At 46.9% G+C, this 42,981-nt stretch carries 43 protein-coding genes and 3 pseudogenes (1 of these 46 cut by a window edge); 7 read left to right on the top strand and 39 right to left on the bottom strand.

The genetic code is table 11. The features are described 5' to 3' along the window. The first annotated feature begins 262 nt into the window (after window positions 1-262). Entirely contained in the window at window positions 263-1,492 is a 1,230-nt protein-coding gene (locus tag NBH14_RS15225) for a site-specific integrase (protein ID WP_004311878.1), read from the top strand. A gap of 65 nt (window positions 1,493-1,557) precedes the next feature. Here NBH14_RS15225 and NBH14_RS15220 read toward each other — a convergent pair whose 3' ends face one another. Further along, window positions 1,558-1,869 (bottom strand): helix-turn-helix domain-containing protein, encoded by a 312-nt coding sequence (locus tag NBH14_RS15220; protein ID WP_004311879.1) that lies wholly within the window; start codon window positions 1,867-1,869, stop codon window positions 1,558-1,560. A 5-nt stretch (window positions 1,870-1,874) separates the two neighbouring features. Continuing rightward, the gene (locus tag NBH14_RS15215; RefSeq protein WP_008771129.1) at window positions 1,875-2,042 is read right to left on the bottom strand and encodes a helix-turn-helix domain-containing protein; all 168 of its coding nucleotides are present in this window, start codon (window positions 2,040-2,042) and stop codon (window positions 1,875-1,877) included. A gap of 658 nt (window positions 2,043-2,700) precedes the next feature. Between NBH14_RS15215 and NBH14_RS15210 the strand changes: the two genes are divergently transcribed. Beyond that, window positions 2,701-3,108: a dihydrofolate reductase family protein gene (locus NBH14_RS15210; protein WP_004311882.1), complete on the top strand. Its 408-nt coding sequence runs from the start codon at window positions 2,701-2,703 to the stop codon at window positions 3,106-3,108. Between the two features lie 34 nt (window positions 3,109-3,142). Here NBH14_RS15210 and NBH14_RS15205 read toward each other — a convergent pair whose 3' ends face one another. From NBH14_RS15205 to NBH14_RS15175, 7 genes are all read right to left on the bottom strand, one after another. Beyond that, the gene (locus tag NBH14_RS15205) at window positions 3,143-3,361 is read right to left on the bottom strand and encodes a hypothetical protein (protein ID WP_004318621.1); all 219 of its coding nucleotides are present in this window, start codon (window positions 3,359-3,361) and stop codon (window positions 3,143-3,145) included. Window positions 3,362-3,372: 11 nt separating this feature from the next. After that, a complete protein-coding gene (locus tag NBH14_RS15200) occupies window positions 3,373-5,265 on the bottom strand; it encodes a type IA DNA topoisomerase (RefSeq protein WP_005680137.1) in 1,893 nt (630 codons plus the stop codon). 209 nt (window positions 5,266-5,474) lie between these two features. Further along, the gene (locus NBH14_RS15195) at window positions 5,475-6,347 is read right to left on the bottom strand and encodes a hypothetical protein (protein WP_004318625.1); all 873 of its coding nucleotides are present in this window, start codon (window positions 6,345-6,347) and stop codon (window positions 5,475-5,477) included. After that, window positions 6,347-7,549 (bottom strand): DUF6047 family protein, encoded by a 1,203-nt coding sequence (locus NBH14_RS15190; protein ID WP_004315703.1) that lies wholly within the window; start codon window positions 7,547-7,549, stop codon window positions 6,347-6,349. Before NBH14_RS15190 ends, NBH14_RS15195 begins: the two co-directional genes overlap by 1 nt. Before the next feature lie 11 nt (window positions 7,550-7,560). Beyond that, window positions 7,561-9,327, bottom strand: a complete 1,767-nt coding sequence (locus tag NBH14_RS15185) for a DUF6047 family protein (protein ID WP_004311887.1) — start codon at window positions 9,325-9,327, stop codon at window positions 7,561-7,563. Window positions 9,328-9,347: 20 nt separating this feature from the next. Further along, on the bottom strand, window positions 9,348-10,418 hold the full coding sequence (locus NBH14_RS15180; protein WP_004311888.1) for a DUF6047 family protein: 1,071 nt from the start codon (window positions 10,416-10,418) through the stop codon (window positions 9,348-9,350). Between the two features lie 29 nt (window positions 10,419-10,447). Continuing rightward, window positions 10,448-10,759 carry a hypothetical protein gene (locus tag NBH14_RS15175; protein ID WP_004311889.1) on the bottom strand — a complete coding sequence of 104 codons (312 nt, stop codon included), beginning with the start codon at window positions 10,757-10,759 and terminating at the stop codon, window positions 10,448-10,450. A gap of 27 nt (window positions 10,760-10,786) precedes the next feature. Here NBH14_RS15175 and NBH14_RS28980 point away from each other — a divergent pair, with 27 nt between their 5' ends. Then, entirely contained in the window at window positions 10,787-11,242 is a 456-nt protein-coding gene (locus NBH14_RS28980; RefSeq protein ID WP_250817616.1) for a hypothetical protein, read from the top strand. Window positions 11,243-11,622: 380 nt separating this feature from the next. Here the strand turns inward: NBH14_RS28980 and NBH14_RS15165 are convergent, their stop codons facing one another. The 7 genes from NBH14_RS15165 to NBH14_RS15135 form a co-directional block, all read right to left on the bottom strand. After that, window positions 11,623-13,296, bottom strand: a complete 1,674-nt coding sequence (locus NBH14_RS15165; protein WP_004312011.1) for an IS66-like element ISBf10 family transposase — start codon at window positions 13,294-13,296, stop codon at window positions 11,623-11,625. A 75-nt stretch (window positions 13,297-13,371) separates the two neighbouring features. Beyond that, window positions 13,372-13,737: an IS66 family insertion sequence element accessory protein TnpB gene (gene tnpB / locus NBH14_RS15160; protein WP_004312010.1), complete on the bottom strand. Its 366-nt coding sequence runs from the start codon at window positions 13,735-13,737 to the stop codon at window positions 13,372-13,374. A 3-nt stretch (window positions 13,738-13,740) separates the two neighbouring features. Beyond that, window positions 13,741-14,097 (bottom strand): IS66 family insertion sequence element accessory protein TnpA, encoded by a 357-nt coding sequence (tnpA, locus tag NBH14_RS15155; protein ID WP_004319780.1) that lies wholly within the window; start codon window positions 14,095-14,097, stop codon window positions 13,741-13,743. Between the two features lie 65 nt (window positions 14,098-14,162). Continuing rightward, window positions 14,163-15,161 carry a DUF6047 family protein gene (locus NBH14_RS15150; protein WP_250817613.1) on the bottom strand — a complete coding sequence of 333 codons (999 nt, stop codon included), beginning with the start codon at window positions 15,159-15,161 and terminating at the stop codon, window positions 14,163-14,165. A 4-nt stretch (window positions 15,162-15,165) separates the two neighbouring features. Next, complete coding sequence (locus tag NBH14_RS15145) at window positions 15,166-15,981, bottom strand: DUF6047 family protein (RefSeq protein WP_004311891.1); 816 nt, start codon at window positions 15,979-15,981, stop codon at window positions 15,166-15,168. Window positions 15,982-15,985: 4 nt separating this feature from the next. Beyond that, the gene (locus tag NBH14_RS15140; RefSeq protein WP_007217358.1) at window positions 15,986-17,410 is read right to left on the bottom strand and encodes a DUF6047 family protein; all 1,425 of its coding nucleotides are present in this window, start codon (window positions 17,408-17,410) and stop codon (window positions 15,986-15,988) included. 5 nt (window positions 17,411-17,415) lie between these two features. Further along, window positions 17,416-18,555, bottom strand: coding sequence for a DUF4099 domain-containing protein (locus NBH14_RS15135; RefSeq protein WP_250817611.1), 1,140 nt, complete (start codon window positions 18,553-18,555; stop codon window positions 17,416-17,418). 74 nt (window positions 18,556-18,629) lie between these two features. On the opposite strand from NBH14_RS15135, the gene NBH14_RS28670 reads away from it, so the two are divergent. The 4 genes from NBH14_RS28670 to NBH14_RS15120 are packed head-to-tail and all read left to right on the top strand — an operon-like array spanning window position 18,630 to window position 20,205. After that, window positions 18,630-18,761 carry a hypothetical protein gene (locus NBH14_RS28670; protein WP_004311894.1) on the top strand — a complete coding sequence of 44 codons (132 nt, stop codon included), beginning with the start codon at window positions 18,630-18,632 and terminating at the stop codon, window positions 18,759-18,761. Window positions 18,762-18,785: 24 nt separating this feature from the next. After that, window positions 18,786-19,238: a M23 family metallopeptidase gene (locus tag NBH14_RS15130; RefSeq protein WP_008771124.1), complete on the top strand. Its 453-nt coding sequence runs from the start codon at window positions 18,786-18,788 to the stop codon at window positions 19,236-19,238. A 16-nt stretch (window positions 19,239-19,254) separates the two neighbouring features. After that, window positions 19,255-19,413 (top strand): hypothetical protein, encoded by a 159-nt coding sequence (locus NBH14_RS15125; RefSeq protein WP_004311895.1) that lies wholly within the window; start codon window positions 19,255-19,257, stop codon window positions 19,411-19,413. 45 nt (window positions 19,414-19,458) lie between these two features. After that, the gene (locus NBH14_RS15120) at window positions 19,459-20,205 is read left to right on the top strand and encodes a DUF8464 domain-containing protein (protein WP_004318633.1); all 747 of its coding nucleotides are present in this window, start codon (window positions 19,459-19,461) and stop codon (window positions 20,203-20,205) included. A 126-nt stretch (window positions 20,206-20,331) separates the two neighbouring features. Here the strand turns inward: NBH14_RS15120 and NBH14_RS15115 are convergent, their stop codons facing one another. The 23 genes and pseudogenes from NBH14_RS15115 to NBH14_RS15005 all read right to left on the bottom strand — a co-directional run. Next, window positions 20,332-20,493: a hypothetical protein gene (locus NBH14_RS15115; protein ID WP_004308096.1), complete on the bottom strand. Its 162-nt coding sequence runs from the start codon at window positions 20,491-20,493 to the stop codon at window positions 20,332-20,334. Then, window positions 20,494-21,237: pseudogene (locus NBH14_RS15110) on the bottom strand (DNA adenine methylase). It abuts the gene before it with no gap. Window positions 21,238-21,275: 38 nt separating this feature from the next. Further along, a pseudogene (gene mobC / locus NBH14_RS15105) lies at window positions 21,276-23,288 on the bottom strand (conjugal transfer protein MobC). Window positions 23,289-23,321: 33 nt separating this feature from the next. After that, window positions 23,322-23,621, bottom strand: coding sequence for a hypothetical protein (locus NBH14_RS15100; RefSeq protein ID WP_004308101.1), 300 nt, complete (start codon window positions 23,619-23,621; stop codon window positions 23,322-23,324). Window positions 23,622-23,759: 138 nt separating this feature from the next. Then, a complete protein-coding gene (locus tag NBH14_RS15095) occupies window positions 23,760-24,446 on the bottom strand; it encodes a relaxase/mobilization nuclease domain-containing protein (RefSeq protein ID WP_004308102.1) in 687 nt (228 codons plus the stop codon). A gap of 89 nt (window positions 24,447-24,535) precedes the next feature. Beyond that, window positions 24,536-24,934 (bottom strand): annotated as a pseudogene (mobA, locus tag NBH14_RS15090) (conjugal transfer protein MobA); the annotation flags it as partial. Window positions 24,935-25,122: 188 nt separating this feature from the next. Continuing rightward, on the bottom strand, window positions 25,123-25,740 hold the full coding sequence (locus NBH14_RS15085; protein WP_004308105.1) for an RteC domain-containing protein: 618 nt from the start codon (window positions 25,738-25,740) through the stop codon (window positions 25,123-25,125). A gap of 214 nt (window positions 25,741-25,954) precedes the next feature. Next, window positions 25,955-27,241, bottom strand: a complete 1,287-nt coding sequence (locus NBH14_RS15080; RefSeq protein WP_004308106.1) for a sigma-54-dependent transcriptional regulator — start codon at window positions 27,239-27,241, stop codon at window positions 25,955-25,957. After that, on the bottom strand, window positions 27,219-29,624 hold the full coding sequence (locus tag NBH14_RS15075; RefSeq protein ID WP_007761569.1) for an ATP-binding response regulator: 2,406 nt from the start codon (window positions 29,622-29,624) through the stop codon (window positions 27,219-27,221). The genes NBH14_RS15080 and NBH14_RS15075 overlap by 23 nt, the downstream gene beginning before the upstream one ends. 234 nt (window positions 29,625-29,858) lie before the next feature. Further along, on the bottom strand, window positions 29,859-30,395 hold the full coding sequence (locus tag NBH14_RS15070) for a methylglyoxal synthase (protein ID WP_250817618.1): 537 nt from the start codon (window positions 30,393-30,395) through the stop codon (window positions 29,859-29,861). A 54-nt stretch (window positions 30,396-30,449) separates the two neighbouring features. Further along, on the bottom strand, window positions 30,450-31,268 hold the full coding sequence (locus NBH14_RS15065; protein ID WP_004308109.1) for an arginase family protein: 819 nt from the start codon (window positions 31,266-31,268) through the stop codon (window positions 30,450-30,452). Window positions 31,269-31,274: 6 nt separating this feature from the next. Then, window positions 31,275-33,833, bottom strand: a complete 2,559-nt coding sequence (glgP, locus tag NBH14_RS15060) for an alpha-glucan family phosphorylase (protein WP_004313433.1) — start codon at window positions 33,831-33,833, stop codon at window positions 31,275-31,277. Window positions 33,834-33,839: 6 nt separating this feature from the next. Beyond that, window positions 33,840-35,615, bottom strand: coding sequence for a cation:proton antiporter (locus NBH14_RS15055; RefSeq protein ID WP_004308112.1), 1,776 nt, complete (start codon window positions 35,613-35,615; stop codon window positions 33,840-33,842). A 12-nt stretch (window positions 35,616-35,627) separates the two neighbouring features. Beyond that, the gene (gene pfkA, locus NBH14_RS15050; protein ID WP_004308113.1) at window positions 35,628-36,614 is read right to left on the bottom strand and encodes a 6-phosphofructokinase; all 987 of its coding nucleotides are present in this window, start codon (window positions 36,612-36,614) and stop codon (window positions 35,628-35,630) included. Window positions 36,615-36,636: 22 nt separating this feature from the next. After that, window positions 36,637-37,134, bottom strand: a complete 498-nt coding sequence (locus tag NBH14_RS15045) for an RNA polymerase sigma factor (RefSeq protein WP_004308114.1) — start codon at window positions 37,132-37,134, stop codon at window positions 36,637-36,639. Window positions 37,135-37,234: 100 nt separating this feature from the next. Further along, on the bottom strand, window positions 37,235-37,663 hold the full coding sequence (locus NBH14_RS15040) for an Hsp20/alpha crystallin family protein (RefSeq protein WP_004308115.1): 429 nt from the start codon (window positions 37,661-37,663) through the stop codon (window positions 37,235-37,237). 76 nt (window positions 37,664-37,739) lie between these two features. Continuing rightward, on the bottom strand, window positions 37,740-38,489 hold the full coding sequence (gene gpmA / locus NBH14_RS15035; RefSeq protein ID WP_004308116.1) for a 2,3-diphosphoglycerate-dependent phosphoglycerate mutase: 750 nt from the start codon (window positions 38,487-38,489) through the stop codon (window positions 37,740-37,742). A gap of 12 nt (window positions 38,490-38,501) precedes the next feature. Further along, the gene (locus tag NBH14_RS15030; RefSeq protein WP_004308117.1) at window positions 38,502-39,554 is read right to left on the bottom strand and encodes a class I fructose-bisphosphate aldolase; all 1,053 of its coding nucleotides are present in this window, start codon (window positions 39,552-39,554) and stop codon (window positions 38,502-38,504) included. Window positions 39,555-39,577: 23 nt separating this feature from the next. After that, window positions 39,578-40,060 (bottom strand): ferritin, encoded by a 483-nt coding sequence (locus NBH14_RS15025; RefSeq protein WP_004308118.1) that lies wholly within the window; start codon window positions 40,058-40,060, stop codon window positions 39,578-39,580. A 46-nt stretch (window positions 40,061-40,106) separates the two neighbouring features. Beyond that, the gene (locus NBH14_RS15020; protein WP_004308119.1) at window positions 40,107-40,754 is read right to left on the bottom strand and encodes a MarC family protein; all 648 of its coding nucleotides are present in this window, start codon (window positions 40,752-40,754) and stop codon (window positions 40,107-40,109) included. A gap of 80 nt (window positions 40,755-40,834) precedes the next feature. After that, window positions 40,835-41,290: a ferritin-like domain-containing protein gene (locus NBH14_RS15015; protein WP_005680129.1), complete on the bottom strand. Its 456-nt coding sequence runs from the start codon at window positions 41,288-41,290 to the stop codon at window positions 40,835-40,837. A 181-nt stretch (window positions 41,291-41,471) separates the two neighbouring features. Beyond that, window positions 41,472-41,651, bottom strand: a complete 180-nt coding sequence (locus NBH14_RS15010; protein WP_008771119.1) for a hypothetical protein — start codon at window positions 41,649-41,651, stop codon at window positions 41,472-41,474. 770 nt (window positions 41,652-42,421) lie between these two features. Then, a protein-coding gene (locus tag NBH14_RS15005; RefSeq protein ID WP_004312659.1) for an IS1380-like element ISBfi1 family transposase crosses the window boundary here: on the bottom strand, window positions 42,422-42,981 show its final stretch. It continues 727 nt past the right edge of the window; 560 of the gene's 1,287 nt are visible here — the last part of the coding sequence; the start codon falls outside the window, past its right edge; the stop codon is at window positions 42,422-42,424.

Here is a 42,981-nt window from a genome sequence, read left to right as displayed (position 1 = left end):
GAAACAAAGTGTTTTTTCAAGATGCGCAAATATAGTGCAAACCTATTAAAATTCAAATAGTTATAAAACTAATGTTTTAATCGGATGTGGTGAATAAAGCTAAATAGAGCATATTTGGGAGTGAGTTATGTTACTTATCTGTTACCTCTTCCAATTTGCCTACTAATCGGATATAAGGCATTAGTTTTCAATATATTGCATTATTCTTCATAACTTCAAATACCTCAACAGTAATTAAATTTGTAACTAAAAAAGTTGAGTTATGAGAAGTACATTCAGAGTGTTGTTTTACACTAAAAATCAATCGATTAAGAATGGTAAAGTACCTGTAATGGGACGTATTACCATCAACAAGACCACAGCTTGCTTTAGCTGTAAGAAGGAGGTGTCTATTTCTTTATGGGACGCCAAAGCTAATAGGGCTAAAGGGAAATCCGAAGAAGCTAGAATGTTAAACCAGGAACTTGATAATGCCAAAGCCCAAATTGCCAAGCATTACCAATACATATGCGATCATGACAGTTTTGTCACAGCCAAGAAAGTCTATAGCCGCTATGTCGGTTTTAAAGAAGATTCCCACACCCTTATGGAGCTTTTCAGGGAACAGCTTGAGTCATACAAGGAGAAAGTAGGCAAGGAAAAGGCAAAAAGCACCTATCTTGGTTTAGTAGCCGATTATAAGAGCGCATTGCTTTTTTTGAAAGACAAAAAGAATGTTGAGGACATTGCACTTGATGAACTTGACAAAGATTTTATTGAAGACTATTATAATTGGATGTTGGGCACATGCGGCTCGGCCAGTTCTACAGCATTCGGACGTGTTAATACCATGAAATGGCTAATGCATATCGCTCAAGAGAAAGGTTTAATAAAAGTTCATCCCTTCACGGGTTTTGGATGTAAGCCGGGATATAAAAGACGTTCATTTCTCTCTGAAGAAGAACTGCAGAGGCTTATACATGTAGAATTGAGGTATAAACGTCAGCAGGCTATGCGTGACATGCTACTTTTCATGTGCTTCACAGGCCTCGCCTTCGCAGATCTGAAAGCAATTACTTATAAGAATATCCATACAGATTCTGATGGTGGCACATGGCTCATGGGAAACCGTATAAAAACAGGCGTAGCATACGTCGTGAAATTATTACCTATAGCAATTGAACTTGTAGAAAAGTATAAGGGTGATAACAAAAAGAAAGATTCTCCTGATTGCGTTTTCCCCGTCGGTGATTATGAAACCATGAAAAGTAGTTTTAAGGTTTTAGGGAAAAAGTGTGATTGTAATGTAAATATCACCCCTCATATCGGGAGACATACCTTTGCAGTTTTGGCTATATTGAAAGGCATGCCGTTAGAAACTTTGCAAAAAGTATTAGGACACAAATCGATTCTTTCCACACAAGTCTATGCTGAACTGATCAATCCGAAGGTTGGGGAAGATACGGATAGGATGTGCGACAAGATTGGTTCCGTGTATCGCTTGGCCAATTAGAATAAGTATGAAAAAACACCCTTCAGCAAATGTTGAAGGGTGTTTTTCGTATTCAGGCAGGTTGCTTATTTCAAGTAACGCCTGAAATCTTTATAGTTCTTTTTTAGTACCTCGTATAGCCCGCTTTCCGGATAGAGCAGTTTACCCCCGACAGAGGTAATTGAGGTATAAGGTATTGCCTTTTCATCCCGTAGTGTTTGTAATGTACGCTTGGAAACATGAAGCATCCGGCATACCTCATCTCCACTCAGATAATGTTCGTCTGCAATCGTCGGACGTATCCGTGCCGCAGCAGCCTCCAGATTTTTTCCTGTCCGTTTGATCCATCCGGTAAGTTCCTTGAACTCTTCCGAATCTTTAGTGATAATGTCTGCCATACTCTTTATTTTCTTTTTTTGATTAGTCCTTCCTCCAGAATTTGCTGGATGTCCACTTCTTTATAAAAGAATTTTCCACCGATATTAGAATAAGGAATCAGCCCGTTATCCCGGTAAGTCTGCAGTGCCCTTTTGGAAATATTGAGAGCCAGGCACACATCCTGCGCATCCAGTCACTTGTCCGGTGTTACGGGGGCTATTTTCTTTTGAAAGTCCATCATTTGCACGGACAGCATACTTAGTTGTTTCTTCAAGTCCTGATAAGCACTTGTTTCGATAATTGTCAGTTCCATGATTTATAAATTAAATTGTGAATAATGAAATTGGGTGCAAGATAAAGGGAATATTACTATAAATCAATCGTTTAGTTTCCAGTGTCGTTAATAGTCATTAATAGTCATTTTTTGTCAGCGTAGCTTTTCTTATACTTTTTATTTAACGGGGGAGTCGTGAAATCCGACATCCCTTATACAAATGGTAACTCTTTCATCTTTTTTCCTTTTTTGCCCTGCCACATTTCTTTATGATATGGATTTCTTCGGAGAAATCAGAAATATGAGTATCTTTGGAACGAAATATAGATTTAAATGGCAGGCAATAGCCTTCCAATTAGATATAGACATAACATTCGCAGAATGTCTCAAGACGGAAATCTGGTAAATTTCAATGAATAGAGGCTTTTTGTGTATTGCTTATGCTATGCTTTGTCATAGCGTGGCTTACACAGCTACTATTCATAGGTTTACCAGAACCTCCGTCTTGGAGTTGGGTAAGGCCACGCTTTCTCAAATACTTCTGCCGAATAATATTTATAGGTTAAATATTATACTTATGGCAAAACTCCAATTACTTGCAATCACTACTCTTGACGGATACCTCTTCGACAGGACTGTTTCTTCCCCTTTGTGGGATAATCCGAACAAATATGGCCTCACCAAAATACGGGAACGTGCTACACAGACTCTCGGGCCGGATGTATCTTTCATCTCATTGACACAATGGAAAAAGAAAAATGAAGGTATTTATTTCATAGAAGCGGCTCCGGATACAATTTCCGTTATAAGCAGCATGTTCAGATACTGGTTGGTGGATGAAATCATCCTTTTTGTCGCACCGTATATCCAAGGGGACGGCATACGTCTGTTTACAGAAATTCCCGGTCCTTCCTCATGGGAAATGACCGGGAACAAATGTTTCAGATCCGGTATTTGCAGGCTGGCCTACAAACGGATTGAATAACCTGCAATTATCTTCTTATCCTGACTGACTTGGTTTAGACAGGCATCTTATATTTCTCCCAATATTTTCTTGCCTTGTCCGGTCCTATCCAGTTCCGTTGGTCATCGATTCCCCTGTCCGAGAGTTGTTTCCTGACCAGCTTCTGGATATCAATCTCCCCTTTGGCTATCTTGATCAGCAGTTCGGAAGCAATCGTATTCAGCATTAAGTCCGGATTCAGTTCATCCGGTATCTCTTCCATTTCTTTTTTCATAAGTCGCTTCTTTATTTTTTAGGTTTATTATCCTTGAAAGTCATCTCAATCCTGTAATTGTCATCCAACTCGAGTGATGCCTCATACTTCTTTCCTTTCTTGCTGGTAAACTTCAGATATCCGGTACGTTTCCCCGATAGCAGCAGGAGCATCTGATTATCCGTCAGTTCCCTGCCGTTGAACGTTCTAAATAACAGGAACCCACAATTGGGATCGCTGCATTTGGCGACCTTGTTAAAGACGATAATCGTTTCTGCTCCGCATTTGGGGCAGTTACAATGTGGCAAGTCCGGATGGTTAAGTTTCAGGGCAAGCAGTTCCGAGGTGATTTGTTGGGTATAGGAATTGATGCTCTGAGTAAATGTTTCCGTGGAAACTTTGCCGGTTTCGATTTCATGCAAGGCGCATTCCCACCCTCCGGTCATGCTCACGTTGGCGATCATCTTCTCTTTTACAATATCATATACTTCCAGTCCTTTGGGAGTGGGAATCAGTGACCGTCCGTTTCTTTCCACGTAGTGTCTGGCAATGAGCAGTTCGATGATTCCGGCACGTGTAGCCGGTGTACCCAAGCCGGAATCCTCCATTGCCTCTTTTTCCTTTTCATCGTCCAATGTTCTGCCACAACCTTCCATCGCAGCAAGCAGGCTTGCCTCAGTGAATATGGGCTGCGGTTTGGTTTTCTTGACCAATGTATCAATACCGAGCACGGGCAATATTTCGTCTTCCTGAAATTCGGGCAGAAGACTTCCTTCTTCTTTCTCACTGGGTTCGTTATAGATGCCTCTCCACCCCGGAACTTTGATTTGGCTTCCTTTTATCCCGAAAAGAACGCCGTTACAGTCCGCTTGTACGGATACCGTTTCTTTCAGGCATTTGCCGGAGAAAGCCTCCAACATGCGTCCCGCGATCATGGAATAGATATTCTGCTCGTCAAGGGAAAGCCTCTGGGGATAGTTCTCCGTAATGATTAACGCATGATGGTCCGTCATCTTGCTATCGTCCACACAGTGCCGGTTTAAAGGCTGGTTACAGAGGTTTTCCGCATGCCATGTGAAACGGGGATGTTGCTTAAGCAGGCCGATGAGGGAAGGGACTTGTTCGAAGATGTCTTCTGTGATATAGCTACATCCGGTACGGGGATACGAAATGTAGCCTCCTTCATATAATTTTTGAGCAATGTTCAGCGTCTGTTCTGCGGTCAGTCCGAGTTTGGTATTGGCACTTCGTTGCAGGGCGGTCAGGTCATAAAGTAGCGGAGCTTCTTCTGGAACCTCTTTCTTCTCCACTTGCACCACTTTGGCTGTCGTCTCTTCATACACTTTTTTACGGTCCACATCGAGTTTTTCCGGTGTATCATATTTCCCGGTACAGGTTAAGACGAGTTCTTTCCCTGCTTTCGTTGTCCGTAGCTGTAGCAGATAATAGGGTTTGGCTATAAAATCCCTGTTGTCCAGATATCGACGGCAAATCATGCCAAGTGCCGGTGTCTGTACTCTTCCCAGAGAATAGTTACTCTTGCCTGCAGCCATGCTCAAAGACAGGCTGGCATTCATACCGACGACCCAATCTGATTCTCTCCTGGCTTTAGCGGCACGGTACAGGTTGTCAAACTCCTTACTTGATTTGAGGCTATCAAATCCTTCCCGTATCGATTTTTCTGTCATGGAAGATATCCACAAGCGTTTGGTTTCCTTATGATATCCCAGATATTCAAGCACATATCTCATAATTAACTCTCCTTCCCGCCCTGCATCAGTACAGGATATCACTTGATCAGCCTGACCCAACAGTTTACGGATTACTTCCAATTGTTTCAGAGCCGTCGGATCAGCCTTGTATCCATCTTCGGTTTTAATCTGACGGACAACCAGTTTGAACGGGTCGGGAATAATAGGCAGCATCTCCTTTTCCACATGGACAATGCCGTAGTCTTGAGGCAGGGCCAATGCCAACAGATGGCCGTAAGTTCATGTGACGGCATATCCGTTCCCACTCAAGTATCCTTCCTGTTTCTCCGTTACGCCCAGGACCCGGGCAATGCTGCGTGCCACCGAGGGCTTCTCACAAATACAAATTGTTTTCATGTTACTTTCTTTTTTAATATGAATGACTATTTAATTTTTACACTCTTGACCTTTGATTTTTCTTTCCGTACCCTTTTCTTCGGTTCTTTGGGAATGGAGAGCTTCTCTTTCTTTTCCGATACTTGTATGCTTTCCGTCAGATTCGGCAGGGGTATTTCCTTTGCCGGAAAACGGCTGATTAAATCCATTGAGATTCCTGACATTCCCGCATTCAGTTTCACCTGATCTGCCGGTTGGAGGTATTTCTCCCCGTTCTTTCCGGTTGCCAGTTCGTACATGACTGTTTCACGGCCCTGGAGGATTCCTTCGTAATTTTGGTAAGGAAGGTTTGATTCAGACAGTCCGTTCTGCTGAAGCATCCCACAAATCTCATCGGGTGGCAATCCTCCGAACTTCCGGTCAAAAGGAGAAGAAAGAATGTACTTGTATGTTGCCAGAAGCTGCTTTTCATGGCTCATATCGGGACATCCTTCATATTCCTGCAGTTGTTTGATTTTCTTTTCAATGCTGTTCAGAGCTTTGAAAGTATGTCTGTCCTTATTCTGAATAGGCATACTACCCATTCGGACCAGTTCCATCTGGATACGGTTCAGGCTGGACGTTTCCCATTTATTCAACAGATTACTGCGATTGCTCCGGTAATCATCCCGGAGGATAGCGATTGGATTTTTGGTACGAAAGAATAATCCGATCCGTTTTCCCCATGAGGGTTCGTGGAGGTTGGACGCGCTCCAGCGGATCGTGTTGAAACGGTAAGTATCCATGAATCTCCTGAAATGATTCCGGCTGGTAAACAGGTTTCTGAAAGTTTGCAGGAATGCTTTCCTTCCGGCAGCCCTGCGGCTACGTGGTATCTCTTTTTCGGGAATGAATGTATTATTTATCAGTTCCATATGCATTATAATTTGGGCTTCGCCTGCTTTTTAACGGAAGCGGTTTTTGTCTTGACCTTTTTCTTTTCATTGCCACAGGACAGTCCGGGCTTGTCTTGCGGTTTTTCGGCTGTTTGAGCTTCTCCTTTCTTAGAAACAACAACAGGCGGGCTTACCCGATGATAGTTCTTCCGGACTCCATCCCTGTTTAACAGTGTTTGCGCCAATGACCTGGCAGCATTTTGTAATTCATCCATCTTCTGCCGGAAAGGATAATCCCGGTACAATTCCTTTTGCCGGGTAATCTCACGGATACCTTTCTCCACAAACAAGAAATCCTTTTTATAGGCAAACGATTCGTCTGCCGGTAAATGGGCGTATCCTCTGGCTGCTATGTCCTGAAGTGTCATAATGTTCCGGTTACGGATAGAGAGTTCCAATGCGCCGGCTGTGACAAACCGGTTGAGATTTTCTCCCGTAGGATGCATGTCGAAAGTGACGGACGGCTTGTAATTCGCCAGAATTTCCATCCCGGCCTGCGGCATGGTGGTCTGATTCCCGTTGGAGAGTTCCAGCATCCGGCGGGAGACGGTTTCTATCCGGTAAATATTCAATGACTCCACATCCTGCAAAGAGCTTGAGTAGAAATTGTCCGCTGTCGATTGCAGGTAATCCCGAAACTTTATAGTCCCGGAAAGTCCGTCATTGAATACGCGGACACCTTGTTCCGTTTCAGCTATGGTGTAGAACTGTTTGGCTTGCTTTCCTGCCGCAATCTTCTCCATCGCATCTTCGTGTGCAATAAAGCACTTATAAGCTGGTGAGTAGTCCAGATCCCGGATATTCTCTGCCGTCAGTTCCCTTTGGCATGCTCTCAAATAAGCCGCTTTCCGTAAAGGTACGGAGTTGTTTTCAGTGATGCCTCCGTAAGAGGCGATGAAACTGAGGGCTTTCTCACTGTCTTTCGCCGGTAGTTCGCTGGTGAAAGGAATATCTTTAGCAGGTATTCCCTCAAAATGCAGCAATAAGTTATCCGGTATGGTTTTCTGATCCATAGCAATCCGGGCGGTCAGATCCATAAATACCTGAAAAGAGTCCTTATCCGTCGGAACATACGACACGACCATGACAGTCGAGACTTGATTATCCGGCTGTAACACAATAAACAGGCTCTTTAAATCCGCTTTAGCGGTGAATGTATCTTTTATTTTTTCCATCCATGCAGGCATGATAATCAGTTTTAGATGCGGGGATTATGTGACTTGTTCTGACGGGAAGCCGTCTTTCTCTTTTCCGAAGCCGCCGGTCCGGTCAGTTGCAACGGAGGACAGGTCAGTCTGTATCTCAGGCCAAGTATCTTGTCCGCGAGTTGCTGCTGCCTGTTTTGAATATTGTAGAATGCCTTTTCACTATATCCCTTTTTGGATTGCAGTTCGGACATTTCTTGATCCAGCGGTTTAAAATTTCCTTTGTGGGTGAACTCCTTATAGCTTTCATTAGTATTGAAATCAGCCGGTAATCCGTATTCCCGTATAAAGAGCAGGGTGAATATCTCGGCATTCTCCGGCGTTACCGAAAGCCGGTAATCTTCCGTAAACTGTTTGAATGCATGGTATGTCGGCTCTATGGGATAGCCGCCTTTCTTCAACAGCTCGGATTGCTCTATCGGATACAATGGCATTTTCGCCAGCTGCCCGTAGAAAGGATTGGACCGGAAAAGGTCCAGATGCTTCTGCATGTAATGCTCCGTGCTATGGTTCGGGCAGGAAATATAGAATTCTCTGATTCGTCCCAGAGCCTGTACTTCCGGAGTGAAGAAACGGTCAGCCAGATATTGCAGGTAACACTGTTTATAGATGGCTCCTTCATCCGTGGCGGGCAGGTAGACGGCTCCTTTGGGAGTCTGGAGGGAAATGATGGGGTCTATCTCTTTGTTTTGCAGGCTGTCCGGGATAAGCCCGTAATCACGTTTCAGGATATAGGCCGCCTGATCCCGGATCTGTGATTTGACCTTCTCCTGTCCGCCTTTATTTTCAGCCGGAATATTCTGCAGCGCATTGAACTGGGAGTTGAAAGAATTCTTGTGTATGAACGGAATCCTTCTGGTTGTATAGTCTATCCCATAGATTCCTGCGGTTTCCTGTAAGGATAGTAACCGGAGTATCTGGGCATTGGCAATACTGGGGAGCACGTTATAGGAGGAAGCAAACTTGTCATAGGCATCGAATGTCGGTTCTATGCGGTGGCTCCTGTCCAGCCGGGCATTCCGCAGGATAGTCGCATCCAGATATTGTGCTTTCTCCGGCAGAAAAGAGTTTGTATATAAGGAGAAGGCATTGGGAGATGCTTGGAATGCCTTTACCACTTCTGCGTCCGGACGGGTCAGCTTGTACAGGTTGACAAACTCCGGTTTCTCTTCGTCCGTAATGAAGAAACGGTCGGCCAGATGTTGCATATAGGCATGGCAGCATGTCTTTCCAAAGCCGGAATATTCGAACAGAAGCACTCCTTTGGCGGTTTCCACGGCGGTCAGGGTTTCCGACGGATCGTCGTGGAGAGTATCCTGTGCCAGCGCGAACCGTTTGGCTTCCGGCTGTACAAGCAGGTGGTCGGCAAGTCCGCTGGCTACCAGCATGGGCAGGCTTTTTTCTTCATCGTGAGAATGCAGGTATTCCAGTCCGCGCAATGAGACATTGCCCTGCATGCTTCCTCCGTTCCGGGTGATGAATTTTTGTACCAAGCTGTTATCCTTGTCAAAGAGCCGGATATCCGGGTAGCTTACTCCTGCCGGAAACTGGTAGCGGCACAGATAAAGATCCGGCAAGTGGCTTTGGACAAGGGACGGCTTGTACATTTCCCTTTGCCGCTGGAGGTATTCGGTGAATCGTTGATTCATCATCGATACTTCTTTCTCCGGCATCAGGTGCATCTCCAGTTGTCGGGGTTGCCCTTCCAAGTCCTGGGTAACAAAGAAAATCATAATGTTTGAAATCTCTTGCTTTTGCATACGATTGAAATTTAAAATAGTTACATGGTGATACTTCTACTCTTTTTCTTTTCCTGTTTGGGCGGTTCATAGCCCCGTACCGCATAGTCCGTCTGTAGGATTCTCTTTGCCGTATCCTTGATGGTCCGTTCAAGTGCATTTTTCAGCAGTGTGCCATCCTGCTTCCCCACATAAGACAGCCTGATCCGTTCATCCAGGGAGACAAAGCTGTTTTGATGGTTGAACCGGCTGTCTTTTTCCAAATTCCCGATTTGCCCGGTCTTGCAGATCCGGTCGAGTACGCCTATATTATAATTCTTCTGGCTCTTGCCCAGATTCAACTTTTCGGCCAGTTGGTTATAACATTCCAAAGAGGGAGCCATGCTGCATTCTACCGCCGGGGTATAGTTGGCTATCATATTTGAATCCAGGAAATGAGCCTTTTGGGGAAGGTATATCTTTTTTAAGCCATGTTCAAACATGTTCGAACACTTTGACGCCTCTTTGATCAGATTGATATTGGAAGTGCTGAAATAATATATTTGCAGTTTATCCGCATCCCTGTAAACCGGCGAGAAGAAATTATCGCCAATATGCTGCAGGTATTTCTGCGCACACTGTATCCCCCTGCCGGTATCATTGAACATCAGGACTCCCTGGTTCGTATTTATTGCAGTAATCACCCTGTTGTAGATATCTTTTTCCTTTTCTTGATGGAATGCGCGGTAAGCGTTCAGTTGTTTTTTCAGCAGGGGATTGTCTTTGGCCTTTTGAAGCATTCTCTGGATGCTATCCACATTATGGATGCCATAAGGAGATGTATTCTCGTAAACGAAGGCGATATCCCGCAATGGGAAATGAGTTGCACAAGACAGTCCTCCGTTATGGGTCATGTCCTTGATGAACCTTTCAATGTTCCCCGGTTGTACAGCACCCTGATATGGTATTAAATAGACTTCTTCCTTAGGAATGTAGGAGCCTTTCAAGGCCAGTTCTGCCTGCCCGAAAAGAAATTTGCCGCCATCTGAATTGATGCCATAACGATTCTCTATGGTCTGGAAATGTTCAATCTGCCTGTTGCTGTTCAAATTGAAACCAATGTATGTACTCATATTATTTTATGGTTTAGATGAATGGTTGATTAAGATAGTCTATGCCGTTTCGACGGGTCGGGAACTTTTTTATTCTTCATTTTCTGCTCCATTTTCTGTTTTTCTTCCAGGTCTATAGTCCATGGAAAACAGGTCATGATCTTGTCCGGGCAGCAAAGGGAGATTCTTTTTTGTTTCATGGACTCATCATCCAGCCGGATATAGACAAAGTAATCCAGTTCCCCTTTTCCGGTTTCTTCAATGGCTGTTACTGTTCCTTTATAGGGAACAACGGGAGTTTCCTCTTCCGGATCGTTCTCTACAATCCGCGCTCCGAGGTACATCTGACTTTTAGGTATCATATCGCTTTATTTTAAACGGTTATTGTTATGTCTGTTCTTATTCTCAGTCTTTTTAACGGTATTCTTCTCTTCCGGCAGCGGACAGAGCAGTCCGTCCTTTATCACGTATGTCCTGACGCCGAAGGGCTTGGAGGAACCCTCAATTCTGCCCTGCTCAAAGTCGGCCTTGCAAAAAAGGAGATGCCTTGTCGCCTCCTTGTTGTTTTCCGGGAGATACAGTGCGTATCCCGAAGCCAGTGCCGTCTTTTGAACTTCATTCAGTTTTCGGCTTCCGACGGTGAAGGTAACGGTGGAGTCATTCAACATATTCTCAAGGGAACGGTGCCCTCTCACATCGAAATCCCTTTTCAAAATTCCATCGGCAGCCTTCCGGATTTCCGTAGACAACCGCTTGAACTTTCCCGTATCGAATTCGCCGGCAGATTTAACCTGCGTGACTTTTTCAAATTCCTTGGCATACGGCAGCAGTTCATTGAAATGTAAGTATTCGATAAACTCCCTCGTATATTGGGTAACGTATGTTCATAATGTCGTTTATTCATTTTATCGTTCTATGATTTATTGTTACATCAATTCAACCCAAAGATGTGCGGGTTCTATAGTAATTGATATTATCCCTACTAATGGAGCGGATAAAAGGAAGTTTTTCCCCTTTGCCCCTTATTTTCCTGTGACAAATGTGATAAAGCGATATTTTTATCCCTACTTTCCCGCCATAATTGGTATAAAAGGGTATTCTTTCCCTTATTTTCCCTATTTATCGGGGATAATGAAGATAAAAACGGCACTTTATTCCCTATTTTCCCGTCTTGATTGGCATAAAACGGTAGTTTTCCCGTGTTTAGGCGAGATTTACGAAGGTATCAGGAGTCTTTCTTGGGAGATTCCGGTGACGTAACGGATAATATCTTGCCCTTGGATAACAGATTGTCAGGTAACAATTCGGCCAGATCCATCGAGTAGTCATCGTCATAATCATGTATATGTTCAAGGAAGTAGATCAGCCACGTGCGGAAGTCAGCCCCGGCAGCCTTGCAGCAGCCGAAGAACGAGTAGAGCACCGCCGCATCTTCAGCGGCATCATTATTGCCACAGAACAGGTAATTACGTCTGCCGCACGCGACAGGCCGCACTTTATTTTCTATCTCGTTATTATCCGGTCTGTAACGACCGTCCAGATGGTACCTGGAGAGTTTGTCGAACCTTCCGTATGTATATTTTATGGCTTTTCCGATCGGACTGTCTTTCATTACTTTGGGATATTCATTGACCAGCCATTTCTCGAAGCGCACAAGTATGGGATATGCAAGACGTGCCCTAAGTTCAGCCCTCTGTTCGTAAGTCAGGCGTTCATCGTCAGCCTTACGCTCCACGTCATAAAGCAACTGTATCTGTGCGAGCGCATAGTCGGCACGCTGCATGTCATTCTTTCTTGCCTCCCAAAAATGTCTGCGTGCATGGGCCCAACAGCCAAGAAGGATAATACCTTTCTTGGCGTCCAGCATCTCGTACCTTTCGTATCCGTCCGTCTGTATGGCTCCCCGGAACTTGCCGAAGAGTTTCAGCACCACCTTTCCACTTCGGGAACCCTTGTCATAGTAAAAGAACTGACGTCCGGTCATGACACTGCGCACAAGCCAGATATAACCTTTGACCGTCTTGTGTCTCTCGTCATTCATCACGGGGATTGTCGTTTCATCCGACTGTATGTAGTCAGTCTGCATCACCAGCTCCCATAATCGGAAGTAAAGGGGCCTTAGCAAATCCGCCACATCCTTGAACCAGTCGTTGACCGTTGACGCGGGGAGATGTACCCCCACACGTTTGAACTGTTCCAGTTGCCTGTGGAACGGTATGTGATCCACATATTTCCCTATCATCATGTCTGCCAGCAATGAGGCAGAGGCATAGCTCTTTGCTATTGGCATGACGGGAAGCGGGCCGGTCTTGAACTCGTTTGTACCCTTCCGTTTGGCTGTATGGCGCACTATCCTGCGGATATAGAACTTCTCGGGCTCGTGCATAAGGATCTCGGTCACTTCCTCTCCGGGAAGGAGCGTCCACTCTTCCGGATTATACCCTTCGGGATATATATGGACCACCTCACGCTCAAGATTCTCCGGAAGGGATTTTCTCGCAGGATGCTGCTTCCCCGCTTTTTTACGGGCGATGATCGCTTCTCTGGTAGCCTTCAACTCCTTTTCTGCTTCTTCTGCGGCTTCAGCCTCCTGGGGAAGCATGTCAAAGCCTTCAAAATCCAGCCAGCGGTCCTGGGCGTCAGGCTTTATGAACTTTTCCGCCTTCTTACCGTACAACTGCCGTTCAAGATAGGATACACGTTGCTCCAGACTGTTGATTTTTGCTTCCTTTTGGGCGATTATGGCATCCTTGTCAGACAATAAAGCCTCATACACCTCTTTGTCCGCAGCTTTAAGGGGCTGCGTGGACACCATCTCCTTCAACCGGCTGTTTTCTCTATACAGACAGTCGCATTTGTGCATGAGATCCTTTATCAGTAATTCCTTATCGGTTGGCATAATCGTTTAAATATGATGCTAAGATACTAAAAAACAGCCGGAATACGGCATTGTATATGTTATAATTTGTTACAACTACAACCCATGGAAACCACTCCTTTTATAACGCCTGACCTTGCTGCCGTCCATTCCTTGAACCATCATCACAAGGTCATTCCAGAAGGTTTCAATCGCTTTAATCCGACCTTCCTCCGTATTTATGACCGGCAGATGGAAGTGCCCATGTTCCAGCCTCATATGGTATATCACCAGACCACCATATTCCATATGGAGGATTTTCATACAGGTACAATTCGCATTGATAAAAATGAAAGCGTCACCGTCCCGTACATTCTTTCCCATCTGGTTGGTCACGATGCCGCTAAGCGTATAAAAACTCTTACGCATGTCTGTCGGATACGGGTAAAGATAATATCTGTTGGATTCATTCAAAGAAAACATAGGCTAACGGTTTGAATTCAAAAATATCAGGGTTTGCAATACCTCCGGTGACAAAGGGCTGTTCAAGCGGACTGTGACGCCATTGGGATAGGAGATCTCACATAGCGGCTGGGGAATTGGCGACGGGCTGACCGGAGGGGCAGACAGCAGGGATTTCTCCTTATGGGGAAGACTGACCTGGCCCTTACTGTTTACCTTTACCGGGATAAAGCCGCCTTTGCGCAACAGCTTGGAACGCCACTCGTAGAAACGTTTGGGACGAATACATTCATTCGAACAAAAATCCATAACTGACAGTCCGCTCGACTTGAAACGGGAATAAATAGATTCAAAATCTTCCATGGTCCATTGATGTGACATAACAATTGAGCTTTTTTACTTTGATTACAAAAGTAATATCACATTTTTAGAATGAAAGGGGGAGTTTATCGAATGCTTACATTGAAATAGGTAAACGGTTGTTCATGAATATTCATATAACCGTTACGCATGACGGTCAGCAGCCGGTAAATGTCATGGTTCTCCCGGCTGATGGAAACCTGCGTATCCTTATTGAAATGCCAGTCGGTGGCGAATTTTATAAAATCCCCGGCTGTCGCTTCCATCGAATGGTAGCATACCGGTTTTAAACTGTCGATGAATTCTTTGGGCAGTTCGTCAAGACCGATATAGGATGCCGGATAAAAATCGAAGGAATAATCCAGTTCCATCGGTTTGCACGGCTTGTAAGCGGCATCTATGAGAGGAACCAGGTTCTTGTCCATGAACGTACTGTCGTAGACGGCCAGATGGCCGGTATCGTAGTGCGGGTCGAAGTAATGGTCCGTGATGTACCGGATGCACTCCCTGAATCCGTTCCTGCCGATCTCGTTACCGGAAAAGATAAGGTATCCGAAGTCATTCTCCACCACTTTTAAGGGGAATGTGTACCGCGGCTGGCACCGGTACAATGTCCTTTTTTCCTGTTGCTGTAATCGAAACTCCAAGTATGCGGGTTCCTGCATGAGATACTTCTTCAATATGCCGCCGTCCGGTTCATTCTTGTATTTATAGGTATAGACCGCATCACGCAGGGAAATGCGTTTGGCAGGGGGAATGCAGTGTTCTTGAAAATACGGCAGCAGTTCCTTGCTGATATATTCCTCGAAAGGGGTATGGGTATCTACCGGTGGAACCTGCCTCATGTTCGCCAGGTCAAACCGGAGCAGTTCCGTATCCGGAATATAGGGGCAGCACTCCGCTTCCTTGATATTGTCAATCAGGAATTTGCGGAACAGGCTGTCCGCATCTCCTTTCTGAATGAATGTGAGGGCATTTCGGGGCTGGTGGGGAGAGTACTGATGGTAACGGTCCATACCGACAAAAATACTTCCCGGCTTGTCGGGATCGAAAAAAGGATTTTCCATTTGGTTTCTCTTGTCCATATTTCTACAATTTAGGGTGGGTATTTCTTTTCTTTTTCACGTCCTGCTTTTTATTCAAAGCCTTTTCGATGACTGTTTTCACTTTGAACACCTGTTTGTTCGCAGGAGGATCCTTAGAAAATACGATCCGGGTGAAATCCCCGTTTATCCATGCATAGGCATGGGACGGGTTGCTTTTTGCCTCTCCCGGCAGGAAGAGTCCGTGCCCTGCCGCCAATACTTGCCGGTGAGGGGTAAAGAGCCGGACACCGTCTACGGTGACACATTCCATCGGGTCGCGGAGGATGTTCCCAACAGTCCGGTGTCCACGCACATCGTAATACTGCTTGAGGAGTTTGTCCAGCAAGGCTTTATCCTGGCCGGTTTCTTCTATCTGCTGCCGGATATCCGATGCTGTACCTTGTTTGGAAAGCTCCAGTAATTTACGGTCCTTGCTTTCTATTTCCTCCAAAATATCAGCGATATTACGGTTGCGATGGCTGCTGGTACAATGCATATTGTGGCAGAAACTACCGAAATCCTCCCAGGTCGGCTTCATCTCATTCCGGTAGACCAGCTCCATTTCCGGTGTCTTATCCATCTGCAGGTAAGCATATTCCGGGTACAGGCCTTCACCCGGATTGACATAGGATCCATCCTTTAGGACTCCTTCTGCCCGGTAAACATTTACCGGACCAAGATTGAAATGGGGATCGAAGTAATGGTCTGCCATAAATTGCAGAAAGTCCTGCCTGTTTTTCTGTCCTTCCGTCGTATCAGTAAAGAACACAAAGCCATGGGCTGTCTCTATGGCTGTATAGGATTGTTCAGGTTGCTTCATATCATTACATTTTGAGGGAATTGTTCCTTTTCGTTTTCGATACCTTTTTCAAAGCCGGTACATATGGAATGATTTTGCCGTTTTTCTCCTGATACACGGTCTTGTTTACGGGAGATTTGGTATATGCCATTACCCGGTTGCATGTCTTTTCGGCATGGAGGAAATGTAAATCTGGCATTGACTTGGATATTTGGGGACAGTAGATCCACTTTCCTTCCAGCAAGGCTTGCCTCATGGCTTCGCCGGCATCGGTTCCATTGATGAGAAACGGGACGCTCCTGTCATTCAGTGTCCTTTCCAATGTACGGTGTCCACGGACATCGAAATCCGTCAGAAGGATATTCTTCGCTTTCCAACGCATGTCATCCAGCACATCTGACAAATCTGGCCCCGAGGACTGTCCGTTGATACAGTCGTCTATCCGGGTGACATACTCCTGAAAGACATTCCGGTATCCGAAATCGGGATCATTTATTATATCCCGCTTGAATCCGTTCTCCATCAGATACAACAGTTTGCTGATATCCGCATTGTTACGGCTCGCAGGACATCCGGCAAATTCATTCAGGCGGAGAAATTCAGAAGCGCTCGGCTCCATGTCCGTTTCAAACGCCAGTTTCCACTGTTTCCTGTCACGGAAAGCCTCTTTTGAGAATACAGCATTATCAAAATCATATTCCCCTTTTCCGCTTTGGGGATTCTTCCGGTAGCAGGCATCCACCAAAGGACAGATATCGTCGGACAGGCAGTTGACGTTGTATTGCCTGACAGGACCGAGTTCGCCATGAACCCAGAAATAATTGCCGGATAACTGTTGGTAAAAGCTCTTCAATCCCTCCCGTCCCATTTTGGTATCACTGAAAAACAAGATTCCTTTGGACGTTTCCACAGCATGCAGCGGTAATTTGTAAACCGGATTATAATCATACCTGGCAGCCAGCTCATCCTGCTTCTGATGAAAATGGACCAGCTCGTCCAACTGCTGTGTGGTCAGTTTCGGAAGTTCTCCCGATATCATGAGGATATCGCTGCGTGACTGCGCAAACAGGACATTTCTCAGATTGGTACTTATTAGAGGAGCCAGTCCCTTTTCCCGGATATAGGGTAGTAATACCTGATTGATATATTCCTTTTTGGAAATATCTCCGGAGATAGCCGGTACATCCGTCATCTTCGGGAATGAATAGATTTCCAGACGGGTATTCGGTACGAAGGCGGAGTATTTGGCTTTTATCGATTGTTGGCTGAACAAGGCCATAAACGTATAGACAGGGTCTTGCCTGTCGGGATTGGCAGGATAAAGCATATAGGAGGATTCTGCATGGGGTTTCTCCTTGCCGGTTTCATAACCGACAAGGAGCTGGCCTTCACCGTCTTTCCTGAAAAGCTCGTCCAATAGTTTGGGATCATCAGAAATATAGGTTGCCATTTTTCTTACATTTTAGGTGTGATGGACGGTTTACGGGTACGCGGTTTCTTTTCCGCTTGCTGTGAGGCTTCCTCTTTTTTCCGGGGTTTTCCGGCTACTTGTACCGGTGCATGGGGCTGCTGCTGGCTTCCGTCTTGTTCCTGACCTTGTTTCTGTGCCTCTTCCAACTTCTTGGTGCTTCTTTCCCAGAGGAATTCCACCCCTCGCTCGGCGGCACTCATCTGGATGGAGGTGGCATAAAATTTTCCATTATCAGACTTGAAACGGATCGGTACTTCCTCACCGCGCACGGCAGCATCGTATTCTTTCGGAGAAAGCGTATAATCTTTCACCTTACGCGGAATGCGTGCCTGCTCTACGGGCATATGGAACAATTCATTGGTCACCGGGTCTTTGGAAAGGTAGCAGGATTTGGTTTCTTTGGTACGGTAGTCAATGACTACATCCACCGCCTTGCCGAGATTGCCGGTCTGGTTCAGGGCCTTGAGGTCTTCTTCCGTCAGGACATGTCCCCTGTAGTCTTCCCCGATCTTGGGAGCCTGACGGATGTAGTGGATGTCGAACTTGACAGCTCCGTTCTCGTCGCGGAACAGGGAGAGTTTGGCATCCCCGTTTTCACGCCCCAGCTCGGAATTTTTTGCCACACGGAAAGCGATAGCGGAAGTCTTTCCCTGCAACATTCTTTCGAGGCTGTCCTTTGCGTTCTTCAGTCCGTCCGGGGTAATGCCGTATTTGGCGGCCTGTTCCCAATTCACTTCCCGCTCGTTGAAGCGATGGTTATTATACACCCTGGTCGAAGCCAGTTCCCTTCTGACTGCTTCGTTCTGTGGTTCCTGCGCCGCTTCGATCTTTTCTTTGGCCTGCTCTACGAGCGTTTCCTTCGGCATGTTGTAGAGGGAGTAACGACCGGGATTATTGTACTGGTAGAGAAAATTCTTCCCGAAGTTGGTGAAGAAGTTTCCACGTTGGTCCACTTTGATAAACTGGTCCCTGTTCGCCTCGTTAACTTCGAGCGTTTCCAGCTCTCCGTTCGCTGCGATTCCTTTTACACCTTTGGCTTTCTGCTCTTTCTTGTCATACGCCATCAAATACCCGTGTTCCGGGGTTGCTTCCTTGTTTTCAGGAGCTAAATTCACATCGTTCATATACGTTAATTTTAAAGATTAATGAATCATTTACGAGGGTAAAATTACTATCTTTGTCATTAAATAGTTTGATTATGAGGAAGTTGTCATTAATTGTCATGTTCTGTCACTTATTGTCATGTCCGGCTTTTGCACAGTCCCCGTCAAAGGGATATAAAGCCGGACTCAGTGCTGTCATCTACCGTATCCACTCTGCCCGGCAGTGAAAGTCTTTCATATGAGACAGCCGGTTGCCGGTTACCGTACTGGCCGATTATCCTATTCTGTATCCATTGAATGAAAGTCGGAGGAGGTATGCCGTTTCTTCCGGTTTCGGTATAAGGATGCATCCGGTGAAAAAGAAAAGGATACTCCATGCCGGAGTGGATCTTGCCGCACCCTATGGCACGCCGGTCTATGCTTCAGGAAGCGGGAAAGTCGTTGAAGCCAGGTATAGCAGCAGTTACGGCTGGTACATCGAAATCCGGCACGCGGGCGGCTTTTCCACGTTGTATGCACACTTGAGCAAATTGCATGTGAGGAAAGGGAGCGATGTACGCATAGGTCGGCATATCGGCAATGTCGGTCATACCGGCATAGCGACCGGCAACCATCTGCATTTTGAACTGAGAAAAAACGGGAAGCCGCAGAATCCGTTGCAGTGGGTGATACTAAAGGATTCCCGTTCTAAAAAGAGTCATTAATTTAATCCGTTACACAATGAACATTGAAGAAGCCAAGAGCATTCAGTTGGAGGATTATCTCCGGCGTATGGGGTTCAACCCGGTAAAACAACAAGGGGACAGTATCTGGTATTGTTCCCCTTTCCGTGAGGAGAAGACACCTTCTTTCAAGGTGAGCGCATCCCGCAACCTATGATACGATTTCGGCATCGGACAGGGAGGGGACATCATCACCCTGGCGATGGAGCTTCAAAAGACGAAGGATATCTCTTATGCGCTTAAAACGATAGAGGGACATTTTCCGGCTGCTTTCCGTCCGGTAGCAGCCTCTCCCCGGCAGGCGGAACCGCAGGCTACCGGCTACCGGCAGGTACGCATTGATCCGCTGACGAACCCGGTCTTGCTGGGATATCTCAAAGAAAGAGGCATCTTGCCTGAAATCGCAAGGGAAGCATGCAAGGAAGTGCATTTTCAGAACAAGGGAAAATGGTATTTTGCCGTAGGCTTTGCCAACCGGAGCGGCGGGTACGAGATCCGTAACAAATACCTAAAAGGCAGCATATCGCCCAAAGAGATTACCCATATCAAAAATGGCAGCGACCGTTGCATAGTGGTTGAAGGCTTTATGGATTATCTCTCATACCTCACGCTCAAGGCTACGCATCCCGGTAACGGACAGCCTAAAGGAAACGGTCCGGACTATATCGTTTTAAATTCGGTCAGCAATGTAGGCAAGGCTATCCCTGTCTTGAAAGAGTATAAGAGTGCCCTCTGCCTACTGGATAACGATTCCGCCGGAAGGCAGGCTTTTCAGCAGATGGCGCAAGCCGGATGCCCGGTCAGGGACAAGTCCGACTGCTACCGGGAGTATAACGATTTGAACGATTACCTGTTGGGCAGGAAGATGGCGCAGGAGAACAAGACGGATCATCAGCACGAAACAGCCCCGAAGCTGATTGAAAAGCCTGCAAAGAAACAGTCCGGTTGAAAATTATAAAATACTGGTCCTTGTCTGATGCATGAAAGGCAGGCAATAAAAAAGAGAGTCAAATCCCTGCTGGAGGGAATTTAGCTCTCTTTTTATTGCTACCCGGCTACCACCGGATATTTATTCTTAATAATTTCTGATCAGCAATTCATTGACCGCTTCTCTTTTCTCGGCTATGGAACAGATGGAACGGAAGATGCTGATTCGCTGGATATGGAAACCGGCATAGAGGTCGTCGAAGAAGGTGTTCTCAGGGTTCTTTTGCCGGGGATCGGAGTTGGAAAGCATTCATTTGGCACCGGTTTCACCTATTCCCTTGCAGAAATTTGCCAGGTTGATCTGCTCTTCATCTCCGAAGTCCTGTGGCATGTAGGAGGTGCAGGAGTTACCCTCATTGACCGGCTTATAAGGCGGGTCAAAATAAAATAGGGAGTTGGCTCCGGTGTATTCTGCGGTCTGCCGGTAGTCACCGTCCAGAATCACAACATCTTGCAGCAGCTTGTGGTTAAAGCGGATCAGTTCCTCTTCCAACAGTTTTACCCGTCCCCCGGCACCAAAAGTGACGGACAGCTTTCCGCTATGGTTCACGGAGTAGATGCCGTTATAACAGGTACGCATGAAGAAGATAAACAGGGCGGCACGGGTGATGTTATTCGGGTTTCCTTCATTGTAGTAGGTACGTTTCTCCATGAAGTAGACCCTTCTTCGGGTATGTTCCTCCAGCGCGATGTATTCGTCCTGTATCCGGGCAAGCACTTTAATAAGCTGCTCCGGGGATTCCTTGATGACGCGGTAGACATTGATCAGAGCCTCGTTGGAGTCGTTGATGACGCAACGGATTTCCGGATAGGCTTGTCTTATTCAGAAGAAGAGGGCGCCGCCACCGACAAACGGTTCTACATAGGTATCCATCTGTCCGAAGTCTTTCGGAAGGGATTCGATAAGTACGGGAAGCAGTCTTCTTTTACCTCCCACCCAGGGGAAGCAGGGTTTTCCCGGCAGGTTGGCCGGAGAACTTTTCTTTTTTTCCATGTTTACAACATTTAAATGATTAATAAATTAAATAGGGATTATTCATCGTCTGCCGTTTCCAGCAGGTGTTTCAAGTTGGGATCATTTTGGATGCGAAGCAGCTCTTTTTCGATGATTTGCGTCACGTCTTCCTTGATTTGATAGTAGTTCCTTTCGATTTCCTCTTGCATGTGGTCCTTACCATCCGCACCGGTAAAGTCGGTTATGACGGGGATAGGCTTGTAGGCTTTTGTTTCGGCGGCTACCCGTTCATTGTCCACCACGATCTCGCAATGGAATATCTTCTGTTCTATCTTCTCCCCGAAGTTGTCGCAGACACTGCCGACAAACTCTCCTTGCGAGAGGTTGGAGATTTTGGAGGCAGGTATCAGCGAGTCGAGCTGGGTACTGATATTGGTTGAGGTGTCTTCACGGGTCATATTAATGGATTTGCGCTGTTGGAGCACTTTCCCAAACCTTTCAGAAAGGTTTTTCGCTGTTTCTCCGACCACTTGCCCGGAAAAGATATTTCCAATTGTGTTCTGGATCACCCGCGCCTCCTTATCACCGTAGTCACGTATTAACTGGCTGAAATCCTGTGCTCCCAGACATACTGCCACTTTGTTGCTACGGGCGGTAGCGATCAGGGTGTCAAGTCCTTTAAAGTAAAGTGTGGGAACCTCATCCACTAGAATAGAGCATTTGAGCCTGCCTTTTCGGTTGACCATTTTAACGATACGGGCATTATACAATCCTAACGCACATGAGTAAATATTCTGTCTGTCAGGGTTATTGCCGACGCACAAAACTTTGGGTTCCTCCGGATTATTGATATCCAGCGTGAAGTCATCTCCGGTCATAATCCAATATAAGGCAGGTGAGATCAGCCTTGATAGCGGAATTTTGGCGGAAGCTATCTGCCCTTGGAGCTGCTCCATCGCACCACCTTTCCATGCATCCATAAAAGGTGACAGGTAATTCTCCAGCTCCCGGTAAGAGGTCAGTATGGTGAACAGGTCGGAATACGGTTTATTCAATAGCTCTATGGCATGTGGGAAGGTGCAGAATTTCCCGTTTTCATAGATTTTAAGATACCAGATCACCGCCGCAAATAGCACAATCGGGCTTTCTACAAAGAAATCTCCCTGCTTTTGAATCCAACTCTTGTTCAAATTTAACATGATTACATACGCTGATTCGTATGCATCCGCGATATCGGATAGAAACGAAGGATTGAGGGGATTGCACCGGTGGCTGTATCTGGGATCATCGAAATTAATCACATAAAATCCGACCGGCTTGGCATACTTATCCTTGTTTTTAAGCAGCTGGTTATAAGCAATTATGCTTAAATCCGGATACTTAAAATCATAGATATAGGCGGCGAATCCTTTCTCTATCTGCTGGCGGATATAGTTATTGATGATGGCATAACTCTTTCCTGATCCCGGCGTGCCTAATATCAATGAGGCGCGGAAGGGATTAATCACGTTTATCCAGCCTGAATAGGTCTTTCGTTGGTAACGGAAACGGGTGGGCAGGTTTACCGAGTATTCATTGGCAATCAACCTGCGCTCCTGCATGAAGCTCTCGTTCTCGTCGTTAAAGACGTCATCCATGAGTTGGTTCTTCAACAGGCGGCTGATCCAGGTTCCGGCGGTAAGCAGGCTGATATATCCGGCAGCTACGGTAGCTACATATAATAAGGTTAGAAGCGCGACGGGGAAGCGTGCCGTCAGTAAGAGCTCGCTACCAAAAAAGAGCAGCATCCCGGCTATAAGGTAACAGCCGATACTCCTTCATGACATCTCCACGTCCTTCCGTCCTTTCGCTCCCATGCAGGAGAAGAAAAGGAAGAGCAGACTGAAGGACTTGCTCACCAGCGAATGGGAAAACAGCCCGGTATCCCGCTGGAAATTGAGCAGTATCTTGTCCACGACACCGATGTTCAGGTTCATGGAAAGAAAATAGGGATAGCAGAAATAATAGACATTCATCACTAAAAATAGGATGCTGATGGCCCTCATGAAGTCAAGGTTCTTATTGAGCCCTCTGGTTTCGTCTTGTGACATAAGCGGTATGATAATTAATGGTGATACATTTTATTAGCCCAGATGCGGACCTCTGCGTTTTCTCTTTTTCTTTTTCCCGTAAGGGCTTTGCGTCAGGTCGTCTGCCGGATACGGATAGGATTCCAAAGAGAATATATCAAGCAGTCCTTCCACCAGCTCCGTCTCTTTCATTTCCGGTTCGGACGGATGGATAACAGGGGCTTCTTCAGTCTTTTCCGGTGGGATCGTGCCGTACTTCCGGTTTATAACCGATGCCGAATATTCTTTGCCCAGAAGCGAGCCCTTGAATACGGTCTTTGAGTTATGGTCGATGTAGGTCACGCCATAGATCACACCGGAATCGTTCTGCCAGAGTATGGCGGCAATGCCTTTTCCAGAAAGTTCCTGCAGGAATCCCTGACGGGTGGGCTGTCCTTGCAGGGCGGTAGCGATAGCTTCCTTCGTCTGTACGGGTACGGGATGTCGGGCAATTCATTGTTTGCTTTTCACAAATTTCTTTTGGAGTGCCTCGTAGCCTACGCTTTTACCGATCTTGCTGGATTTGATGGCTACGCCGGTCCGTTCTCCTTTTTCATCGGTAGCCGCATAGACCAGTCCATGATAGGTCTTTCCCTTTATCGTCTTGTGGGCCTCTTCCACCGTTACATGGAAAAGGCCAAGCAGGGCTTTAAACTCCTTGACGGATTGGAACTTGTATCCCTGCATGACGGGCTTGACCACATTGGCTATCTGATGCTTGATATCCCCCTTCCGGTAATCGACGGCAGTCAGCGGCAGGGATTCCCGTCGCTCCATCTTCTCGGCGGGTAACAGATGGTATTTCCTCTCCAGCTCCCGGCAAACAGCGGTCGAGCGTTGCCATTCTTTGTAATCTTTAATTTTCTTTCCCTGCTCGTCAATACGCAGGGAGACGATATGGATGTGGGGCCTGCCGATATCCTCATGCCGGTAGATGATATAGGGTTGGTTGCCATATCCCATTTTTTCCATGTATTCCTGGCCGATAGCGGTCAACTGTTCATCGGTCAGCACATCGTCCGGGTGTGGATTTAATGAAATGTGGATAACGGGCTTCTCAGTCCGGCGGTTAGCCGCCAGATACGGTTCGAAGGAACGGATGCAGTGCTGGATGGTCGGATGGCCGTCTGCCGGTTCCATGATCCGGTTTCATGCCAGTGGCCGTGCCTGCTGCTTGTCCACTTTTTCTTGATTGTAGTATAATGCCCCGTAAACGGAGGCTCCTGATGTTATTTTTGCAACCATTGTTCAAATTCTTGGGTGAGACGGATAATCTCCCGGTTGAGAGATATTAGTTCAATAGTCAGTTGCTCCAATTTATAGAGCATGGCAAGAGCCTTCTTTTCGGATAGTCCGGTATGCAGAGCTTTGACTGCCTGGTTATAGTTTACTCCGATCCGGCGGTATTCGCTCTGCAGGTTGGTCAGCTTGATGTAGTAGTCCGTTGCCGCCTTATCTATTTTCACGACTTTCATCGGTTTGTCGAAAAGGGCGGCAAGGATGAACTGGGATTTATTATTAGCTCCCGAATTCTCAAAGAGCCTCTCAAACTCGATGTTCTGGAGTTCGTCCAGACGGAATCCGTAATAATAAGAATGAAGTTCTGATTCCTCTTTGGGATTCCGTCCGCCTCTTCATTTGCTCGAAGTGTCAGCCCGTCCGGGTTTGCGTGTACTATTGATTTTAGCCATATCTTTTCAGGTTTTATTTATCCGGCAGCAAAATAAGTGATAATTTTGATACGAACCTAAAATCGGAAAGTGACTACAAATGACAAGAGATGACTATTTGTGACAGGGGGTAAAAATACCCCTGTTCACTTCCCGTTTCCGCAAGCCGCGATGTTCTTTTCAAAGGTTTCCTTTAGTTTGGGCAGCAGGACGGAATAGTTCTTTTTGCGCCGGGCAAGGTCGGCACGCAGGTCATATGGTTTGGGAATGGCAACATTGAAGAGTTTCTCAAAAGCGGAAACGATACCGGCGAAAGAGAGGCGTTTGCCGCTTTCGTCCGTAATCAGCCCGCTGTAATCCAGCGAGGAGATCAGTTCCATCAGGTTGACCAGCGAACCTTTCCAATGGAGCGATGAAAGAAACGAGGAAGGTGTCGTGATGGTTCCGGGGTACTGTACACCAAAATTGACCAGCTCTATTTCCGCCTCCACCAGCAGGAGGCATTTGTCCAGATAGAATTCGGCTACTGCCGTGTGGAAATGTCCTGTTCGGGTGAATAACTTCTTTAGGGAAATCAGTTCTACCTTGCTGTGAAGCAGATGGCGCAGCCTTTCCGATACGGAAACCGATTCGATGGCGAGGTCGTAAAGGTATTGTTCATATTCGGTATAGGAGGAAGAGAATTCTTCATCGGAAACTGTCTGTTTTGGGCTTGAAGCCAGAGATAAATAATTGAATATACGGCATTCTGTAAATGGTTTCATACGGCATACATTTGATTTGTTTATACCGGAGTAAGCCAAATGAAATGCCTCTGCTATCGTTTAAAGCTCTATACCTTTTTAAAATACTGACAATCAACAATAAACAAATTTCATATAGAAACGGGTGTAAATAAAAAGTGTAAGCCGTCCTTGACAAGAATGTTAGGACGGCTTACACTTTTGTAAACCTCATTTGCTTCGGGTTATCCTCCGGTCAGTCGATGATATGGTATTTCCTTAGTTTCTCATACAGGGTAGTCCGGCTGACATTGAGCAACCGGGCCGCCTTGGAACGGTTGTCACCCGTCTTTTCAAGGGTCTGGAGAAGCAACGCCTTTTCTTTTTCTTCTTCCGTCCACTGCGTTTCTTCTTCTTTAGGAAGGGAGATTTCAAGGTTCAGGTCTGAAACGGAAATCCATTGCTCTTGGCAGATGAGTACGGCTCGACCTATTACATTCTTCAGTTCACGGATATTCCCCGGCCAGGGATATTCCAGCAGTGCCGCCTCTGCCAGCCGGTCAAAGCCACGAAACGATTTATGGGCCTTGGCGCAAGTGAGTTTCAAGAAAAAATAAGCCAGAGGAAGGATGTCTTCCCGGCATTCTGCCAGTGTAGGAATCCGCAGAGTGAACTCATTGAGCCGGTGGAACAGGTCTTCCCGGAAGCGTCCTTCTCCGATGGCTTTTTCCAGATTCTCATTGGTGGCGGCAACCAGCCGGATATCAAAAGAGTATTCTTTCGTGGAACCTACCGGCTTGCAGCGTTTCTCTTGCAAGGCCCTGAGCAGGAGCATCTGTGTCTTATAGGAAAGGTTGCCTATCTCGTCCAGAAACAATGTCCCTCCGTTAACGGCACGGAACAATCCGACCTTGTCGCTTTCCGCACCGGTAAAGGCTCCCTTCTGATGACCGAAAAACTCGGAGGCGGCAAGCTCATCGGAAATGGCCCCGCAGTCGATAGCCAGATACGGCTTGTTCTTCCGATGGCTCCGGGCATGTATCTCGGCTGCAATGTGCTCCTTCCCGGTGCCGGAAGCCCCACGGAGCAGAACGGAGATGTCGGCACAGGCAATCATCTCTATCAGACGGTACATCTCATGGGCTTTGGGGCTTTCACCTCGGTAGAACTCCTGTTCGTTATCGTTTTTATCCAGTATCTCCGTTATCAGAGCCAGGAGATTGTCTGGCTGCACAGGCTTACACAGGTAGTTGATGGCTCCCAGTTGCATGGTTGTCACCGCATTCTCCACCTGTCCGTAGTTGGTCATGATCAGAAAAGGGATAGAGTAGTACTTCTCATTCATCCATTTCAGGAGCGAGGTGCTATTTCCGTCCGGCAGGCGCAGGTCTGCCAGTATTAGGTCGAACTCCTTTTGCCCGATGGCTTTACGGGCATTCGCAAGGGTTGCCACGCATTCGGTTTTCATCCCTTTTTTCACCAGCCAGTTGCTGATGCTACGGCTGAACACAATATCATCTTCAATAATCAGGATTGTTTTCATAGGCTTTCCTCCCGTATTTTTCAGCGTATACTATCAGTTTTTCCACTGCCCGGATGATGTCCCGCATTTCCATGGATTGTCTATTGGTCCACTCTGTCGCAGGTTCTGTCACCAGTTCCCGTAAATGAGACAAGGGGAAATCCAGACGGACGGTTTCCCATAGGGGCAGGTTCTTATGCAGGATGGAGGCGGCGGCCTCCTTGTCTTGTCGGTCTAAGGCAGCGGTTAATGCGGCAAGGTCTTTCCGGCTCTCTTCGATAAACAGGGCGAGCATTTCCTCCCTGTTGTCCTCTCCTGAAAGGATGAGTGAGAAATCGGGAGCATACTCCTTTCTGTCTTTTTCTCCTATCACTTGTGCCACTGTATTTATCAGTTCTTCCATAGAGAATGGTTTATGGATGCAGCCCGAAAAGCCGCCCGACAGATACTCGTTGTCATCATCCACCCGTGCCGTTACCGCTATGACGGGGATTGTCTTTGCGTTCTCCATATTGGATGCCCGGAGCAGTTCAAGTATTCCGTAGCCGTCCGTTTCAGGCATCTGTATATCCGTCAGCAGCAGGTCATATCTTTGTGACCGTAGCCGGGTAACCAGTTCACGGCTGGTCTGGCAGCAGTCGCACCGCACTCCGTTACGGTTAAACATCTCTTTGGTAATGTTCAGTTGCATCCGGTCGTCATCAATGACCAGTACGTTGATTCCATCCAGATGATAATCAGTAGCGATGCGTGTCTCATCCATCTGGGTGGATTCATCCGCCTCAAGGAGTGGCAGGAATGCGGTAAACGTGCTGCCTTCACCCGGTTTGCTTTTTACGGTAAGGCTTCCCTGCATCCCGGAGACCAGCCTGCTTGCAATGGCCAGCCCCAATCCGAAACCGGGAACATTACGGGCATTGTCCAACCGTTCAAAAGCTGTGAATATCCGGGTTGTTTCTTCCTCCGTCATCCCGGTACCGGTGTCCTGTACCGAGAAATGCAATTCTTTATTCCGGTATTCCGCTTGCAGGCGGATTTCACCTTGCCGGGTGAATTTAATGGCGTTGGAAAGCAGATTGTTCAGGATTTGCTGGAGCTGGGAACGGTCACCGCTTACTACCACATCCAGACCGGAAAAGGCGGTTGTCAGCCGCAGCTTTTTCTTTTTGGCCAGCGAACCGTAGTTCCGGGCTGTTTCGCTGAAAAGGGTCTCCAGCCGGAAAATCGAAAGGATGGGTTTGTTCCTGCCGGTATCCAGCAGGTAGAATCCGATCAGCGTATTGACCAGCCCGATCATGTAATCGGAAGAATGGAGTATATTTTCCGCATACTCGTCCTTGCGGCTCTTCTTTTCTTCCCCGGGGAGCAGTTCGGCGCATCCTTTGATAGTAGCCAGTGGCGCACGAAGGTCATGAGCGATGGTGAGCATCATGCGTTTTCTGGATTGTAGGAGCTCCGTGTTCTCACGATTGGAGGCTTCCAGCTGACGCTGATACTGGTTTATCCTGTTCAGATCCCGGTGGATGATAAGATACAGGAGGACGGTCAGCAACGAGATGAGGACAGCCAGCAGAGAGACCGTATGGAACGAGCGGTCGCGTGTGGAAATGAATTGCCTGTAACGCTCATCAAGCCGTATTCCAGCATCCGTCTCAAAGTCCCTGACAATCCGGTGTAGCCTGTGGTTCAGGTCCGTGTTGTTACTGTACAGGAGGTCCATCTGTTCCAGCAGCCTTTCCCGTTCGGCTTTCTGCATGTCGGTCACCTCCCTGTCAAGGGAGTGCAGCATGCTCGTGACAGATGTGGTACCCTGATGTTTACCAATGGACTGTCGCTGGCGTTCCAGCTGTTCCTTCTGCTGCAGATAGGCCGATTTTTTCCTCCCGGGCCTGATGAATGACCAGAAACCCTTCTTCGGAGTTTCCTCCTCCTTCTTTTTCTCGGCAGGAAGGACATCCGCCTGCTGGATATGGGACACGATTGCCGGAATCTTGCTGTTCACGATCTCGCCGGTCTTGCGCAGACGCCCGAACGTGTCCATGACCGTGTCTAACAACAGTTCCTTTCTTTCCAGCAGCAGGCATAACGAATCTATGCGCGACTGTTGTTCGGGAGACTTCACATACCTTTTCAGTGTCTGCAACATGTTACAGACACTGTCTTTTTTTGTGTGGTAGAGTCCAAGGTCGCTTTCATCCCAGACGCTGGCTGTTTCACCGTAAGTGGCCAGTCCCAGCAAGCCCGCGTATGTTTCTCCGGCCAGATGCCGGATACAGGCCAGTTCATGCTCATCCTGTCGCAGGCTGTTCCGCCTCGTCTGTTCCTTGCGGAAGATATGAATGGTCAGGACGAGTAGGAGAAGCAGTATGACATATCCTAAAAGGATTTTAAGTTTCAACCACATGGAAGTCTTCATTCTTATATTGGAATCCTACAAAAAGGCGTGTTCGCTCATATAAAAGGGAATAATAGAAACTTATGATAAAAGTTTATTACTGTTTCAAACCATTTGAGGATACCTCGCAAGTTTGCTATCACACAGTTGATCTTTTAATCTTTTTTTATACTCACAGAAAGGATAGGAACCTGCTTTTTATGACTGAAACATATCACATCCCCTTTATTGGACATTACATTCTCATTCGATCATATTGTTTTCATTTCGGCTCATCCGTTTCTTCACCCGTTCTACTGCTTCCGATACAATTTCTTTGTTTTCAAAGCGTTGTGTATAATTGGTATAGTCTGGATGAATCCGTTTGTAGGTCGGGTCAAGAAACAAAGGACTGGAAATAATATGGTCCGCTGTCGAACGGTTACAACAGAAAACTATATTTTCAACTCCCGCCAGCCGGGTCAGTGCCTTTACATCCGTGTCATGTGGCTGCAATGTCATCGGATCCGTGAAAAAGAACAAATAATCAATCTCTCCTTCCACAATACGTGAGCCCATTTGCTGGTCACCACCTAAAGGACCGGATTTCAGATTCGTGATATCCCATTCTGTTTCAGGATGTTTCTCTTCGAGCGCTTTTTTAATGAGTGTACCGGTGGTTCCCGTACAATAGAACTTATGCCCTATCAGACGTTCCGAGTTCCAAAGAACCCATTCTATCATGTCCTTTTTCATTGCATCGTGTGCAACCAGACCGATTTTACGAACAATTGTTTTCATCATAATAATAAAATATGGTTTATGTGATAATATAATTAACAATATCCAACAGCTTTATAAAAAACAGGAGAATGACTGTATGAGTTTGAGCAGCTCCTTGTTCGCCCGGCTGTCCACGGTGGCTTCCCGCCTCTCCTCAAACAAAGTAAGCGTTGCGGAGCATTCCCCGCAGATATCAATGCCGACTACACGTTCCTTTCGAAGGACAATTGCCAGTAATTCCTCCAGTTCCTGCAGGCTGAAAGACCCTTGATCCCAGTCTGTTACTGCGGATGCCGGGTTCAGGACATCCTTGTCTATGGACAAGTAAACCGGTCCTTCAATATACGCAGAGGAGAAATTGCGCCAGCCCTTCTCGTGAGCTAACGTCGCTTCGCTATAAAAACTGACTCGTTGTCCGTATTCTTCCGGTACGGTGCGTATCAGTTTGTCCGATGCACCGACTATCACCACTTTCTTGCAAAGCATATTCCAGTCTAACATGTCTTTTACCCAGCTCCCACAAGAAAGCATGCCCTTGAACAAGGGAGGCTGCATGTCGGGGTGATGGTCGAATACAATCAGAGAGAACGGAACTCGAAGTTTGTCTGTCCATAATTTGGTCAGGTAATGATAATTGCCCGAATCAATGAAATGGATACCTTCCGCTGGATAACCGGCAATCACCCGCTTCAATTTTCGTATCCCCTCCTTGTCACAGTAACCTCTCGTTCCAGAAAGGTGACGGCAGTCTAGCCAAATGAACTGATTGTTCCGTGCAAATACCTCATGGGCATACACACCGGTGAAGTTCATGATGACAACCGGCCAGACGGTTTCTCGGTCCGCCTTCTTCTTACACCGTCCATTTGTCAGTAACTCTTGCTTATTCATGTCCGTTCAGAACCATCGTACATAACAAAAATCTTGCCGGTGAGGTAACAGGGGATGGTTGGGATACATTCTGAATGCCTGTTTGAAGCTTCCAGCGCTGAACATTCTGGTTATTGCCTTGAAAGTGTATAGGTTTCCGTCTTTGGATGTCAAAGAAAAAGGAATGACCTCATGGATGCGATCCTCATTCTCCTCATGCCGTATAATGACCGATTCCAATCCGATCGCGTTGTCCAGCCCTTTCTCGTCAATGACGACCGTCATCTCGTATTCCTTACCAGCCTCCACCGTGGCGTCCAATCCTTTTCCCGCATTCACGGAAACGATTTCCACGGCATTCCATCTGCTGTCGACAGCTGCCTTCCAGCCGGCAAGCGTTTTCGCCTTTGCATAATTGTCCGCCGCCAAAACATGAAAGTGTTCCGACAACTTGTTGTAAAATCCGTCATAGTAGTCATCCAGCTGTCTTTTCATCGTGAAGCGGGGAGCTATTTGCGCAACCGAGTTCTTGATGTACTTGACCCAGGTTTCCGGATAGTCTTTTTCTTTCCGTTCATAATATAACGGCAGGATATTATGTTCCAGCAGGAAATAAATTGTTTCCGCATCCAGTTGGTTCTGGTACTGTTCATCCTGATAGGTGGCCTTGTCGGTGATGGCCCATCCCGCCTCCTTGCGGTAGCCTTCGTACCACCAACCGTCCAGCACGGAGAAGTTGAGTACGCCGTTCATCAGAGCCTTCTCACCGGAAGTTCCGGAAGCCTCCGCAAGACGGGTGGGAGTATTCATCCAGATGTCAACCCCAGAAATAAGATGCCGTGCCAGGTCCATGTCATAATTCTCAAGGAAGATGATTTTACCCAAGAATTCAGGACGGCGGGATATCTCCACAATCTGCTTGATGAGCCCTTGCCCGGCAGTGTCGTTTGGATGGGCTTTTCCTGCAAAGACAAACTGTATGGGATGTTCCTGATTGTTCACAATCCGCGCCAGACGATCCAAATCGGTAAACAAAAGATGAGCTCTTTTGTAAGTTGCAAAGCGCCTTCCGAAGCCGACAAGAAGAGCATTCGGATTAAACTTCTCGAAAATGGAGACACCCAATGCCGGGTCAACCTGGCTTTTGAGCCAGTCCCGGCCGCATTTCCACTTGATGTAGGATATCAGTTTGGTTTTCAACCTTTTCCGCATGTTCCATATCTCTTCATCGGGTATATTATAAACGCCTTTCCATATTTCCTGATTGGACTGGTCGTTCATGAAATTCTCATCGAAATTGTCCTTAAACAGCTTTTTCCACTCCGCCGTACACCAAGTGGGAAAGTGTACGCCATTCGTCACATAGCCCACATGGTTCTCTTCCGGGAAATAGCCTTTCCAGAGAGGCGCGAACATCTGCTGTGAAACGGACTTGTGCAGCTTGCTGACACCGTTTACCGCCTGGCTGGTTTTGCAGGCGAATACCGACATGCAGAAACGTTCTCCCTTGTTGCCCGGAGTTTGCCGTCCGAGGTTCATCAACTCGTCCCACGTAATGCCCAGCTTATCAGGATATCCTTTCATATATTTATTGAAAAGCCCCTCATCGAAATAGTCATGGCCGGCAGGCACAGGTGTATGCACAGTGTAAAGCGAGGAAGCCCTAACCAGTTCCATGGCTTGTCCGAAGTCCAGGCCTTCGGATATATAGTCGCATAACCGCTGGATATTGATCAGTGCGGCATGCCCCTCGTTGCAGTGATATACATCTTTCTCGATGCCCAATACTTTTAATGTCATCATTCCTCCGATGCCGAGCAGTATTTCCTGCTTGAGCCGGTTTTCCCAGTCACCGCCATACAGGTGATGGGTAATCGGACGGTCGAACTCGCTGTTCAGTTCATTGTCCGTATCCAGCAGGTAGAGGGAAACACGTCCCACATTGGCCTTCCATACATTGGCATGGACCGTGAAACTGTCGGCATAGGGAACATGGATTACCAGTTGTCGCCCGTCAGGCTGCATCACTTTCTCTATCGGAAGCTGCCCGAAATTCTGTGGGTCATAATGAACCTGTTGCTGCCCGTCCATCGCCAGAGCCTGGTCAAAATAGCCATAACGATATAAAAGCCCTACAGCGCAGAGGTCTACGTTACTGTCCGAAGCTTCCTTCAGATAGTCACCTGCCAATATGCCCAGACCGCCGGAATAGATTTTAAGAACCCTGTCCAGACCATATTCCATGCTGAAATAGGCAACTGACGGACGGCTGTGGTCCGGCTCCACATCAAGATACGCCTTAAAAGTGGAATATACGTTTTCCATCTTACGCATGAAGTTTCCGTCATGTGTCAGTGCCTCCAGCTCTTCATAATCCATCCGTTCCAGAAACAGTACCGGATTCTGTTCCGCCTCTTCCCATAGTTCCGGGTTCAAACCACTATATAAACTCTTCGCATCCTCGTTCCAGGTCCACCAAAGATTATGTGCCATCTCCGCAAATCTCCGCAATTCTGCCGGAAGGTGTGAACCGACTGTAATCTCCCTCCATTGTGGGACGTTTACATGATAACTTGAATATTCCATAACATTTTACTTATTTGATAGTTCATGATTTTTTTCTGTGGAGGTTTCTCCTGTTTCCGGTTCTTCCTGTGGAAATGTCCCGGCTGTACCCTGGAAATTCTCGAGGAACTGTTTTTCCATACTTAGCGATCGTTTCCGTATCCGCTTGGAAAAATAGATAACGACAATGATCAGGAAAGATAATATCAGTCCTGACCCCAAAGCGACATTGAAAAGACGGATGATGATACCCATTACGATAATGATACAGATCAACACCTTGATCACTATCATTGATACCAGCAGCCCCCTGTTGAACCTGTTGTCCGCCCAAAGTTTGCGGAATTCGACGGAATTGTTTTTCTTCATGATGATGGCGCACAAAAACGGGGATATGATAAGGAGGACAAGAACGAAGCTCAGCAGGCTTCCTTTCATCCCCGGAATACGTCCCATTACCAGAGGATACGCATAGGAGAAGAACAGCGCTATGAAAAACAGGCATACCACCAGATAAAGGGTGACGGATACCAACATGGACCTGATGAGCTTGTGCCAGGAGCCTTGATGTCTTGTGGTCATTGTTCCAGAAGAATAATGCGTCAGGTAATCTTTCAGGAATTGTGGCAAGTGCCTGTCTGCAAAACAGTAGACGGGATCCGACAGTCTTATCATATAAGGAGTAAGGAAAGTGGTGATGACCGATACTGCCACTATGACCGGATAAAGGTATTTGTCCATTACATTCAGACTGATTCCTAACGAAGCGATGATGAACGCAAACTCACCCACTTGTGCCAGGGAAAAGCCGGCTTGTATCGCAATCTTTAGCGGTTGTCCGGAAAGCAACACGCCGAAACTCCCGAACAGGACCTGCCCGCATAGGACCAGTGCCGTCAGGATAAAAACAGGAACGGCATATTCCCATATCATGGCAGGGTCGATCATCATTCCCACTGATACGAAGAAAACGGAGGCGAACAGGTCCTTTACCGGTTGCACGATATGTGCGATTTCTTCCGCTTTATCTGTTTCTGCCAGCAGGGATCCCATGACGAACGCACCCAGCGCGGCGGAGAATCCCGCCTTTGTCGCTATCATCACCATTCCCAGGCATAGTCCCAGGGAGGTTGTCAACAGTATTTCATTGCTAATAAAGCGGTTCAATCTTTTCAGAAGGGTAGGAATCAGATAGATTCCCAATGCTGACCAGAAAATAAGAAAGGCCGCAAGTTTCAATATGCTCTCCAGCATTTCGAAGCCTTCAAAATGCTTGCCTACAGCCAATGTGGAGAGGACCACCATCATGATTACCGCCACCACGTCCTCAATGATTAGTATCCCCAGGACAATACCGGTAAATTTCTGATCGAGAAGCCCCATGTCACTGAATGCTTTGAATACGATGGCGGTGGAGGACATGGACAGCATTCCGCCCAGAAAGATACAGCTCGTGTGTGAGAAGCCCATCGCATTGCCTGCCGTATATCCCAGGAACATCATGCCGCAGACGATGATAACAGTGGAGAATATGGCCGAGGCTCCCACACTTATCAGCTTTCTGAACGAGAAATCCAGTCCTATGGCGAACAGGAGGAAAATAACACCGATATCCGCCCATATCTTGATATTGGCCTGGTCGGAAACAGTCGGGAATAGGGAAATGGAAGGACCTGCCATAATACCGGCCACAATATATCCCACTATGACCGGCTGTCCCAGCCATTTGAAAATGACGGTTATGATACCGGCTATAATCAAGATAGTGGCAAGGTCTGATATTAAAGGGGCAACTTCCGACATAGGAGTAACATTTTATATGGACAACTCGTTAAGGACACGGATCAGGTTTTTGTCAATGGGCTTGTCGTTCTTGATAGCCTGGTCAAAAGGAACATAGACAATCTCATTGTTATGTATGCCTACCATGATATTGTGCTGGTCCTCCATCAGGGCCTGTATGGCGGCCTCACCCAGCCGGCTGGCCAATATGCGGTCGTTGGCACTTGGCGCTCCTCCCCGTTGTAGATGTCCCAGGATAGAGACCCTGACATCATATCCGGGGTATTCCCTTTTTACCCGGTCGGCATAGTGCATGGCTCCGCCATTCTTATTGCCCGGGCTTTCCGTCACGATGACGATGCTGCTGTTCTTGGTCTTCCGGAATCCGCGTCCGATAAAAGTCTCCAGCTGATCCGCATCCGTCCGGTCTTCCGGAATAATGGCGGCCTCGGCTCCCGAGGCTATTGCGCTGTTCTGGGCGAGGAAACCGGCGTCGCGTCCCATCACCTCGACAAAGAAAATTCGGTCGTGCGAGGTGGCTGTATCCCGGATTTTGTCCACACACTCCACAATGGTGTTCAGGGCCGTATCATATCCGATTGTAAAATCGGTTCCGTACAGGTCATTGTCGATGGTACCGGGCAGTCCTATGCACGTGACAGGGTATTCCTCGGCAAATATGCGGGCTCCAGTCAGTGAGCCGTCGCCCCCGATGACTACCAGCGCCCCGATTTTTTCTTTCCTCATGGTATCGTATGCCTCTCTGCGTCCTTCCGGGGTGGTGAACGCTTCGGAACGTGCCGTTTTCAGGATGGTTCCCCCACGCTGGATGATGCTGCTCACATCCTCGGTCGTAAGTTCCCTGGACTCGCCCGCTATCAGGCCTTCGTACCCTCTGTAAATTCCTTTGACTTTGAAGCCGTTGAAAATGGCGGTACGGGTCACGGCACGGATTGCCGCATTCATTCCGGAAGCGTCCCCTCCGGAAGTAAGGATTCCTATATATTCATCTTTTTTCATCTATCTCAGTTCTTGTTTTGTTTCATTCTGCCAATATAGCTTTCAGTTTTTTCCGGCAGTGAAAAATACGGCTCTTTATGGTTCCCAAACTCACACCGGTTCTTTCCGCTATCTCACGGTATTTGAACCCTGACAGGTACATCTCAAAAGGTATGAAATGCGACTCCGGTATACTTTTGATGGCATTACGTATCTTTTCCAGGTCATAGTTCCTGTCCACCTCCTCTGTACGGGACTCGTCCATGATCCGCGAATAATATGCAGGATCGGAGGATATGTACAGACGGGTATGACCGACCTCCGCCCGGTAACCGTTGATAAACGTGTTACGCATGATGATAAACAGCCACCCTTTGAAATTTGTGTTCTTGTTGTAACTTTCTTTGTGAAGCATTGCCTTGAGCAGGGTATCCTGCAGCAGATCTTCCGCCTTCTCCCTGTCCGCTGTCAGTTTGTACGCGAAACGGAACAGTTCGTCCTGTACGCTAAGCAGCTCTTTTTCAAAATTGAATTCCTTCATCGGTTGTGCCGGTTCCCTGTTCCGGAAGTGCCTGTTAAAGGCCGGACGGCTCTCCGGACAGGAAAAGCCTGTCCGGCCTTACACCATTCCAGATATGGAATTATTTAACCTCGATAGCCTTGGAAGTTTTTTGTTTTTCTTCCTCCTTCACTTTCGGGATTTCAATGGACAGGATCCCGTGTTCGACTTTTGCGGAAATCTTATCCTTCTCCACGTTTTCAGGTAGCAGGATGGTCTGCTGGAACTTGGAATAAGAGAATTCGCGGCGGAGATACTTCTTGTCTTTCTTCTCCTCCTTCTTCTCTTCTTTCTTTTCCATGCAGATTGTCAGGTTGTTGTTTTCGTCAACATTCACCTTGAAATCATCCTTCGTCATTCCGGGAGCCGCCATTTCAACCTTGTAGTCCTTGTCATTCTCAATGACATTGATGGCAGGAGCCGTAACTCCCGTTTTTGCCAGCCACTCATTCTCGAAGAAATCGTTAAAAATACTCGGCAACCAGTTTGAATTTGTTTTTACAGGTACCATTTTTACCTCCTTTTTTAAATTGTTAATAAATAAAATATTCAAAAAGACAATACAAATCAGTCTGATTGACTGACTCTTATCGTCTGATCATACCTTGTTCGGCTACAGCCTCCGTCCGTCTCCGTATCTCCTCCTGGTCTCCGAGGAAATAGTCCCTGACAAGCACCGGCCGTTCATCAAATTCGAATACATAAGGTACTGCCGTGGGCAGGTTCAAGAGGGATATGTCCGTATCGGAAATATTCTTGAGATGCTTGACTATCCCGCGCAGACTGTTTCCATGGGCAACGACAAGCAGGTTGTCCCTATGCATCAATGTGGGTAGGATGACACATTCCCAATAGGGCATGACACGCATGACGGCATCCTTCAGGGATTCAGTCCGTGGCAGTTCCATTTCGGGAACACCGGCGTAACGGGTGTCGTTCCCCGGATAGCGGGGATCGTCTTCCTTCACCGGCTCGGGCGACACGCCGTAACTTCTCCGCCAGATATGGACTTGTTCCTCGCCATATTTGTCTGCTGTCTCCCTTTTGTTAAGTCCCTGAAGTATGCCGTAGTGTTTCTCGTTCAACCTCCAGCTTTTCTCCACCGGGATCCAGTCTTCATTGAGACGGTCCAGAACACAATTCAACGTTTTCACAGCCCGTTTCAGATAGGATGTGTAAGCCGCCTCAAAAGAGAATCCCGCTTCTTTCAGCATATCACCGGCTTTACAGGCTTCTGCGATCCCCTTATCACTCAGGTCTACATCGGTCCAACCGGTAAAGCGGTTTTCCTTGTTCCATAGGCTCTCGCCATGTCTCAACAATACGATCCTTTTCATGCCATATAGTTTTTATGCAACGGTTATCGAAGGATCCAGATAGACATCCTGAATGGTGTTCAGAAGCGAGACCCCGTCTTTCATCGTCTTCTGGAAGGCTTTTCTCCCACAGATAAGTCCCATACCTCCGGCACGTTTGTTCACCACTGCGGTTACGACGGCATCATGCAGGTCAGATGTCCCATGGGACTCGCCCCCCGAATTGATCAGGCCAACCCTTCCCATATACCCGTTGGCCACCTGGTAGCGGCAGAGGTCTATCGGATGGTCGGAGACCAGTTCCGTATACATACGCCCGTCGGTCTTACCGAATCCGATGGCTTTAAAACCTCCATTGTTGGACGGCAGCTTCTGCTTCACGATATCAGCCTTGATGGTGACCCCGATATGGTTGGCCTGCCCTGTCAGATCTGCTGCCGCATGATAGTCAATCCCGTCTTTCTTAAAACTGCTGTTTCTCAGATAACACCACAATACCGTGGCCATCCCCAACTCATGGGCATATTCAAACGCCTGTGAGACCTCCACAATCTGGCGGCGGCTTTGTTCCGAACCGAAATAGATAGTTGCCCCCACGGCAACGGCACCCATGTTCCATGCCTCCTTCACTGTACCGAACATGACCTGGTCATAACTGTTCGGATAAGTCAGCAGCTCGTTATGGTTCAACTTCACGATGAAAGGAATCTTATGGGCGTACTTACGTGCCACAGCTCCCAGAACTCCGAATGTGGATGCCACGGCGTTGCATCCTCCCTCGATAGCGAGTTTCACAATGTTCCCGGGATCGAAGTAAAGAGGATTGGGTGCAAAGGATGCTCCGGCAGAATGTTCTATCCCCTGATCCACCGGCAGGATGGAGACATACCCGGTATTGGCCAGACGCCCGTGCCCGTACAGGGCTTGCAGGCTCTCCAAGGTGCGTATATTCCTGTCGGAATCCACCCATGCCTTGTCTATCATATTCGGCTCGGGGATATGGATGAGTTTCTTGTCTATTGTCTTGCATACATGGTCCAGGTAGTATCCTGCCTGCGTTCCCAACAAATCAATAATCGTGCTCATGTCAGTCGTTTTTTTATTCCAAATCAGGACTGGCGTTCCCCCAGTTTTGCATCCATGAAAAGGATGCCGCTCTCTCCGGCTTTCTTCATCAGGTTTACGATGTTCAGGAAATTCGCCTCTTCCTCCACCTGCTCCCTGACAAATCCCCAAAGAAAATCACGGGTGGCATTGTCTTTCTCCTCGGAAGCCAGATGTACCAGTTCGTCAATCAATCTGGAAACATGTCTCTCGTGTTCCAAGGCATGTTCAAAGACTTCGGTGGGACTGCCCCAACCCTGTGGAACCACATCGACCTTGTCCACTTTTGCCTCCGCCTCACGTTTGGCCATATATTCGGCGATGGCACATGCGTGTCCTGTCTCTTCCGCCGATTGCTTGCGCATCCAGCGGGCCATGCCGGAAAAACCTTCCTTTTCCAGATAGAAGGACATTGAAAGATACAGGTTGGCGGACCATAATTCCGCAGTAATCTGCCCGTTCAGGGCCTTTTGTAAATTCTCGGTCATAATGAATCTAATTTTTAATGTTGGTACTATTTTTTATTTTTCATATTCAGGGGCAAGCGTGTGCTTGTCTCAAAATATCTGTCAGGACAGGTTGCATCCCGTTTATGAAACATTCCACGGCGATGACCATCAGAATAAGCCCCATCAGTCTCATCATCACATTATTTCCGGTTTCTCCAAGAATTTTCAAAAGCCGCGTTGACACGCAAAGGATAATGAAAGAGAGGAGACAGACTAGGGCGATCACGCAAACCAGTGCAATTTTGAAAATATGCTCAGGGGCATCTTCCATCAGTGTTATGCCGCTTGAAATTACACCCGGACCGCACAGCATCGGAACGGCAAGAGGCGTGACGGTGATGTTCCTGGAATATTCTTTTTTCTCGTTCTCGTTCAGTTTCACATGGGTGAAGTGTGCCTGCAGCATGTCATATCCGATTTTAAAGATGATGATACCTCCCGCAATCCGGAAACCATTGGTCGAGATCCCGAAAAAATGGAACAGGAACCTGCCGCACAAGGTGAAAAGTACCAGTATGACGAACGTGAGGGCGCAGGATTTTAAGGCGATGCTCCGGCGTTCTCCGGCACTCATGCCCTCGGTCATCTGCAGGAAAACCGGCATCACTCCGAGGGGGTCCATCAATGTGAACAACGAAGTGAAACACAACATTGAGTATGCGAATATATCCATAGGATGATACTTGTTTTATTTTTAGACCATTATTTTCTCTGTGAACAATAAACTCCGGTCAGGTTACACGATTTGACACATCATATGAAGCAGGGCAGCCTGCGTTCATATTCCATGGCCAGGATACGCAACAATTCCATAAACGCCGTACTTACATATATCCGTTTTGTGTACAGCCCCTTGATGAAAGAATGGATGGATGAATCCGTATTCTGGCATAGTACGTGAAGTTCGGATATCTGACGGGATATATATTGTTCATGTTCAAGCAGGGTGTTCAAGGCAGCCAGCGGTGTCGGCCATTGCCGGATGTCGCGCCTGATTTCATGGATGGTTACAGCACCTCCTTCATGATAGATGCGGTTCATCATCTGATAGACCTTGCCCATATTGTCCTGTGCCTGTGCACTTAGCCATGAGGCCAATATCGGAAGTTGCTGCCCCTCAAAATAGACCTGCAATGACAGGTACAGGTTAGTTGACCAGATTTCTGTATTGATCAATGTGTTCATCGCATATTCAATTCGTTTATCCATGGCTGTTCTGATATTTGAAATTAGACAAAATAAATCGTAATTCATATCCTGCAATAATCATGAATTTATGTGATAGCATCTGTAAATCGGACTCTTATGGAGTTGTAAAATGAATTTTAATGCTTGCGAGACAAATAGTCATAAAAATGTATAATTATCATGCCTTTTTGTCACAAGATCCCTACAACATTCTCAACAAGATATCCAGTTCTTTCTCTATCATGTTGATCTTGTCGTATATGTAATCCAGCGTATTATGATAGTGCAGGCAGGCCCTGCATTCCTGCAATTCCCTTGACAGGGAGAGTATTTGTTGCCAAAGTTCCTCTTCTGTATGTCCAGGGGGATTATTGAATGCCATAAATGGATTCAGAGAAACTGTTTGGCATGTAATTTGTGTAATAATAGCCGCAAGTCCCGAAAAGGGGCAGGAATGGAAACAAAAAGGCAGAGAATTCCACTAAAGACAGTAACAGACAGAGGAATGAAAACGGAAGGCAGGACCTGTCCGGTTTTGAAACAAATTGCTTTCATAATGCGATTATATGACAACTCTGTTCCCTGAAGTTGTGTTTATATAAAGTTAAGCGTGGGAACTTTGGTATTACCGTTCAGAAGTATCCCCATACTCAACAACATATAATACACAAAGCCCCACGCCTATATATGCTAACAAGATATAATAGTGCATAGGGACACCTGATGTATTATCCAATTGTTGTCTTGAAATTGGGGATTTCCTGAACATGGATAATGCCTAACGCTTACTGTTATTAATTTTTTTTGGTAAAAGACAAGGCAAAAATACTAAAAGAATTGATTCGCGTCAATAAAAATCCAACTTTTTTATTATTTTACTCTCTGCGCCACTGAATTTCATCGCTCTCCGCTCTCCAAATCCCGTGCCCTTCAGCGATAAGTAATCCTGAGTTCATCAATTGCCTCATAAAAGAGCTTTTGTACATCCTAAAATCCGCAACCTGTAATATTTTTGATATCTGGGGTTGCAGATACCTCTCTAAAACGACTCGTTTTCGTAAAGAACCCTAATGGTGCAGTCGCAAGAGACAAAATCCCCTTACCCCATGATGCGACTTGAGGCAATACGCAAAAGGCCACGAAGATTTGAGGCTACCCAAAATCAAATTTGAAGGCCATCATGTATGCATCATTGCTTGTGTATATGTTCAGTATGTGCTGTCTTGCAGTCTTAATCCATTTTGCAGGGACAGAAACATACTTGAATACAAAAGTTTTGATTCTGCTTGTGCGTTTAAGTCCAAAGCTCTTCATGTTTGCGTCAGATATGAGGTGTCTGTAAAAGTTTCGTATTAAAGCGGTCAGAAGCAGGAACACCGTGTTTTCCGCCATGAACGATTTTGGCAGCCGTTTCCAGCCAAAGCCGTTGTTCATGTCGTCCAATACACGCTCAGCACCGCCACGCTTGTTGTAATACTCCACGATGTCACGGTCTGTCGAAGTATAGTCATTTGTCAGTATGCATCTGTATGTATATTCCCCTTCCCACAGGTCGAGTTCCTTGTTGATGCTTCTTTGCCGCTGTATGACAAGGCGGTACGCTTTGCCGACCCATTTCTCTGCAATGATGGAGCATATCTCAAACTCGTGACCGTTTATGTATTCGGTCTTCCATCCGCGCAAGGCAAAGATATCGTCATACAACGATACAC

The sequence above is a fragment of the Parabacteroides caecihominis genome, assembly GCF_023656785.1.
GTDB lineage: Bacteria > Bacteroidota > Bacteroidia > Bacteroidales > Tannerellaceae > Parabacteroides > Parabacteroides segnis.
Note: the sequence above shows the minus strand (reverse complement) of the source record. Positions and strands in the feature narration are given on the sequence as shown.

What these genes read in the sequence shown, in the direction of transcription:
- glgP (WP_004313433.1), bottom strand. Translation starts at nt 33,833, where the DNA reads ATGGAATATTCAAGTTATCATGTAAACGTCCCACAATGGAGGGAGATT.
- NBH14_RS15080 (WP_004308106.1), bottom strand. Translation starts at nt 27,241, where the DNA reads ATGAAAACAATCCTGATTATTGAAGATGATATTGTGTTCAGCCGTAGC.
- NBH14_RS15115 (WP_004308096.1), bottom strand. Translation starts at nt 20,493, where the DNA reads ATGCTTTCCAACTCCGATCCCCGGCAAAAGAACCCTGAGAACACCTTC.
- NBH14_RS15025 (WP_004308118.1), bottom strand. Translation starts at nt 40,060, where the DNA reads ATGACCGAGAATTTACAAAAGGCCCTGAACGGGCAGATTACTGCGGAA.
- NBH14_RS15020 (WP_004308119.1), bottom strand. Translation starts at nt 40,754, where the DNA reads ATGGATATATTCGCATACTCAATGTTGTGTTTCACTTCGTTGTTCACA.
- NBH14_RS15120 (WP_004318633.1), top strand. Translation starts at nt 19,459, where the DNA reads ATGGAGCTTCAAAAGACGAAGGATATCTCTTATGCGCTTAAAACGATA.
- NBH14_RS15190 (WP_004315703.1), bottom strand. Translation starts at nt 7,549, where the DNA reads ATGCCTGCATGGATGGAAAAAATAAAAGATACATTCACCGCTAAAGCG.
- NBH14_RS15085 (WP_004308105.1), bottom strand. Translation starts at nt 25,740, where the DNA reads ATGAAACCATTTACAGAATGCCGTATATTCAATTATTTATCTCTGGCT.
- NBH14_RS15205 (WP_004318621.1), bottom strand. Translation starts at nt 3,361, where the DNA reads ATGAAAAAAGAAATGGAAGAGATACCGGATGAACTGAATCCGGACTTA.
- NBH14_RS15220 (WP_004311879.1), bottom strand. Translation starts at nt 1,869, where the DNA reads ATGGCAGACATTATCACTAAAGATTCGGAAGAGTTCAAGGAACTTACC.
- tnpB (WP_004312010.1), bottom strand. Translation starts at nt 13,737, where the DNA reads ATGTTTTCTTTGAATGAATCCAACAGATATTATCTTTACCCGTATCCG.
- NBH14_RS15180 (WP_004311888.1), bottom strand. Translation starts at nt 10,418, where the DNA reads ATGAGTACATACATTGGTTTCAATTTGAACAGCAACAGGCAGATTGAA.
- NBH14_RS15150 (WP_250817613.1), bottom strand. Translation starts at nt 15,161, where the DNA reads ATGGACAAGAGAAACCAAATGGAAAATCCTTTTTTCGATCCCGACAAG.
- NBH14_RS15185 (WP_004311887.1), bottom strand. Translation starts at nt 9,327, where the DNA reads ATGCAAAAGCAAGAGATTTCAAACATTATGATTTTCTTTGTTACCCAG.
- gpmA (WP_004308116.1), bottom strand. Translation starts at nt 38,489, where the DNA reads ATGAAAAGGATCGTATTGTTGAGACATGGCGAGAGCCTATGGAACAAG.
- NBH14_RS15165 (WP_004312011.1), bottom strand. Translation starts at nt 13,296, where the DNA reads ATGCCAACCGATAAGGAATTACTGATAAAGGATCTCATGCACAAATGC.
- NBH14_RS15075 (WP_007761569.1), bottom strand. Translation starts at nt 29,624, where the DNA reads ATGTGGTTGAAACTTAAAATCCTTTTAGGATATGTCATACTGCTTCTC.
- NBH14_RS15140 (WP_007217358.1), bottom strand. Translation starts at nt 17,410, where the DNA reads ATGGCAACCTATATTTCTGATGATCCCAAACTATTGGACGAGCTTTTC.
- pfkA (WP_004308113.1), bottom strand. Translation starts at nt 36,614, where the DNA reads ATGAAAAAAGATGAATATATAGGAATCCTTACTTCCGGAGGGGACGCT.
- NBH14_RS15030 (WP_004308117.1), bottom strand. Translation starts at nt 39,554, where the DNA reads ATGAGCACGATTATTGATTTGTTGGGAACGCAGGCAGGATACTACCTG.
- NBH14_RS15055 (WP_004308112.1), bottom strand. Translation starts at nt 35,615, where the DNA reads ATGTCGGAAGTTGCCCCTTTAATATCAGACCTTGCCACTATCTTGATT.
- NBH14_RS15010 (WP_008771119.1), bottom strand. Translation starts at nt 41,651, where the DNA reads ATGGCATTCAATAATCCCCCTGGACATACAGAAGAGGAACTTTGGCAA.
- NBH14_RS15070 (WP_250817618.1), bottom strand. Translation starts at nt 30,395, where the DNA reads ATGAAAACAATTGTTCGTAAAATCGGTCTGGTTGCACACGATGCAATG.
- NBH14_RS15095 (WP_004308102.1), bottom strand. Translation starts at nt 24,446, where the DNA reads ATGGAACCGGCAGACGGCCATCCGACCATCCAGCACTGCATCCGTTCC.
- NBH14_RS15135 (WP_250817611.1), bottom strand. Translation starts at nt 18,555, where the DNA reads ATGAACGATGTGAATTTAGCTCCTGAAAACAAGGAAGCAACCCCGGAA.
- NBH14_RS15200 (WP_005680137.1), bottom strand. Translation starts at nt 5,265, where the DNA reads ATGCTGCCTATTATTCCCGACCCGTTCAAACTGGTTGTCCGTCAGATT.
- NBH14_RS15045 (WP_004308114.1), bottom strand. Translation starts at nt 37,134, where the DNA reads ATGAAGGAATTCAATTTTGAAAAAGAGCTGCTTAGCGTACAGGACGAA.
- NBH14_RS15225 (WP_004311878.1), top strand. Translation starts at nt 263, where the DNA reads ATGAGAAGTACATTCAGAGTGTTGTTTTACACTAAAAATCAATCGATT.
- NBH14_RS15145 (WP_004311891.1), bottom strand. Translation starts at nt 15,981, where the DNA reads ATGAAGCAACCTGAACAATCCTATACAGCCATAGAGACAGCCCATGGC.
- NBH14_RS28670 (WP_004311894.1), top strand. Translation starts at nt 18,630, where the DNA reads ATGAGGAAGTTGTCATTAATTGTCATGTTCTGTCACTTATTGTCATGT.
- NBH14_RS15015 (WP_005680129.1), bottom strand. Translation starts at nt 41,290, where the DNA reads ATGGATAAACGAATTGAATATGCGATGAACACATTGATCAATACAGAA.
- NBH14_RS28980 (WP_250817616.1), top strand. Translation starts at nt 10,787, where the DNA reads ATGTCTGTTCTTATTCTCAGTCTTTTTAACGGTATTCTTCTCTTCCGG.
- NBH14_RS15065 (WP_004308109.1), bottom strand. Translation starts at nt 31,268, where the DNA reads ATGAATAAGCAAGAGTTACTGACAAATGGACGGTGTAAGAAGAAGGCG.
- NBH14_RS15175 (WP_004311889.1), bottom strand. Translation starts at nt 10,759, where the DNA reads ATGATACCTAAAAGTCAGATGTACCTCGGAGCGCGGATTGTAGAGAAC.
- NBH14_RS15195 (WP_004318625.1), bottom strand. Translation starts at nt 6,347, where the DNA reads ATGCATATGGAACTGATAAATAATACATTCATTCCCGAAAAAGAGATA.
- NBH14_RS15125 (WP_004311895.1), top strand. Translation starts at nt 19,255, where the DNA reads ATGAACATTGAAGAAGCCAAGAGCATTCAGTTGGAGGATTATCTCCGG.
- NBH14_RS15040 (WP_004308115.1), bottom strand. Translation starts at nt 37,663, where the DNA reads ATGGTACCTGTAAAAACAAATTCAAACTGGTTGCCGAGTATTTTTAAC.
- tnpA (WP_004319780.1), bottom strand. Translation starts at nt 14,097, where the DNA reads ATGTCACATCAATGGACCATGGAAGATTTTGAATCTATTTATTCCCGT.
- NBH14_RS15210 (WP_004311882.1), top strand. Translation starts at nt 2,701, where the DNA reads ATGGCAAAACTCCAATTACTTGCAATCACTACTCTTGACGGATACCTC.